At 51.7% G+C, this 50668-nt stretch carries 50 protein-coding genes; 12 read left to right on the top strand and 38 right to left on the bottom strand.

Annotated elements, in window-relative coordinates:
- The first annotated feature begins 133 nt into the window (after nucleotides 1-133).
- Entirely contained in the window at nucleotides 134-766 is a 633-nt protein-coding gene (locus tag LQ229_RS20670; RefSeq protein ID WP_230192767.1) for a TetR/AcrR family transcriptional regulator C-terminal domain-containing protein, read from the top strand.
- Between the two features lie 48 nt (nucleotides 767-814).
- Here the strand turns inward: LQ229_RS20670 and LQ229_RS20665 are convergent, their stop codons facing one another.
- From LQ229_RS20665 to LQ229_RS20605, 13 genes are all read right to left on the bottom strand, one after another.
- Nucleotides 815-1570 (bottom strand): GNAT family N-acetyltransferase, encoded by a 756-nt coding sequence (locus LQ229_RS20665; protein ID WP_230192766.1) that lies wholly within the window; start codon nucleotides 1568-1570, stop codon nucleotides 815-817.
- A 95-nt stretch (nucleotides 1571-1665) separates the two neighbouring features.
- Complete coding sequence (gene trpS, locus LQ229_RS20660) at nucleotides 1666-2664, bottom strand: tryptophan--tRNA ligase (RefSeq protein ID WP_230192765.1); 999 nt, start codon at nucleotides 2662-2664, stop codon at nucleotides 1666-1668.
- A 472-nt stretch (nucleotides 2665-3136) separates the two neighbouring features.
- Complete coding sequence (locus tag LQ229_RS20655) at nucleotides 3137-3922, bottom strand: hypothetical protein (protein ID WP_230192764.1); 786 nt, start codon at nucleotides 3920-3922, stop codon at nucleotides 3137-3139.
- Nucleotides 3919-4818: an ABC transporter ATP-binding protein gene (locus LQ229_RS20650; protein WP_230192771.1), complete on the bottom strand. Its 900-nt coding sequence runs from the start codon at nucleotides 4816-4818 to the stop codon at nucleotides 3919-3921. Before LQ229_RS20650 ends, LQ229_RS20655 begins: the two co-directional genes overlap by 4 nt.
- A 7-nt stretch (nucleotides 4819-4825) precedes the next feature.
- On the bottom strand, nucleotides 4826-5053 hold the full coding sequence (locus LQ229_RS20645; RefSeq protein WP_230192763.1) for a PLD nuclease N-terminal domain-containing protein: 228 nt from the start codon (nucleotides 5051-5053) through the stop codon (nucleotides 4826-4828).
- A complete protein-coding gene (locus LQ229_RS20640; RefSeq protein WP_230192762.1) occupies nucleotides 5050-5607 on the bottom strand; it encodes a helix-turn-helix domain-containing protein in 558 nt (185 codons plus the stop codon). The genes LQ229_RS20645 and LQ229_RS20640 overlap by 4 nt, the downstream gene beginning before the upstream one ends.
- A gap of 77 nt (nucleotides 5608-5684) precedes the next feature.
- Nucleotides 5685-6221: a phosphatase PAP2 family protein gene (locus LQ229_RS20635; protein ID WP_230192770.1), complete on the bottom strand. Its 537-nt coding sequence runs from the start codon at nucleotides 6219-6221 to the stop codon at nucleotides 5685-5687.
- Between the two features lie 301 nt (nucleotides 6222-6522).
- Nucleotides 6523-7149, bottom strand: coding sequence for a bis(5'-nucleosyl)-tetraphosphatase (symmetrical) YqeK (gene yqeK, locus LQ229_RS20630; protein ID WP_230192761.1), 627 nt, complete (start codon nucleotides 7147-7149; stop codon nucleotides 6523-6525).
- 49 nt (nucleotides 7150-7198) lie between these two features.
- Nucleotides 7199-7564 carry a rhodanese-like domain-containing protein gene (locus LQ229_RS20625; RefSeq protein WP_230192760.1) on the bottom strand — a complete coding sequence of 122 codons (366 nt, stop codon included), beginning with the start codon at nucleotides 7562-7564 and terminating at the stop codon, nucleotides 7199-7201.
- 154 nt (nucleotides 7565-7718) lie between these two features.
- A complete protein-coding gene (locus LQ229_RS20620) occupies nucleotides 7719-8564 on the bottom strand; it encodes an MBL fold metallo-hydrolase (protein ID WP_230192759.1) in 846 nt (281 codons plus the stop codon).
- 28 nt (nucleotides 8565-8592) lie between these two features.
- Nucleotides 8593-8949 (bottom strand): hypothetical protein, encoded by a 357-nt coding sequence (locus LQ229_RS20615; RefSeq protein ID WP_230192758.1) that lies wholly within the window; start codon nucleotides 8947-8949, stop codon nucleotides 8593-8595.
- Nucleotides 8950-9034: 85 nt separating this feature from the next.
- A complete protein-coding gene (locus LQ229_RS20610; protein WP_216538111.1) occupies nucleotides 9035-9196 on the bottom strand; it encodes a hypothetical protein in 162 nt (53 codons plus the stop codon).
- A 25-nt stretch (nucleotides 9197-9221) separates the two neighbouring features.
- The gene (locus LQ229_RS20605) at nucleotides 9222-9635 is read right to left on the bottom strand and encodes a DUF6220 domain-containing protein (protein ID WP_230192757.1); all 414 of its coding nucleotides are present in this window, start codon (nucleotides 9633-9635) and stop codon (nucleotides 9222-9224) included.
- Nucleotides 9636-9799: 164 nt separating this feature from the next.
- Here LQ229_RS20605 and LQ229_RS20600 point away from each other — a divergent pair, with 164 nt between their 5' ends.
- Nucleotides 9800-10486, top strand: coding sequence for a response regulator transcription factor (locus tag LQ229_RS20600; RefSeq protein WP_230192756.1), 687 nt, complete (start codon nucleotides 9800-9802; stop codon nucleotides 10484-10486).
- Nucleotides 10483-11832 (top strand): ATP-binding protein, encoded by a 1350-nt coding sequence (locus tag LQ229_RS20595; RefSeq protein ID WP_230192755.1) that lies wholly within the window; start codon nucleotides 10483-10485, stop codon nucleotides 11830-11832. The genes LQ229_RS20600 and LQ229_RS20595 overlap by 4 nt, the downstream gene beginning before the upstream one ends.
- 87 nt (nucleotides 11833-11919) lie before the next feature.
- Here the strand turns inward: LQ229_RS20595 and LQ229_RS20590 are convergent, their stop codons facing one another.
- From LQ229_RS20590 to LQ229_RS20580, 3 genes are all read right to left on the bottom strand, one after another.
- Nucleotides 11920-12192 carry a DUF2277 domain-containing protein gene (locus LQ229_RS20590; protein WP_230192754.1) on the bottom strand — a complete coding sequence of 91 codons (273 nt, stop codon included), beginning with the start codon at nucleotides 12190-12192 and terminating at the stop codon, nucleotides 11920-11922.
- A 98-nt stretch (nucleotides 12193-12290) separates the two neighbouring features.
- Nucleotides 12291-13145 carry an NAD(P)-dependent oxidoreductase gene (locus LQ229_RS20585; protein ID WP_230192753.1) on the bottom strand — a complete coding sequence of 285 codons (855 nt, stop codon included), beginning with the start codon at nucleotides 13143-13145 and terminating at the stop codon, nucleotides 12291-12293.
- Between the two features lie 179 nt (nucleotides 13146-13324).
- Complete coding sequence (locus LQ229_RS20580; RefSeq protein WP_230192752.1) at nucleotides 13325-14473, bottom strand: MFS transporter; 1149 nt, start codon at nucleotides 14471-14473, stop codon at nucleotides 13325-13327.
- 336 nt (nucleotides 14474-14809) lie between these two features.
- Between LQ229_RS20580 and LQ229_RS20575 the strand changes: the two genes are divergently transcribed.
- The gene (locus tag LQ229_RS20575; RefSeq protein WP_230192751.1) at nucleotides 14810-15076 is read left to right on the top strand and encodes a hypothetical protein; all 267 of its coding nucleotides are present in this window, start codon (nucleotides 14810-14812) and stop codon (nucleotides 15074-15076) included.
- A gap of 1196 nt (nucleotides 15077-16272) precedes the next feature.
- Here LQ229_RS20575 and LQ229_RS20570 read toward each other — a convergent pair.
- The 5 genes from LQ229_RS20570 to LQ229_RS20550 form a co-directional block, all read right to left on the bottom strand.
- Nucleotides 16273-16452 (bottom strand): hypothetical protein, encoded by a 180-nt coding sequence (locus LQ229_RS20570; RefSeq protein WP_230192750.1) that lies wholly within the window; start codon nucleotides 16450-16452, stop codon nucleotides 16273-16275.
- Nucleotides 16453-16594: 142 nt separating this feature from the next.
- Complete coding sequence (locus LQ229_RS20565) at nucleotides 16595-18379, bottom strand: ABC transporter ATP-binding protein (protein WP_230192749.1); 1785 nt, start codon at nucleotides 18377-18379, stop codon at nucleotides 16595-16597.
- 2 nt (nucleotides 18380-18381) lie between these two features.
- Entirely contained in the window at nucleotides 18382-20136 is a 1755-nt protein-coding gene (locus LQ229_RS20560; protein ID WP_216538101.1) for an ABC transporter transmembrane domain-containing protein, read from the bottom strand.
- A 37-nt stretch (nucleotides 20137-20173) separates the two neighbouring features.
- Nucleotides 20174-20800, bottom strand: a complete 627-nt coding sequence (locus tag LQ229_RS20555) for a TVP38/TMEM64 family protein (protein WP_216538100.1) — start codon at nucleotides 20798-20800, stop codon at nucleotides 20174-20176.
- A 37-nt stretch (nucleotides 20801-20837) separates the two neighbouring features.
- Complete coding sequence (locus tag LQ229_RS20550) at nucleotides 20838-22676, bottom strand: ABC transporter substrate-binding protein (RefSeq protein WP_216538099.1); 1839 nt, start codon at nucleotides 22674-22676, stop codon at nucleotides 20838-20840.
- A gap of 100 nt (nucleotides 22677-22776) precedes the next feature.
- Between LQ229_RS20550 and LQ229_RS20545 the strand changes: the two genes are divergently transcribed.
- Nucleotides 22777-22974 carry a hypothetical protein gene (locus tag LQ229_RS20545; protein ID WP_216538098.1) on the top strand — a complete coding sequence of 66 codons (198 nt, stop codon included), beginning with the start codon at nucleotides 22777-22779 and terminating at the stop codon, nucleotides 22972-22974.
- Between the two features lie 56 nt (nucleotides 22975-23030).
- Here LQ229_RS20545 and LQ229_RS20540 read toward each other — a convergent pair whose 3' ends face one another.
- Nucleotides 23031-23705 (bottom strand): SOS response-associated peptidase, encoded by a 675-nt coding sequence (locus LQ229_RS20540; RefSeq protein WP_230192748.1) that lies wholly within the window; start codon nucleotides 23703-23705, stop codon nucleotides 23031-23033.
- 145 nt (nucleotides 23706-23850) lie between these two features.
- On the opposite strand from LQ229_RS20540, the gene LQ229_RS20535 reads away from it, so the two are divergent.
- Nucleotides 23851-26007, top strand: a complete 2157-nt coding sequence (locus tag LQ229_RS20535; RefSeq protein ID WP_216538096.1) for a UvrD-helicase domain-containing protein — start codon at nucleotides 23851-23853, stop codon at nucleotides 26005-26007.
- Nucleotides 26008-26075: 68 nt separating this feature from the next.
- Here the strand turns inward: LQ229_RS20535 and LQ229_RS20530 are convergent, their stop codons facing one another.
- From LQ229_RS20530 to LQ229_RS20500, 7 genes are all read right to left on the bottom strand, one after another.
- Entirely contained in the window at nucleotides 26076-26408 is a 333-nt protein-coding gene (locus LQ229_RS20530) for a spore coat protein (protein ID WP_216538095.1), read from the bottom strand.
- 21 nt (nucleotides 26409-26429) lie between these two features.
- Nucleotides 26430-26672, bottom strand: a complete 243-nt coding sequence (locus tag LQ229_RS20525) for a hypothetical protein (protein ID WP_230192747.1) — start codon at nucleotides 26670-26672, stop codon at nucleotides 26430-26432.
- A 21-nt stretch (nucleotides 26673-26693) separates the two neighbouring features.
- On the bottom strand, nucleotides 26694-27698 hold the full coding sequence (locus LQ229_RS20520; RefSeq protein ID WP_230192746.1) for a D-glycerate dehydrogenase: 1005 nt from the start codon (nucleotides 27696-27698) through the stop codon (nucleotides 26694-26696).
- 105 nt (nucleotides 27699-27803) lie between these two features.
- Nucleotides 27804-29138: an extracellular solute-binding protein gene (locus LQ229_RS20515; protein ID WP_230192745.1), complete on the bottom strand. Its 1335-nt coding sequence runs from the start codon at nucleotides 29136-29138 to the stop codon at nucleotides 27804-27806.
- On the bottom strand, nucleotides 29135-30673 hold the full coding sequence (locus LQ229_RS20510; RefSeq protein WP_230192744.1) for an extracellular solute-binding protein: 1539 nt from the start codon (nucleotides 30671-30673) through the stop codon (nucleotides 29135-29137). The genes LQ229_RS20515 and LQ229_RS20510 overlap by 4 nt, the downstream gene beginning before the upstream one ends.
- Complete coding sequence (locus tag LQ229_RS20505) at nucleotides 30670-31254, bottom strand: sigma-70 family RNA polymerase sigma factor (RefSeq protein ID WP_230192743.1); 585 nt, start codon at nucleotides 31252-31254, stop codon at nucleotides 30670-30672. Before LQ229_RS20505 ends, LQ229_RS20510 begins: the two co-directional genes overlap by 4 nt.
- 102 nt (nucleotides 31255-31356) lie before the next feature.
- Nucleotides 31357-31659 (bottom strand): hypothetical protein, encoded by a 303-nt coding sequence (locus LQ229_RS20500; protein WP_230192742.1) that lies wholly within the window; start codon nucleotides 31657-31659, stop codon nucleotides 31357-31359.
- A gap of 229 nt (nucleotides 31660-31888) precedes the next feature.
- Between LQ229_RS20500 and LQ229_RS20495 the strand changes: the two genes are divergently transcribed.
- The 3 genes from LQ229_RS20495 (at nucleotide 31889) to LQ229_RS20485 (ending at nucleotide 33407) form a co-directional block, all read left to right on the top strand.
- Nucleotides 31889-32368 carry a PCYCGC domain-containing protein gene (locus LQ229_RS20495; RefSeq protein ID WP_230192741.1) on the top strand — a complete coding sequence of 160 codons (480 nt, stop codon included), beginning with the start codon at nucleotides 31889-31891 and terminating at the stop codon, nucleotides 32366-32368.
- A gap of 210 nt (nucleotides 32369-32578) precedes the next feature.
- Nucleotides 32579-33031 carry a DUF441 domain-containing protein gene (locus LQ229_RS20490; protein ID WP_216538090.1) on the top strand — a complete coding sequence of 151 codons (453 nt, stop codon included), beginning with the start codon at nucleotides 32579-32581 and terminating at the stop codon, nucleotides 33029-33031.
- Between the two features lie 148 nt (nucleotides 33032-33179).
- The gene (locus LQ229_RS20485; protein WP_216538089.1) at nucleotides 33180-33407 is read left to right on the top strand and encodes a 3-dehydroquinate dehydratase; all 228 of its coding nucleotides are present in this window, start codon (nucleotides 33180-33182) and stop codon (nucleotides 33405-33407) included.
- 23 nt (nucleotides 33408-33430) lie between these two features.
- Here LQ229_RS20485 and LQ229_RS20480 read toward each other — a convergent pair whose 3' ends face one another.
- The 4 genes from LQ229_RS20480 to LQ229_RS20465 all read right to left on the bottom strand — a co-directional run bounded on the left by LQ229_RS20480 (nucleotide 33431) and on the right by LQ229_RS20465 (nucleotide 38146).
- Nucleotides 33431-33796, bottom strand: a complete 366-nt coding sequence (locus LQ229_RS20480) for a hypothetical protein (RefSeq protein WP_230192740.1) — start codon at nucleotides 33794-33796, stop codon at nucleotides 33431-33433.
- Between the two features lie 46 nt (nucleotides 33797-33842).
- Nucleotides 33843-35693 carry a ribosomal protection-like ABC-F family protein gene (gene abc-f, locus LQ229_RS20475; protein ID WP_230192739.1) on the bottom strand — a complete coding sequence of 617 codons (1851 nt, stop codon included), beginning with the start codon at nucleotides 35691-35693 and terminating at the stop codon, nucleotides 33843-33845.
- Between the two features lie 315 nt (nucleotides 35694-36008).
- On the bottom strand, nucleotides 36009-37121 hold the full coding sequence (locus LQ229_RS20470) for a glycosyltransferase family 4 protein (RefSeq protein WP_230192738.1): 1113 nt from the start codon (nucleotides 37119-37121) through the stop codon (nucleotides 36009-36011).
- On the bottom strand, nucleotides 37118-38146 hold the full coding sequence (locus LQ229_RS20465) for a phosphotransferase (RefSeq protein ID WP_230192737.1): 1029 nt from the start codon (nucleotides 38144-38146) through the stop codon (nucleotides 37118-37120). The genes LQ229_RS20470 and LQ229_RS20465 overlap by 4 nt, the downstream gene beginning before the upstream one ends.
- 211 nt (nucleotides 38147-38357) lie before the next feature.
- Here LQ229_RS20465 and LQ229_RS20460 point away from each other — a divergent pair, with 211 nt between their 5' ends.
- From LQ229_RS20460 to LQ229_RS20450, 3 genes are all read left to right on the top strand, one after another.
- The gene (locus LQ229_RS20460; RefSeq protein WP_230192736.1) at nucleotides 38358-39191 is read left to right on the top strand and encodes a hypothetical protein; all 834 of its coding nucleotides are present in this window, start codon (nucleotides 38358-38360) and stop codon (nucleotides 39189-39191) included.
- Complete coding sequence (locus tag LQ229_RS20455) at nucleotides 39184-40170, top strand: spore photoproduct lyase family protein (RefSeq protein ID WP_230192735.1); 987 nt, start codon at nucleotides 39184-39186, stop codon at nucleotides 40168-40170. Before LQ229_RS20460 ends, LQ229_RS20455 begins: the two co-directional genes overlap by 8 nt.
- 105 nt (nucleotides 40171-40275) lie before the next feature.
- Nucleotides 40276-40989 (top strand): SDR family NAD(P)-dependent oxidoreductase, encoded by a 714-nt coding sequence (locus LQ229_RS20450; protein WP_230192734.1) that lies wholly within the window; start codon nucleotides 40276-40278, stop codon nucleotides 40987-40989.
- A gap of 86 nt (nucleotides 40990-41075) precedes the next feature.
- Here the strand turns inward: LQ229_RS20450 and LQ229_RS20445 are convergent, their stop codons facing one another.
- The 5 genes from LQ229_RS20445 to gltB all read right to left on the bottom strand — a co-directional run bounded on the left by LQ229_RS20445 (nucleotide 41076) and on the right by gltB (nucleotide 50164).
- On the bottom strand, nucleotides 41076-41576 hold the full coding sequence (locus LQ229_RS20445) for a HEAT repeat domain-containing protein (protein WP_216538081.1): 501 nt from the start codon (nucleotides 41574-41576) through the stop codon (nucleotides 41076-41078).
- A gap of 374 nt (nucleotides 41577-41950) precedes the next feature.
- Nucleotides 41951-42784, bottom strand: coding sequence for a diaminopimelate epimerase (gene dapF, locus LQ229_RS20440; RefSeq protein WP_230192769.1), 834 nt, complete (start codon nucleotides 42782-42784; stop codon nucleotides 41951-41953).
- Nucleotides 42785-42839: 55 nt separating this feature from the next.
- Nucleotides 42840-44078: an LL-diaminopimelate aminotransferase gene (locus LQ229_RS20435; protein WP_230192768.1), complete on the bottom strand. Its 1239-nt coding sequence runs from the start codon at nucleotides 44076-44078 to the stop codon at nucleotides 42840-42842.
- A gap of 22 nt (nucleotides 44079-44100) precedes the next feature.
- Nucleotides 44101-45570 (bottom strand): glutamate synthase subunit beta, encoded by a 1470-nt coding sequence (locus tag LQ229_RS20430; protein ID WP_230192733.1) that lies wholly within the window; start codon nucleotides 45568-45570, stop codon nucleotides 44101-44103.
- Between the two features lie 13 nt (nucleotides 45571-45583).
- Nucleotides 45584-50164: a glutamate synthase large subunit gene (gene gltB, locus LQ229_RS20425; RefSeq protein ID WP_230192732.1), complete on the bottom strand. Its 4581-nt coding sequence runs from the start codon at nucleotides 50162-50164 to the stop codon at nucleotides 45584-45586.
- Between the last annotated feature and the right edge of the window lie 504 nt (nucleotides 50165-50668).

Genomic DNA, 50668 nt, shown 5'->3' with positions numbered 1-50668 from the left:
TTCCGGAAAGTCCAGTCCCAAATTTATTTTTCAAAGATCAACTGGAAATTTTGAAGGCGGCCGCCAGTCCCCTAGGGGACTGGAAGTAAACTCAAAACTGCCTTCAAGAAATACTATATGAGGAGGATATTTTGTGACAAGCGCAAATGGGAACCAATTAAAGAAAATAGACAAGTCGATTATTGTGCAAGCTGCGCTGGAACTGCTGGACGAAGAAGGAATCCGGCAACTGACCATGCGGAAAGTGGCGGACCGCCTGAATATTAAAGGAGCTTCGCTGTATTGGCATTTTCAAAACAAAAATGAACTGCTGGCATTGATCGCCGAAGAAATATGCAAACAAATTCAATTGCCCGACGAAGATCGGCCGTGGGAAGAACAATTGCTGGATCTGTCCGATCAACTAAGAAAAACGTATTTGAGCGTCCGCGATTCGGCGCATGTGATGGAAGAGACGATCCCCTCCACTCCTTACCGGATTTCATTGATCGAGAAAGTAAGCGGCATATTCGCCCAATCGGGGCTGGAGAATGAAGATTTGTTCTCGGCGTCGTGGATGTTCAACAATTATGTTACTTCGTTCGTCATTGAGGAATATCGAATAAAGTCCGTTGAAGAGGACGGCCCTCCCGGCGGGATCGAGCTCCCTTTTGCAGTCCGGATCCCGGATATGGACAGAGAGTTTCGCTTCGGGATGGAAGTGCTAATCAACGGGTTGAAGAGCAAGGTGAGAACGAACGGAGAAAGGTCAGGCGAAGCGACGTAAGAATGTAATAGAAGCCAGCATTTTGCCGCTGGCTTCCGACATTTTCTTCTATTCCGCTTCTTGAAGAAGCTTCAAAAACTCACGTTTTGTAACGGGATGATAGGTGAGTAGCTTACCGTTATAGATGACATGAAAAGTACCGTAAGCCGAGGGCGATTTTCGCGCGTCATTGCAATTTTCAATGTCAATGACATGGACGTCAATGCCTAGCTCATGAGCCGTTTCGGATATCGTTTGCACTGCGTTATCATTGAAAGGACATTGATCCGATCTCAAAATGGTGACTCCTTTTTCATACTGTTTCGCTCTTTCCTCCCAATGATTCGGAAACCGGGGCGAAGGGCCGTCTGTTAACTTTTTCACGATCAGTTCAAATCCGTGAGGAGCTTCGTCCACTAGTTCAAACCCTTTATGGATCAAAAAAGATTGATCTGTAAGCCAAGTTCCTTTGCCGGCAACCATGGCCACCCCTGATTTTTGTTGAACGACGGCATCATGGATACATTCTTCCAACAACCGCGAACCGTATCCTTTTCCCTTTCCTTGACCGACCACCCAAAGGCAATGAATCATAATGTAATTCTCCGCTTCCACAGCTCTCCATGCGTATTCGCTAGGCCCGTATTCAATAAAAGCGATGGGACGTTTCCCCTCTTGAATCATTTTCAGTTTGAAGCCTTCCGCAAATCTGGCTTTTAGCCAATGGAGCTTTCGTTGATAACCGATATTTTTGGGCTTGCTTCTCATGCAAAAAAATCCGGTTTGTTCGATATTTTCCGAATTGACATCGATCATTTCAATCATTGCATCGTCACCGCCACTTTGTCATTCTATCACCATCAGTCATATTTTACCATAAATCCCCGGCTGTTTTTATCGACTTGTCCTCTTCTTTGTGGCTAAACTTTGTCAAAATAATCGATACCCATCGCTTCCCGCACTTCTCTCATCGTCTCGCGGGCTATCGCCCGGGCGCGTGACGTTCCATCCAGAAGAATCTCGTCGACGCGTTTCGGCTTAGCCGCATAATGCGCCCGGCGTTCCCGCATCGGCTCGAGCAGACGCTCAAGAGCGGTTACGGCAAGCTGCTTGCATCCCGTGCAACCGATCAGCCCTTTCTCGCAGCCTTCGCGAATTTCCGCCTCTCCTTCCGGACGAAAAGCGCGGTGATACGCATAGATCGGGCATACGTCCGGATGTCCCGGATCGTTCTTGCGAATACGGGCCGGGTCCGTAACGGCTTTGCGTATTTTATAATCGACTTCTTCCGGAGCGGAGTCGAGTGCAATCGCATTGCCAAGGCTTTTGCTCATCTTGGCGTTCCCGTCGGTCCCGACAAGCCGCGGCATCTCGCCGACAAGCGCCTTCGGCTCGACCAGCACCGGGCGATACAATTCGTTGAACCGGCGCACGATTTTACGGGTTAACTCGATATGCGGCAGTTGATCCTCGCCGACCGGGACGACCGCCGCTTTGCAGAACGTAATATCGGCCGCTTGGCTGACCGGATATCCGAGGAAGCCGTAATACATTTCATCGAGACCTCGGTCTTTGGATTCCGCTTTGACAGTCGGATTATGACGCAGCGCGTTGACCGTGACGAACATGGAGTAATATACCGTTAGCTCGGCGATTTCGGGTATCATGGATTGAACGAATATGGCGGAGGCTTCCGGATCGATTCCGGCAGCCAGATAATCAAGCGCTATTTCCCGCAGATGATCGCGTATCATTGCGGGGTTCTCGAAATGCGTGGTCAAGGCTTGAACATCCGCCAGCAAAATAAAAGATTCGTACCGATGCTGAAGTTCGATCCGATTGCGGAGACTTCCAACGTAATGGCCAAGGTGAAGCTTGCCGGTGACTCTGTCTCCCGTTAACATTCTTTCTTTCGACATAGTAAATCCTCCTCATCGCGATAACATTGCAAATCAAATGCCGTTTCACAAAAACATACATAACAGTCATTCGCCACCACCAACCGTCCTCCATGGCCATCACCTCCTTAAAAACCAAAAAACCCCGTCCGTATAAGGACGAGGTTGTCGCGGTACCACCTTATTATTTGATCGCCGGCCATGTCTATGAACGGCATCCGATCATCTCATAACAGTACGGAGACTCACCCGGAATCTCGATACCGTTCCCGTGATAACGGCGGGAAACCCGGCTCCGCCTACTGCTTCGAAACGAAGGTTCAGCCAAGCAACTCGGAAGGCCATTCGATCATACGCCGGATACCGGTTCGCAGCGACCACCGGCTCTCTGCGCATCCTGCACGTCTGTCTACTTACCCTTCTTCATCGTTGTTCCAAAAATATGATTCATCATATCGCAGCCGAACGGATATGTCAATATCAATCGGAGCGACTACATTGACGGCAATTCTTTGCGGGACAAATACGTTTTGGAAACAAACAGGAGCAGCGCAATCAACACAAAGGTAAGAACCGCCGTGAGTACAAAATGCGGCAATACCTCCCCGGCAACGATCAAGTTAACCGCATGATTCGATAAGAAAGCGGGATTGTAGCTTTGAAAGCCTGCGCCTAATCCGGTTACGGTTCTCATGGCCAAGAGAAGCATAATCGATAAGACGGCAACTGCGGAAACTCTTGACAACAGAGCGCCAAGCGTCAGTGTCACCGTTAAAATGAACAGGCACCAGACGTAATAAACGGCAAGCCCGGCAATAACTCTGCCTATGGGCACGGCATGGTATAAAAAGGAGGTGTATAACGCCGACATCATAAAACCGGCTGCGATCGCGACAGCCAATAACGCCGCCTGACCGATCCATTTGCCGAGCAAATACTCGGTAAGCGTCGTGTTTCGCGTCGATATAAACGTCAGCATACCGTTGTTTTTATCCGAAATTATCAGTCCCATCATGCTGATGACGAGGATCAGCAGCCCCAGTTGGTCGAATTGGCCGGTCAAGGTGGAAGCGATCGCTTCCTCCGCCGAATACGCCGGAAGAATCAGCTCCAGCCCTTCCGGCAGACCGTCCATCATTTGCAATATTTGCGGCATATAATAATAGACCAGCGGCTGAAGCATGCCGAGAAGCATGAACACAACGGGCAGCCACAACAATTTATAGCTCCTGCCGGCTTCCAGCCACTCCCTCTTCAACAATACCGTCAAATGTTTCATGACTGCTTCACCATCCTGATAAAAATTTCTTCAAGACTTTCCTGCACCAATTCAAATTTTTGAATCGGCAGCTTCATCCGTTGAATGTTGTCCAGCAGCCAAGCTCTTCCCTGCTCGATGTTTTTCACCCTTATTTTGGCCGCTTGACTGGTTTGCTCCATCGATTCGACGATATCCCGATGAACGAGCCTGGGAGCCCATTCGTCGGCTTGAGGGGCTTGAATAATAAAGACAGGCTGTTGATTTTCGGATATGACATGCTCAATCGAGCCGTTGACGAGCAGTTTGCCTTGGTTCAAAATCAAAATTTTATCGCAAAGCTCTTCCGCATCATGCAAAATATGAGTAGAAAACAAGATGGTCGATTTCTGTTTAATGACTTTGAGAAGTTCCAGCATATCCCTGCGTCCAAGCGGGTCCATGGCGGACACCGGTTCATCCATAATGAGCAGCTTAGGCTGATGGAGCAACGCTTGCGCGATGCCTAATCTTTGCTTCATCCCGCCCGAATACGTTCCGATTCGCTTGTTCATCACTGAGCTTAGCCCCACAAAATCCAGCAGTTCGTCCATGCGGCGGTCTATCGTTTTCTTATCCAAATCGGAGAGCCTGCCCATAAAAACGAGTAGTTCTTTGCCGGTCATCCAAGGATAGAAAGTAGGATGCTGCGGCAAATAACCGATATGACGCCGCATTTGATTTTGGCTCTCCCCTTGGAACAAAATTTGTCCTCCGGTAGGCTTGGCGATACCAATCAACATTTTAATAATCGTCGTCTTCCCGGCGCCGTTCGGACCCAACAGGGCGACGCACTCGCCGTCTCCAATTGCGAAATCGACGTTCTTCACGACTTCTTGATCCCCATATTTTTTGTACAGACGGTGTGCTTGCAGCATGTCCAACTTAGCGTCCTCTCCTTCCGATCGCAAAATATAAAATCGGCCCCAACATAGAGACGAAAACAGAGATGGCCGCCCATAACCACTTGCTTTCCCGGTTGCGGTCGCTTCGTATGATATCCCATAGCGCCGCGGCGATTAAGATCAAATTTAACACGATAAAGGGCATTAGGATCGGCAGCCACTCCGCCAATTGATCCCATTCGAGCGTATAACCGTAAAGCATTTTCATTCCGATTCCCCTTCCTCTTGACCTCTCGTCTTTTGCGGAATAAGTATCGACGCAAGAATGCGGGTTTTTCGATCCGGAGACGGTTCATGCTGTGCCGCCTTTTGCACAAGTTGATTGATCGATTGGACAAATTCCTCAAATTCTTCATCCGTCAAGTGCAGCGGCGCATACGAATAGCCGAATCCGTCTTCTTGATACCGCTCGGGCGATGTTTGCATGATGTAGGATGTCGCCAGTTGCAGCAAATTGGCATGATAGGCCGTGAAATAGCGGACATGTTCTTCCTGCGAAGCCGTGTTTAATTCATTTTCGGAGATCATCAAGTTATCTTTCGCAACCGAATATACGCGCTCTTCCCTTCCTTGCACTTTATGCGTCTCGACCACCTCGATCAAATTCGCCTCGTGCAGGAGCTTCATGTGACGGTATAGCGTCGCTTGAGGAACGTCGCCGAGGAGCTCGACAAGCTCAAGAATCGTCCGCGGCTTTCCTGTCAGCAATTGTTGTACGATGCGCATTCGCACGGGATGAAGAAGCAAGTCGGCTTTTTTCATATTTCTGTTCCCTCCATGCTATTCTCATTATATAAAATGATAATAGCATATTAGAGCAGGCTGCGCCACTCTAAGTTTTAGCCGACCAATAAAACGACGAATAGCGCGGTTACTGTGCCTACAATGCATCCGGCAATGCAATCCGACGGATAATGAAGTCCCAAGTAAATGCGGGATAAGCCCACTAGAATGGCGAGCAAAAGCAAACATAAGGCAAACCAGCCTGAAATAAAGAGAAATGGAGTCATAATTGAAAAGATGGCGGTGGTATGTCCTGAAGGAAAGGAGGGATCCTTCAGCGGATTTCTCCCAACCTTCGCATACGGCAAAACCATGTAAGGTCTTCGTCTTCGAAACTTTTTCTTGACGATCGTGGTGATCATAAAACTGGCCGTTAAAGCAATCGCGCTTTGCAAGCCGGCGAGCCCCCATTTCCCTGGCGCAAACAAGGCCAAAGATAATGTGCAAGCAATCGCAAACACCGCGCCGCCCATATGGGTGATCGTCCCAAAAAAACGATCGAGCGCAGAATGGCTTATCGTTTGGTTAAACCATCGAAACACTCGTCTCTCATAAGTATGCAGCCATTGTAAATACCGGTTATTCGTCAACATCAAACCAATCCTTTATCAATTCCTTTATTTGAACTAGAAAATGAATGCTCTTTATATATTAAACCTAACGCATAAAGCGACTAAATAACAACGACCTTTGGTATGAATTGTCCCCCGTCTCAAGGAGGGGCCGTATGTAAATAATATAAAAAGGAGCATGCTCTAAGTCCGTCTTAAGACTTCTGGAACAGCTCCATTATAAACGAATCCCGGAACCTTTGTTGCTTATTTTTGTTATTCTGATGTAAAAACAATAAAACAGTCCATAAATCGAACACTTATGGACTGCATGCATTTTATTTTATCTCGCCGCTTCTATGCAAGATCCCAGTTCCTCATACGCTTCCGCGAGCCAAGGATGAACGACTCTCAATTTATCCCGTTGATCCCATAAATAACGAATATAGGCGAAGGCCGCATGATTGAGCGATATTTCCATTTGTTGAACGATATGGTGCAAATACGGGGGCGTTCCCGATTGATCCCATTCGATCTTATCGGCGACGAACAAAATTTTGTCCAGCTCGCCGGCTCCTTTTCTTAGCGTCGTATGGCAGCCGACCGCATTCAAAATCGCATCCTCTTCGATCTGAAAAAGCTGCCGCGCCATCGCCTTCGATATTTTCTGATGAATAATCATCGGAAACGTTCTTTCTTCCGGCAAAACTTCGATGCCAAGCCGCTCCGATACCCGAATCCGAATCTCGTTCGGGAACACTGCGCTAATATCGTGCAAATAACCGGCATATTCGGCCGCCTCCGGATCATGGTATCCGTACCGCCGCGCGATCTCTCCCGCTTCCTCCCCGACCTTCATGCAATGCTCCGCCGTCTGCGGGCAATGATTGCGGACAAGGAAGCTGTAAATATCGTTACGAATATTGCCGGTTAATGAGGGAATGACGAGATTGTCATAAACCGTTTCCATCGCATCTCCTTTACTGCGCGAGGGTTAAGCTTTGCATCCCCGTCCCCCATTATGCGCACTTCTTCTCCCGCAACGCATAAATTTGCCGGAAACCTTTGTTTTTCAGCATACGAGCCGCTTTCTTGCTTTTATACGGACTGTCGGCGAGAATTAAAACCGGTTCGCCAGGCGATAATTCTTTTTTCCATACATACGGCAATCGTCCGATCGAGATATTAATTGCGCCGGACAGATGGCAGGTTTCGTAATCCACCGCATCCCGGACGTCGATAATTTTCACATTCTCCCGATTATTCCCTCGAGATTGCAGCATATCCGAATCGACGGAATCGACGTAAGTTACGCCCGTAACCGGCCAAATCCGACGGATGAACCAGATTGCGGTCATCATAAGCAATACAATGATAATAGCCATATCGAATCTCCTTGTTAGCTATATTGCTCAGCCGTTACATTCGGTAGGGCTTTTTCTTACTTATACCGATAATGGCATATAAACAATATAGTACGACCGCAGTCGTACGTCAAGGGGGGCTTGCAACCGGCTATTTCGTCTTCGGATATAGGATTTATTGGACGTATTTTCCGTAGTCGGGAACGGCGAATCGATCGAAATTCCGATCCAAATTCCGCAATCCTTCCGCCAGCAAGTCGCCGGACACCGGCAGTCCGTGGCCGGTAACGGCCGCTGAGGGCTTCAATGCGGTCAACTTATGAACCGATTCCTTCGCGGCTTGCCAATCGGGGGTTAAATATCTGGGCGGACCGCTAATTTCCTGCTCTTGGATCAACACTTTATACAGCGAATCCTGCCTGACGGTAACGAACGCATCGCCCGCGATGAGCGTCCGATCGGCGTCCCGGAAGAAGGAAACATGGCCCGGAGTGTGCCCCGGCGTATGGATCCAGCGCCAACCGGGCATGCCGGGAACGGTTCCGTCGGACGGAAGCTTGTTCGCATAGCGGCCAAGGTTGATCGGCTCGACCGGAAACATCGGGGACATCTTGGCGACGAAGCCGCCCTCGACGGTCGGATCGGGAGACGGATAGCTGCGTTTGCCTGTCAAATACGGCATCTCTAATTCATGCGCATATACCGGAACGTCCCAATGCTCGATTAATTCGATGATCGCTCCGACGTGGTCGAAATGCCCATGAGTCAACAAAATGGCTTTCGGTTTGCCGTTTGCGCCGAACCGGTTGTTGGCGGCGGAAATGATGCGGTCGGCAGAATCAGGCATTCCCGCATCCACCAATACCCATTCCCCGCGATCCGGATGGCCCGCAAAAACGACGTTTACGATTTGAACGGTGAAACAGAGCAAGTCTGACGAAACTTCGTGTGAGGCGCCGCTTTCCAGCGAAACGGCGGGTATGGCATGGTAGTCGCTTCCGTAAGACAGGTTGATATCCATATCCGGACCTTCCTTCCGTATCCGTCGGTTATGCAGGCGATTTCTGCGTTTTTCCGCTTCGGATTAACCAATGGTGTACAAAATATTCGATCGCGGCAAGCAGAATTCCCGTCAAGATGGCTCCAAAAAATGAAACCGATGCTCCCGCAAACAAGTTGGACGCAAAATAAACGATGATCGCCGAGGCGATAAAATCCATTAGCGTACTGATCCATAACGTTCCTTTCTTAAGGAACATATACTCCATCACGATCCCTACTCCGGCAAGGATCAATCCTACGATAATCGGCTGGTAATAAGCGCTGTATTGAACATTTGTAAACAACCAGGAAGCGATAATTACGCCCAAAGGACACATCACAATTTTTAACGCTAAGCTAGTCATGGAAAACCTCCTGTAGTATAAGCTTCGGTAGCCGTTCGATGGTAGGCTGGGTTAAATGTTCATAGATTTCCCGTAGAAATCGTTTTTATACCGGATTCGACCACCAGAGGAACAAGAAAAGCAGGAAGCTTAACGCCGTATAGAGACCGATAACGATCATGCGAAACCGCTCCGTATTGCACATGCCTATAAGATGAAGCGATATGCCGGAGACGATAACGAACGCAACGGTCAATAAAATATCCACGGACGAGACCAACTTGAACGTTCGGTCAAGCGCGGTTCCGTTCGGAACCGGCAGCGCGGCGGATGAATCGTGTCGACCGTTTCGCCACAGCAATAGAAAGCCAGAACATAATCAAAGCAACGACCGGATGCATCGCTCCTGCCCCAGGCAAATTCGCAGTCATATACTGTGAAAAGATCAGCAGCAATAAACCTCCGCTTTCCCAACGCATCCTTGCCGGCAACTTCCCGATCCATGCAAACAACAGCATAAAGAGCGGCAAATATTCGAAAATATGAACGAAGACGGTATGCCTGAACCAATGAATCGGATTCGTAAATACGGCCAGCCCGGCGATGAACGTTTGTATGGCGACGCACGCGACGAGTCCCCATGCCAGACAGACGAACGCGATGCACGAAAATCGCACCCGTCCCCCCGCTTTGTTTTCGCTTGTCATGATAACCCCATCCTTTCTGAATCATTGTTGATCTCACATTGTTACTTGGTATACTAACAGCAAAATGTTGTGAACTTATGATGAACCCTTGCTTTTTCGTTGAAATTTCCCAAAGTCAACCAAAAACCGTGTATAATGATCCGCAGGTGAAGGAGGTGACGGCGATGCCCCATACATTGCTGTTGGTGGATGACGAAACGAAAGTCATTGAATTTATGGAACCGTTCTTGCGTCAGGAAGGATTCGATATTATAACCGCCGCAACAGGCAGAGAAGCGTTGAATAAAGCGATTGCGCATCAACCCGCTCTCGTCGTGCTGGACTGGATGCTGCCGGAGATGAGCGGTATTGACGTATGCAGGGAATTGCGCAAAATCAGTCAAATGGGCATTATTATGGTCACGGCCCGAACCGAGGAAACCGATAAAATTATCGGCCTGGAAATCGGCGCCGACGACTATTTGACGAAGCCGTTTTCCTTGCGGGAACTCGTTGCCCGCATCCGCTCCGTATTGCGAAGATTGCATGGGAGCCAGAGCGCGGAGCAAACCTTGAAACGCGGAGAGTTGACGATATCGGAATCGCAATGCCGCGTCTGGCGGGGAGATAAGGAAATTTCGCTTACGCCGACGGAATTTAAAATGCTGATTACGCTCGCCTCCAAACCCGGTATCGTGTATAGCCGGTTGCAATTGTTGCAGGCGGCGCTGGAAGACGACATATTGAATGACGAACGAACGGTGGACGCGCATATTAGCCGAATTCGCAGGAAGATCGGTGACGATCCGTCAAACCCGGTTTATATTCAAACCGTTTACGGATTCGGATACCGGTTCGGTAACGCGTTATGAGCGTTAGGCGCAAACTGTTCTGGGCGATGGCGTCCGTTATTATCGCTATGAGTCTTATATTTGTTCTCATCACTCAATTCGTTGTGCGAGCCTCGCTCGATTATATGGGACTGACGGATAGGCATGCGGAAATCGGGGAATTGTCCGCTTTGTTTACCGAATATTATGAAAATAACGGTGGTTCTTGGCATAATGTAGAACGCATCCGGCTGGACAAAGCGGTTTTCTCGGCGCATCGAAACGCCAGCGTAATGCTGTTGTCGCCGGAATGGGATCAACTGTATGCGGCCGGGGACGCTGTGCATGAAATGATCTTCCGATTGGGCATTCGCAGCGCCGTAGAGAGCAAAGGAGAAACGGTCGCTTATTTGTACTATTACGATGAGGAAGTTGCGAATGTAGCGAAGATGCGGGTTGGGATTAGCAGTTCGGTCACGTTTCTGTTATTCGCCAGCGCCATCGTCATTGTCATCGCTTCGCTGGCGGTCGCCTTCTGGTTGTCCAAGCGTCTGACCGCTCCTCTCGCTTCGCTGCTTCCCGCGATCGATCGGTTAGGGCAAGGAAATTTAGGCATACAAGTCCCCGTCTCGGCCAAAGACGAATACGGCAAAGTGGCGGAATCGTTCAACGCCATGTCCTATCAACTGGAACGCGCCGAGGAAGTGAGGAGAAATTTGGTCGCAGACGTCGCTCATGAGCTGCGAACGCCGCTTACGATTCTTCGCGGCCATTTGGATTTGATTCAACATAGCGGCCGCGCGGTCGACCCGGAGCAACTGCTTCCGTTACAGGACGAGCTGATCCGGTTAACCCGGCTTGTCGACGATCTGCATCTATTATCGCTTGCCGAAGCAAGGAGACTTCCGTTTGAGCGGAAGGATACCGACGTGAAGAAACTGCTGGAACGTGTTAACGACCGGATCGCCGTCGACACGGACCGGAAAGAAATTACCGTAACGATGCATTGCGCGACGGACCGAACAACGGTTGTTATCGATCCGAACCGTATGACGCAAGTATTTCTGAATTTGCTGGTAAATGCCGTTCGCCATACCCCTGCGGGCGGCGCGATTGCGATTCGATTGGAGGAGGAAACCGCCTCCGGGAAGGAACGCGACTTCCTGCGCATTTCGATCTCCGATACGGGAGACGGCATAGATCCCGAGCATTTGCCTTATATTTTCGACCGATTTTACCGAACGAATGAAGCGCGCACGCGCAACAACGGCGGCATGGGACTCGGGCTGGCGATTGCCAAGGAGCTCGTATTGGCCCATCAAGGAATGATTGAAGCGACCAGCGAACCGGGGCGCGGCTCAACCTTTATCGTCAAGCTGCCTTTCTAACGGAAGAACTTATCGCGTATCACGAAATAATAGGAGAAGCCGCGTTCCGCGGCTTTCCCTCCCCCATTTATTCGATTTACTGCCGTTTTATTTTACACCGAACCTTTTCACGGATCGGAGGCGGGCTCGTTCGATTTCGATTTCGCGATTACGCGGCTCGGCATTGGTTACGAGCGAATCCAGCAATTTCCGCGCGGCGGCGGCGACCTCATCAACGGCGCGATGGAACGCTTCCTCGTTCGCTTTCGAAGGTTTCTGGAAGCCTGACAGCTTTCTCACGAATTGGAGCGAAGCGGCCCGAATATCCTCGTCGGTCGCCGGAGGATCGAAATTGTACAATCTCTTAATATTTCGGCACATCGTCTTATCTCCTTCCAATCATTTATCCTTCATTGTAACATACGGATCCGCTTGCGATTTCTTGTCGATTGCTGCGATCGAGCGACCTTGGCCTGTCGTCAAGCCATCGTCTTGCCAAATCCCGTCCTCCATGTCGGATACGACGGCTCCCAACCGTACTCGTTGCGGGCTTTGAAGTTCGACGCCCCGCGCTCGCCGCGATTGCTCCCCGCTTGGAATCCGGGCTCCGGCGCACCTGCTGCACTCGCATAAACAGGCAGCCATTCGGTTCCGGGCGCCGGTTCGTCGTCCACAATGTTGACCGGGCCGGACGGCCAGTCCAATGCGAGCAGAGCCGCATGGGCCGCATCCTCGACATGAACGAAGGAGGTTACTCCGTTCGTCGCCGGCACTTCCTTGCGCCGAACTTTATCGGCCATCATCCCCTGGCGGTCATACCAAGTTCCCGGGCCGTACAGCATGCCGTATCGCAATATGACATGATTCGGTAGTTCAGCCGCTGCCCGTTCCAGAGCCGTTATGCCTTCAATCGTCCTTTTCCTTGGCATCGGCGCTGCAATATCTAAGGGAACATCTTCCGCCGCAGGCGACTCTCCCGGCTCATAGGCCCAGCTAATGCTTTGCGCGACGATTCGCGAAACATTCGCCGCTTTGGCGGCATCGACCAAATTCCGGGTGCCTTCGATCCGGATTCTGGCATTCTCCTCAAGATTCCAATCGCGCAACGAGGTAAGCTGGTGAATGACCGCCTCCGGCCGTTCAGCGGCAATCGCCGACATGATGGCCTCCCGATCGAAAGCGTCGGCCAAGAACGCACGGGCTCCGCTCTTGCGTATGATGTCAACATGCTCTTCGCGATGCGTCATGCCAACGACTTGATGGCCGGCCTCTATCAGTTTAGGAAGCAATAATCGTCCGATTACGCCTGCAGCCCCTGCTACGAATATTTTCATCTTCTTGCCTCCGTTTCCGTTATATAGTGGATGCTTTTGTCCATCCTATCACGAATGCGTAGGCCATAGTAAGGGCCACTTTATTGCAAAATCGTTGTACCAATCCGGATAGCCTTGAATTGCCGCCGATTAGCGGAAAATCCCCTAGCCCGAAGAGCTCGCCGGGGGCTTCCTTGCTTTTATTCCGCCGTTCTTCTGCTCTTCAACAATCGCCTTACGAACACGGCGAAGATGATCATGGAAACGAATACCGAGACGGCGCTTACAATGTACAAGATTTGATAGCCGGTATATTGGGATACCCATCCCAGTACGATCGCCCCGAGACCGATTCCTAAGTCGAAAGCGGTGAAAAAGGAGGCGTTGGCTACCCCTTTCCGGTCCGGCCCGGCTAGACGCAAGGTCGCTGCTTGCAGCGACGGCTGGGCGGAACCGAAGCCGATCCCGTATAGTACAGCCGAGACGATAACGCCTGTAAACCCGGTAGCGAAGCTAAGCACGACCAAAGCCAGAATCACGGCTCCGAGCGCCGGAACGATGACGGCCGCCTCGCCGTACCGATCCGACAGCTTACCCGCAATCGGCCGGACGATCGTAAGCGACAGGGCGTAGACCAAGAAGAACGTGCCGGCGTTGACATGGATCGATTCGGAAAACAGCGGTAAAAAGGTCGTAATTCCGCCATAGGATACCGCCAGAAAGAAAATAGCTATCGTGACGGAAAAAACCGATTTTTCGAAAAATTGTATCTTGCCCGCTTCTCCCTTCTGATGATACGGCATTTTCGTAATAAAGGCTAAGGCGAGAGCGATGATGGAAAGGATGGTGGCGACGAGAAACAGGACGTGGAACGAATGATTCGAAATGATCCACATGCCGATCATCGGCCCGGCGGCCATCGCCAACGTCGACGACAAGCCGAACCAGCCCATCCCCTCTGCGCGGCGAGAGTCGGGAATCATATCCGTAATCGCCGTTCCGACAGCGGTCGTAGAAAATGCCCAGCTAACCCCATGCAATATCCTCACCGCCATTAGCAGTACAATTACTCCGATCCAGTCGTACAAATACATGGAGAAGGTGAAGAGCATCAATCCCCAAAGAATGAACGGGCGCCTGCCGTAGCGGTCCAGCAATCCTCCGGCGATCGGACGAAAAATGACGGCAGTCAACGTAAACAATCCCGCTACCAATCCAACCTGCGATTCATTGCCCCCGAGCTGTTTAATAAAGAGCGGCATCGTCGGCAAAAGCAAATAAAATCCCGTGAATAGAATAAGCATTCCCAATGTCATCTGAATAAATGGTTTCGTCCATAGACGCTCCATGATCCTTCCTCTCCTTCGGCAAAGCAATGCGGGCGGCGGCATTGCTTATACACTTTTTTGTTTGTATAGAAAATTTTAACTTCCACATGCAAATTTGTAAACATTTTTATTTATAATGTTGCTATATAGATCCTGGAAACAAAAAACGCCACTCTCCAACGCGTCAACGTTGGACGACGATCGTTGCATGAATTTCATCCGGCATTATCGGTGCCATTGAAAATTTTTATGAGCGTGAAACCGAATTTCCATTGACATTTCTATGTATTATACTCTATTATTTTAAAGCTACTAATTCATCCTATAGAAACGAGGTTGATAAGAATGCCCTACAAAATGTCAATCAAAAACTTCGAACTATCCGATTCCAATAAAGCAGAAGGATTATATCAGTTCATTATAACGTTCACGAACGAAACGAAAAGCCGCATTTTCTACACCAATCAACCAACATGGAAACCGCTGAGCATTACCAGATTGTTAAACAAGCCATGCTCGATTTGTTATAAAGATTATTACTGTTCCTGTCTGGATAAATATATCGAAGATATCCATCAGGAAATTTCGGACAAGGGATTGTTTGCGGCGGCGGTAACGGAGTAATCACCTCGTAGATCAATATAAAGAATACAAATCCGTCCCGCACTCATAGAGAGCGTAGGACGGATTTTTTTCAACCCCGCGTTTCCCGAACTTTTAAGCGAGCCGGCAGCCATTGCGCCGATTCACTTTCGGATATGCTCCGCTTCGCTCGTCTATCATTACTTCGTTCCATCCCATCTCGTATCCCGCTCTATCGATTTGCCCGATCGCCGCAAGATAGAAGTAACGGTAAAAACCGGATCTAATTCACTCGTTTTGAAGCACGCGAAAGAATTACTCCGATTCCTGCAGCTAATTTGGATCTTACGCCACTAGCGTTGCACCGAATGTTTTACTGCGTTTCAAGCCGGTGATTGCGATAGGGATGAACAAGGTTAACGGATTTTGGAGGCCTTATTTGATCCAATAACGCAATTTTGGCGGAGTTAGCGGATTTTGAGGGCTCTATTTTTGTCGAAACTTCAAAAAACCAAGGATTTTCAGCCGATCGCGACATGTTAACGGTTCGAAAATCCGTTAATTCCAAATATTCGACTGGAATTTAAAAAATAAGACCTCGCAAATCCGTTATATTTCTATGGTACCGCATCCCAGCTAGAAGATTTAATACAACGCCAGTGCTCTTACACCGGCAATATCGATTTCTAGGCCAATCTAACTGTAGAGAATGCCGCAAAATGAAACGACTGGGCTAAAATCCAGGCATAAACTCTAACGGATGTCACGGCCGTTATTTCCGAAAATTCGGCCCAATTGAAATTGTAACGGAACTATACGCCGCTATATGCTCATATTTCGCGTTTTTCGCATGAAAAAAGCCAAATAAGGTCGCTCAGATCCGTTACATTTCAAAAATAGGTTCAAGCGGCGAAATAACGTCTGTCACTTCCTTTAGAGCCTCATTCGGACGCCGGTGCCACGGAAACGTTGCGTTTTGCCCGCAGGCTCTTACGTCCCTTCGCTCCTAAAGACATTTGAGGCTCTCAGAGCGCCGAACGAAAGTGATTTTCTTCACGACAACGCAGAACGCCGCCTCCCTATGCGAAAAACCGCTGCCGGAGTCCATGCGCGACCGACTTCTATTGTGCTACAAACGAAAATAAAACCTATTCAATCTCTTGAACAGGTTTTATTTACGTGAATGACAGTTTATGATTCCAGTGCCGCAAGACTCGATACGAGAATGGGAAAAAACGTTACTCCGTCGCCTCTGCGTCACTTTCTTCAGCAGCCGCTTCCGCTTCTTCTTCCGCCTCGGCTTCAGCTTCTGCTTCCCCTTCTTCGACTGCATCACTTTCGGCTGCGTCGCCGCTTTCTTCTTCGTTTACTGCTTCAGCAACTTCTTCTTCAGACAACAATACTTCGTTCTCTTCCATTTCCGGTCCCTCCCGTTATTTCACTTAGATTTCCTAAGCGTGTCTCTATTATATGAACGGGAATATAAATTTAATGTCGATAATTGGTAATATTTATTAAAAATAGATTACATTTCGATTACGTTTTGATTTCATGTTCGCCCTAGCAAACCTTTTCTTTATCCGCACCTTGCTGCAGCAAATACATGCGGTAATACAGGCCTTGTTGAGACAGCAGCTGCTGATGCGTTCCCCGCTCCACGATTTCGCCCTGATGCAGGACGAGAATCAAATCCGCGTCTTGAATCGTTGACAGCCGATGCGCGATCGCGATCGTCGTTCGGCCTTTCCGCATTTCATGGAGCGCCTCCTGAATCGCTTCCTCCGTTTCCGTATCGACGCTCGCCGTCGCTTCGTCCAATACGAGAATTTTCGGGTTGCGGGCCATCGTACGCGCAAACGACAGCAGTTGGCGCTGTCCGCTCGAGAACGTCGCTCCCCGCTCCCCTACCGGCTCGTCGTACCCGCCGGGCAATTGCCTGATGAACGAGTCCGCCTGGACGAATCGCGCCGCCCGCTCCACTTCTTCATCGGTTATATCCTCCGAATGCAGTCGGATGTTATGTTTTATGTCGCCGGCAAACAAGAACGGGTCCTGCAGCACCAACCCGATGCCGCGGCGCAGTTCTTCGTCGTCGTAACGCTCGAGCGGCACCCCGTCGATCAGAATTCGCCCGCGATGTACCGGATAGAAGCGCATTTGCAGATTAATGATCGAGCTTTTGCCGCTTCCGGTATGTCCGACCAAGGCGACCGTCTCTCCCGGATTGGCGACAAACGATATATGCTTCAATACATCCGTCTTGCCGTCATAGGAGAAACTGACATCCTGAAACTCGATGCGCCCTTGCACGATTTTGGGCCGCTCATCGCCTTGCCCCGTCGGCGCCAGTTCCTCTTCGTCGATCAATCCAAAGACGCGTTCCGCCGAAACGATCGCCTGCTGGAATTCGGTCAAGCGAAACATCATCATATTGATCGGCTCGAAGAAACGCTCCAAATAATTGATAAAGGCATATAGAACCCCGATCTCTACCGGCCCGGCGAACGATTGGACGCCGAAGAAGCTAAGCACCAAGAGCAAAGCCAGCAAATACAATAAATCGACCGCGGGCCGCACCAGCAATCCGTTCAATTTAATTTGCTTCAGTCCGGCGGCATAATGTTCGCCCGTCGTTTGCTCGAAACTGGCCCGGTACCGCTTCTCTTGCCGCATCGCCTGAATGATATGCATTCCTTGCAGCGATTCGTTCAATTTCGTATTAATGCGGCTTAATTTCTCGCGCGAAATATGGAACACTCTCGAGCTTAGCTTGCGGTACGTATGCATTAATAACAGAATGAGCGGCACCAGTACCAAACAATAGGCCGCAAGCTTTACATCGAGGAAGAACATTCCGATAAAAATACCGATCAGCATCACAATATTTTGAACGAATGTCGACAACACGCTCACAAACATCATTTTGATCGATTCCGTATCGTTCGTAATGCGCGAGACCAAGCTTCCCGCCGGGGTACGATCGTAAAATGAGAGCCCCAAGCTTTGCACTTTGCCGAAAACGTCCATCCGAATTTTTTGAATGATCCACAAAGCGATTTTATTGAAGCTTACGAGCTGAACGTACGTCAGTACGACGGACACGAGGTGCAGACCAAAGTACAGGGCGGCCAGGACGACGATCGCATTCCAATCCCAATGGCGCGGCGCCAAATAATCATCGATAAATATTTGCACGATTTTCGGGCCCGCCACACTCGAAGCCGTTGCGAACGCCAAAATTATAAACGCAATCGTCAGTTCCTTCTTATGCGGCTTCATATAGGCGAATAATCGGCGCAGCGTCCGGTTTTTCGAAATTTTCTCCATCGGTTGCCTTTCTTCCATCGTCACGCCCCCCCTTCCGCTACGCTTGATTCCAATTGCTGTCTCATATACATGTCGTAATATTTGCCTCGCGCTTCCATTAATTGCGCGTGCGTGCCTCTTTCGGCGATTTCGCCCCGCTCCAGCACGACGATCAAATCGGCGTGCTCGATTGCGCTTAACCGGTGAGCCGAGATCAGAGTCGTTTTATTGCGCCGGTTTTGCTCCAGCTCTTGCAGAATGCCGCTTTCCGTCTTCGCGTCGACCGCGGAGAGCGCATCGTCAAGCATCAGAATATGCGGATTCGCCAGAAACGCCCTGGCGATTGAAATCCGCTGCTTCTGCCCGCCCGACAACGTTACGCCGCGTTCGCCGACCATCGTGCCGTAGCCGTCCGGAAACTGAACAATATCGTCATGAATGCAAGCCGCGCGCGCGGCAGCCTGAATTTCCTCCAGGCTCGCGTCAGGTTTGCCGAATGCGATATTCTCCGCAATCGTGGCCGAGAACAGAAAATGATCCTGCGGCACATAGCCGATCGCGGCGCGCAGCGCCTCGAGTTTGACATCGTATATCGATGTGCCGCCGATCATGATGTCGCCGTTCTCCGAGCCGAGGTCGAATTCGCGCAAGAGCAACCGAAGCAGCGTCGTCTTCCCGCTTCCCGTTCTTCCAACGATGCCAAGCGTCCGCCCTTCCGGCAAGCTGAAGCGGATATCCCGCAGCGCCGCGATTTGTTGCTCCGGGTACGAATAAGAAGAAATATGGTAGATGACATCGCCGGCGGGAACTTCCGCGCTCGCGCCTTCGCGATCGGCGATATCCGGCTTCTTCGCAAGCAAGGAAGAAATACGGTCATAGGAAGCGCGTCCCCGCTCGACGATGTTGAACAGCAATCCGAAGGCGAGCATCGGCCAAATCAACTGTCCCAAATAAATCGTAAATGTCGTCAATTCCCCTAACGACATTTGTCCGCGCACGACGAACACGGCGCCGAACCCGACAGCGAGCATAAACGAGATGCCGACGATCAGCGAGATGGTCGGGTCGAACAAGGAGTCGATCTTGGCGACGGCAATATTTTTGCGAACGACATCGGCCGACAGGTCGCCAAACGATCGTTTCTCCGCTTCCTCCTGTCCGAACGCTTTAATGACGCGAACCCCGGAGACGTTCTCTTGCACTTTATCGTTCAAATCGGAAAACGCGGCCTGCGCATGATGAAAGTGCCGATGCAGCAGCGTGCCGAAATAGCTTGTCGCCCAGGCCATAAACGGCATCGGCAACAAGACGATGAGCGTCAGGCGCCAATCGATGACCGCCATCATGACGGCGACGAGACCGCCCATCGTGATCGAGTCGACAAGCGTCAAAATGCCTTCCCCCGCCGTCGTTTCCACTGCCTGCACATCGTTTGTGGAATGCGCCATCATGTCGCCGATTCTCCGTTTATGATAAAACCGCGGCGACATTTTCGTAAAATGTTCGTACAACCGGTTTCGCAGCAGCCTGCCGAGCCGCAGCGCGGAGCCGAAGATCAATACCCGCCAAATGTAGCGGAACCAGTAAGCGAGCCAAGCGATCGCAAAGATAAACAACGCCCACTTCAACAATATTTCGGGCGTCAGCGACTTCGTTTGAATGGAGTCGACGATGACGCCCACGATATACGGCGGAAGCAAATTGATGGCGGATACGAGAACGAGGAAAATGACGCCGATCCCGTAGCTTTTTTTCTCCATCCGGAAAAACCACATCAAATCTCGAAAAATTCCCATAGAAAACTCCTTTGCTCAAAATAGAATGATACTCGTTCTATCCTTGCGCTTCCGATCGAGTCTCTAGTTCTTGCCGCGTCAACCGGCTCTCTATCTTTTTGCACAAAAACCAGGAAACGAACAAAAAGAGCAGCACGTAAACGATTTTTTCCGGATAGCGGATAAATTGCGAAATGTCGTGTCCGATCAGCGAGACGGTAAATACCATAATCGCTTTCCCGAACACAATGGCGACGAGAAACGATCGCGCCGACATCTTCGCCACGGCCGCGGCGGCATTGACAAGCACAAACGGACCGACCGGGAAAATGCTAAGCACAAACACGTAGCTGAACGCATTGCGGCGAATCCAGACCATACTTTTTTGCACTTTCGGCTTCCGGGACCAGCGTTCGATGAAGCGATGGCCCGCAATTTTCCGAATGATGAGAAAAGATGCAAGACAGCCGGCGACGATGCCGATCCAAGAATAGAGAAATCCGAGCCAAAGGCCATAAGCGGCGGCATTGGCCCCCACCAGCACGATCGTCGGCAACGGCGGCACGAACGATTTCAGAAACGTCAGCAGAATGCCCGGGAGCGGACCGTAGGACCGGTATTGCTCCAGCCACATGAAAATATTTTGTTCCGTAAAGACAGATTTGAAATCTATATCTATAAGCATAGGCTAAGCCCCCTTATGATAGAGCCGATAACGATGATCATTGCGATTCTTCCGAATAATAGATCCACGGTTCCTTCATGCCCGGTTGAAACCAAACTTTGGTGAAATCGATCCAGCCGTTCGGGTTTAATCTTACGCCGCGCATCATCGGATTGAACATGATTTGCTGCGTGCGATGCAATAGGAACAGCACTTCATGGCTATCCCGGATCAGCGATTCGATTCTTTGAATGTTGCGAACGCGTCCGCTATGTTCCGGTTCTTGCAATATTTTGTCGGCGAGGCGGTCCAACTTCCGCATTAAAGGCTCGGACAAGTGAGCTCTAATCGAAGAAGGAGACTGATACATATCCAAAAACGAAAGGTCGATATCTTCCCAGGCGACGATGCCGAACAACGAAAGATCGGCCTCCCGCAACCGGTCGGAGCGGAACATTTCCGCTACCGGCAGCACGACGATTTCGATTTGAATGCCCGCTTCGGCGCACTGCCGCTGCAGCCAACGTCCCGACGGCTCATGCCAAGCCGTCAAATGCAACTGCAGCGTTTCTCCCTTATAATCGGCGCTGCGCAGCAGCACTTTCGCGAGCTCCCTATCGAATGCGGGATCTTCTCCCCCCTCCTCGGCCTGTGCCAGAAACCCTTGGGCCGGAAAAGCGGGACGTTCGCCGCCGATATAGGCCGCCATTCCATCCCGGTCGATGGCATGATGAACCGCTTGGCGGAAGCAAGGATGCTGATGCGGCCCCGGCTTTTTCATATTGAAAGTCAATAGATTGCAGCCGGTTTCCAGCCGCGATTCGGCCTTCCAATCCGCGGAAGGCGGAATAATGTTGCGGTTGCCATGGCTAACGAGCAGATGCATTTCCTTCTTTGTCTGTTCCGAGATCGAGATTTCCTCCGGGACGGCCCAAATGTCGATCCGATCCAATTGGGAGCGGCCGAGGAAATAATCCGGAAACGCCTCCAGAACGCAGTTGTATTCATCGTAATGCTTCACCCGGTACGGGCCGGTCCCGATCGGTTTCCATGTTCCCGCCTCTTCGCCGCCGCGCTCCGCTTCCGGTACGATTGCCATTTCCGATGAAGCCAGAAATCGCAAAAACAAATAATTGGGCGAGCGTAATTGGATTTGCAGCGCATACGGATCGAAGATTCGCAGCTCGCATATGAGGTTGAACAGCCAACTGCTCGGCAAATCAAATCTATGTTTGCTGCGGGACAAGGAATAAGCCACGTCTCTTGCCTGCAGCTCTTTCCCGGAATGAAACCGAATCCCTTTGCGCAAATATAACGTCCACAAGGTTCGTTCCTCATTGACCTCCCAATGATAAGCAATATGCGGCAGTACCGTGCGTTTCTGTGGATCATAGCGGACGAGCGTATCGAAAATATGATTGACTAACGACTGATCGATCGCATATTGCACCTCTACCGGATTGAGGGTTGTGATTTTGCGGGGAACGGGAAAACGCAAAATATCGAGCTTCTTGCCGTCCTCATGCAGTTCTTCGTATCCGAAATGATCCGTCATCCAACCGGCAAAATACGCTTTGGCCGCTTCGCCGACATCCGGCAGCCGAATCAATTCCATTGCCGCTTTAATATTGCCGCGCGCTAGCAGCGATTTCATTTCCCGAACGATCAACTCGTCTGCCGACACCAGCAGCGTAAGCTGCGAACGGTTTCCTCTGCCTCTTCCCGCCGTCCAGCAAATCCAACCGGCATGCTCCATTTTCTTCAATATGAAACGTACGTTGCGCAAAGAACAATAAAGCACGTTCGCCAATTGTTCCAGCGTAACCGGAATTTCTTCTTTCACGCTGTCGGAAGACAGGTTGACGTATAATTGATGATATTGAATCAATAATTGCATTGGCCTCACCACCTAAAAGGGGAAATATATAAACTAACTATACCATTTTTATGCCACTTTTATCATGATACATTGAATGTAACAAAAAGGAAATGAAAAAATGGTGGTGAGAAACGTCATGCTGCAACATCCTTACTTTATAGAAAAAAACGCCGAGTTCGAGCGTCATGAGATCGATCGTCTGGATCGTTCCGGATGGTTTCGCGTAATGGCGAGCCTCCCGAAGATTCGCCGGCAGACGCAAAAAAAGAGATTACCGGCTGCCAAGCCGCAACAATTGCGCTCGCCAAACCGATAATCTCCCTTGCATATAAAGGAGGGATCTGCACATCCGCATCCCTCCGATCCGTCTCTTCACTCTTTCACCCAAGCCAGGTTAACGTCCATCTTCTCCACGCATTCGGAATTATCCTGCCATTCGTTGCTGACGATCGGCGAGACCGGATAAGCAAGCATTTGAGAAACGTCGTACGATTTCATCAAAGAATGCAAATGCCGTTTGTCCGTGATTCCGGTGTCGAGCCATTCCTCCATGGCGTCCCGTTCCAAGATGACCGGCATTCTCCGGTCGAATTCCCGAATGAGCGGGTTCGGATCCGTCGTCAAAATCGTGAATGTGCGAAATTCCTCTTTGCGCGTATCTCTCCATACTTCGTAAAATCCTGCAATGCCGAATACGTTGCCGCTGCGCATAACGACCCGTACCGGATAACGTTTCCTGCCCACTTCCTTCCAGTAATACATCCCGCTGCAAGGAATGACGCAGCGCTGCCGGTCCACCATCTTGCGGTAGGCCGGATTTTCCTCGACCGAGCGAAAGTCGGCGTTGATCGCATCCCGGCCCCAAAAAGGGAAGAAGCCCCAACGATACGAATCCAAACAGCGTTCTCCCCGTTCTGACAACACAACGGACACTTCCTGCGTCGGAGCGATATTATACCTGTTTTTATAATGAACCATCACTTTATCGATTTGAAAATATTGTTGGATTTCCTCCAAATCGGCCGTCAACGAAAATCTTCTGCACATAGCTCCACCTTCCTTCCACCATATCGTCCCATTTTTTTGAAAAATTATGCGTCTCTATCGGAATTCATTGCTTTTCATTGGCAGATATGATATATTATTTACTCTTTTCAGACAAAGAGGAAAAATTCTTAGGAGGTAACTGAAAGTGAACGACACGTTTCAAAGTGCCTATCAAGAAGAGTTGCATCGACTTGAAGAAACGAAGCAAGAAATCGACCGCCAATTGCAACGATTGCGGAATATCCCCGTTTATGCCGGACCCGATTTTACGGAACAAATGCTGGAAGAGAACCGGGAAATGCGGCGGAACCGGCTTGCCAAAGCGTACAACGAGCCTTATTTCGGCCGCATCGATTTCCAGGCTTCGGACCAGAATCGGACCGCACCGCTCTATATCGGCAAAATCGGCGTCAACCGGAGCGGGAACGAAGAGGAGGACGAGAGCGGCAACCCGCTCGTCATCGATTGGCGCGCGCCGATCGCCAGCCTGTTCTACTCGTTTACGGGAGGCGACGGTCCCGCCGCCTATCAGGCACCGGAAGGCATCATCGAAGGGCTCGTCTCTTTAAAGCGAAACCTGGTCATTCGCGAACGGGTCTTGCAGCGGGTTGTAGACACCTATAACCGGGAAAGCGATCAACCCGCCGTATCGGACGAATTTCTGTTGTACCGGTTGGGCGAAAATAAGGATAACCGGCTGCGGGATATCGTCTCTACCATTCAAGCGGAACAGGATTCGATCATTCGCGCCGCCAAGAATACGGCTTTAATGATTCAAGGGGTGGCGGGAAGCGGCAAGACGACGGTCGCGCTGCATCGGCTCGCCTACTTGTTGTATCAATACCAGGAACAGGTTCGGGCGGAGAAAATGATCATTTTCGCACCGAACGATATGTTCCTCGACTATATTTCCGACGTACTGCCCGAACTGGGCGTCGGCAATATTCAACAGCGGACGTTTGCGGATTGGGCGATGGAATTGCTCGAACCGGACGCGTCGCTCGCGGATCCGGCGGAACGGCATGCCTATTGGTTCGGATCTCCGGACCGCCGTCCCGAATTGAACGATTCGGTATCCGGCCGCTACAAAGGCTCGATTCGTTTCCGTACGTTGATCGATCGATGCTTGGCCTGCGCCGAGGAGCGCGCCGTTCCGGAGGCCGACTATTCCCCTTGGGACGGAGCCGTATTGCCCTATGCGACGATCCGGGAATGGTTCCATACGGAGTATAAGCATTACGCGCTCGCCAAACGCAAAGAACGCGTCATGGCGAGAATCGCGCGTTGGACGGAAATGGAGCTCAAAAACGAACAATCGAAAGCGGAGCTGAAGGAAAAGAAGAAAAAGTCGGCGCAGCGCATCAAGGCATATGCGAAAAAATGGCCCGAGCTCGACGCTTTTTCTTTTTATAAGGCCATTTTTACGGATCATAAACGGAGCGGCGATTGGCCGGAGGAAAGGTCGGGGCTCATTCCCGCGGCCGTTTGGGAAGAGACCGGCAAAGCGCTGCGGAATAAACGGATTCAGACGGAAGATTTGGCGGCGCTGTTATATATTCATGTCGAGTTACACGGCATTTCCGGCGATGCGCAATTCGATCATATCGTCATCGACGAGGCTCAAGACTTCTCTCCTTTTCAAATCGCCGTATTGGATCGTTTCGTGCGCAATCACTCCTTTACGATATTAGGAGATTTGTCGCAAGGCATTCATGCCTATCAGGGCATCCATCATTGGAGCGAGATGCAGTCCCTGTTTCAAGAAAGCGAGACCGCCTACTTCTCCTTGACCCGAAGCTATCGCTCGACGATGGAGATTATCGAATTTGCCAATACGATATTATCGCGCGGAGTCGGAACCGACCTGCTCGCCGTTCCGGTATTCCGGAGCGGGCGGCAAGTGCAGCTCATTCGCGCCGGCGCCGAACGGAGGCCGGAACTGATCAGGGATGCGCTCGAACAATTTCGCCGGGAACAATACAATACGGCAGCGCTGCTGACGAGGACGCTGCAGGAAGCGAAGGAGCTTTACGCCCTCCTGCAGACGATGGGGCAAGACGCACATCTAATCGACGGGAGCGAGAGCGAATACCGCGGGGGCGTATCCGTCCTGCCCGTCTATTTGTCCAAAGGTCTGGAGTTCGATGCCGTCATCGTGATGGACGCCGACGCGCATCGTTACCGGGACGGGGCCATCGACGCCAAATTGCTGTACGTCGGCTGCACCCGCGCGCTTCACGAATTGCGGATCGTATACGACGGACAGTTGACGCCTTTTATCGATCCCGGCTTTGCCGGTTAAACGAATCCGGCAATATAAAACCGCGCAAGCTTGCCGCATCGATCGCGGCTGCCTGCGCGGTTTGTCCGTTATGGCGTAAACGTCGGAAATTGGGTTTTATAATCGGTGAACTGCTTATGCGCCTGGGCAATTTCCTGTTGATCGGCGGCTTTCATTTTGTACCAGCCTTTTTGAAACATCATGTCGAACAACTGGAATTGACATGTATGCGTATCGTTCAATATTCCTTGCACCGCTTCATGCAGCTTCGGATTCTGCATTTCATTCAACCCTACGCTATAGCCCGAACATAAATATTTTTCCTGTGCCAACAAATCGTTGATCAAATCGCGGTCATTCATTTCCGGGCCTTTTACTTGCGGAAGTTGGCCGGATTGGGGCATTGCAATTTGCGTCGCCATTTGAGTCTCTCCTTTGTCTTCTTATTGTAAATGCGCGAGCAGCGTGTCGTAATGCTGCTGATGCTTCTGGCCGGCTTGCATCATGAGCGTCTTCATTTGCGGATCGGTGCAGCGATTTGCATTGTCATTGCATTTTTTCATCGCGAGCAGCTCCCAAGATAAGAAGTCTTTCAAATAAAGCAATTCCTTCTCCGACAATTGGTTTCGATTGGGCGTCATTTGGGGCTGATTTTGCCCGGACTGCTGAGTTTGCAACGTTGTCATTCCTCCCGTAATCGTAATCAATTATAAATTGCCCATTTGCGCGCGTTTTAGCCAAACATCTTCATTGATTAAACTCGGCGGCTTCGTCCCTTGAATGCCGCAGAGCAAGTTTTGGGCAGCCAATTTTTGCATTTCCAATCGTGTGTCGTAGGTAGCCGAACCGATATGGGGCAGTGTAACGGCATGATCCATCTCGAGCAGCGGATGCGGAGGCCCGAGCGGCTCTTTTTCGTAGACGTCCAGGCCGGCCGCAGCGATGCGCCCGCTTTCCAATGCGCGAACGAGCGCATGCTCGTCCACGTTTTTCCCTCGGGAACCGTTGACGAATACCGCCGTTTTTTTCATCAGATCAAATTCCTTCTCGCCGATCAAGACTCCCGCTTCCGGCGAGTAAGGCGCCATAAGGCAAACAAAGTCCGATTGACCGAGCAATTCGGGCATCGAAGTATAAACTGCGCCGATTTCCGCCTCGACCGCTTCGTTGCGCGAACGGTTATAATAGAGCACCGGCATGCGAAATCCGAGTTTCGCCCTTCTGGCGACGGCCGCGCCGATCCGCCCCATTCCGATGATTCCGAGCGTTTTCCCGTAAACGTCCAGTCCGAACCGTTCCTTGCCGATCGATTTGTTCCAGTTGCCTTCCTTCACATACCGGTCCAGCTCCGGTATTCTGCGCGCGGCGGCAAGCATGAGACCGAATATTAGATCCGCCGTAGTCTCCGTGAGCACATCGGGAGTATTGGTAGCCATAACGCCATGCGCGGTCATATCTACAATATTCAAATTTTCATATCCTACGCTAATATTGCTGACAACGCGAAGATTGGGCGCTTCGCGCAGCAAGGCGGCGTCAACCGGAAAGCCCGAGCCGATGATGCCTTCGATTTGCGGCAGGCATGCCGCCAATTGTTGCCCAAAATCGGGAGCGGCCCGCCGCAACGACACGATGTCGCAAACTTCGGCTATCGATTGATAGACAGGCGGCTCCAATTTGCTGATGACGAGCACTTGCGGTTTTCGTTTCACGATAGAACACTCCTAACCGTATCTCATGGATATAATAAAACCCACATACATGGTATGTGGGAAAATTATAACATATTTCCGGACAACCCGACGCGGGCGAGCGGGTCATTTGGCGGCTTCTTTCTCGATCCACGCTTCGTCCAGACGCTTTTGCCCTTCCGATTGCAAATATTCCAGCGCCGCTTCGACGGACTTCTTGCCTTGGACGACTTCCGCAATTTGCTCGTTCAATAGATCATCGAACGGGAACGTTACACTTTGGAAAGCTTGCACTTCGAAATCGCCCGTTTGCAATTTGTAGAATGGATCCAAATTCGGGTCGTCCTGCACTCTGCCGTCGATCCGGGTGGTAAGCGTATGGCCGATTTTCGAATGCACGCGCGCATATTCCTCGCTCATGAAATATCGGATCGCTTCCCAGGCCGTATCCTTGTTCTCGCCTTGTTCCGTGATGGCAAGCACCGGGTATACGTCGTAATCGGTCGCCCGCGTCGGATTCGCCGGATCGACCGGTTCCGTTACGACTCCCCAATCGAATTTTTTCCCGCTCAGCCTCCCGATTAACGAAGTGCCGTCTACCGTCATAGCGGCTTTGCCTTCGGCAAACAAATCCATCTGCGCAATATGCTCGGGACCGTAAACCGTAACATCCCCTTTCTTATCGCCCTGGACCATTTGCGGCTGGAAATCGCCGCGTTTCAATGCGTCGATCACCAATTGAAAGATTTGCCGCCACGATTCCGTGTCGATCGTTACTTGCTTCTGATCGGCGCTAAGATACGACAGACGATGAGTATATGCGATGCGGCGAACCAAATCGTAAGGCGTCTGCAGGAACATTTCATGATAACCGAAGAACACATCGTCATTCGTTTTGCGTGCGGAGAACCGCTCCGCCGTACGAATGACTTCTTCCCAAGTCATACCGTCATGCGGGTATTCAACGCCGTATTCGTCGAACAAACTTTTATTGTAAAATAATGCTTTCGTGTTGAATTCCGGATTGAGTCCGTACAGCTTGCCTTGATCGTTCGTTCTGAGCCACTCGATCGCCAGCGGATGAAGCACGGCATCCTTCAAGTCCCTCTCCGCAAGCGGCGTCATATCGTAGAGCATCTCCTGCTGCACGAGATACGGGTATTGGAAGGCCGACAGAAACAACAGGTCGGGCTTCTGCTCGCGCACAATGCTTGCCAGCGCTTCGTTCGAGTTCACGACGCCCGCGCCGTATATGCCTTCCGTCGGCACGATCTCGATCTTTACGTTTGGAAATTTCGCTTCGAAATAATCGCCATAGCTATTGTAGAAATATTCTTCTTTCTGGAAAGCGATTTTCAGCGTCTTTTTCTCCTGCGGCGCCGGCTGTTTCGAACCGCAACCGGCCACTGAAATCGAAATAGCCAATAAAACGAGCAAACTGATTACCCCATATCTTCTCATGGCGCAGTCACCTCCGTTTTCCCGGATCCCGAGTCGGCGAGCAGCAGCTTGTTTCCTTGCTCTATTGCTGCCGCGATCGCTTCCTCCACCGTTTTTTCCCCTTTTGCGGCGCTTTGAGCTTCTTTGGCGGCCGTCTCGTATAACGTGCGATGCCAAGTTTTCGCAGATTCCGCATCGGTAAATCGGGCGACATCGGGTTCCAACGAGAAGAAAGCGTCCAAATATTCCAACATCTCTTCTCTCATCGCGTCTTTGCGCGCAAATAGCGGTTCACGGGCGGAATCTTTGGCGGATCTGCCCGTCATGTTTTCCTCGCTGTTAATATACTTCACCAATTCCCAGGCGGCGCGGGTCTGGTCGGACTTGGCATTCACCGCATAGATCGTATCGAACGAGAAAGTCGTCGCGCGGTTGCGATTTTGAGGATCGACCGGTTCCGTAACGACTCCCCAGCGGAACGAAGGCAGACCGGCTTCCCGGGCGCCAAATTTCATGTCGCTGATCAGGCTGAATGAACTATTCGACATGGCCGCTTGGCCCGATAGAAACGGATTGGATTTCATGTAATCATTCATCATAATCGTTCCGTTCGGCCGCGGAGGAGCTTCGTATATATACCCGGCCTGCATCCCTTTCACTACGGCGCGCCAAATGCCCGTCCACGCTTCGCTATCCATAACGACAGCCGTTCCTTCGCGATTCGTCATCGACAGCCCTTGCGTATTTCCGATCTCGCTGATCAGATCGAAAGGCGATGGGTACGAGCCGTAGCTGTAGCCGTACACTTTGTCCTCCCCTTCGCCCTCGGCGGGAAACCGCGCGGCAAGCTGCAGCACTTCATCCCAAGTCATGCGATCCGTCGGGTAATCGATTCCGTACCGGTCGAATAAATCTTTGTTGTAAAACAACCCTTTCGCATAAACTTGCGGCGCCAATCCGTACAAGCTCCCGTCCCCCAATTGCCGCAGCAGACGGATGGCGTTCTCATGGAACGATTCGAGCGGAAACTGTTCCTGCTTGATGACGTCGTCTAGCTTATATAGATTTCCATCCAGCGCCAACTCGCGATACAAGTTCGGACTTAGCGCGAGCACATCCGGCTGTTCGCGATCCAGCCATTCGATGAAATCCGGGCCGGACAAGCCTGCGGGGGCAGAGACAACGCGGATGTTCGTATTCGGAAACTTGATCATAAACGCCCGGCCGAAATTGCTCATAAACGAATTTTCATGAAAATACATCACTTTAAGCGAAATTTCCTTCTCAAGATCCATTTCCTGCAGCGCCTTCTTGTCGGAAGATGAGAACATCGCCGTCACAAAATCGGTTACCTTCTCTTTCTGGAATATACCGATTGCGATGCAAAGCAAGAGCACAGATATGCCCGCAACCATGAACGGCTTATGCCATGTTTTTTTCTTTCGCTCCATTCCTGCACGCTCCTCGATTTGTTTCATTAATTTTTGAGAAAACCCGCCATGATTCAGAGGCAAAGTGGAAAGCTTCTTTTCCCAATCCGGACCAATCCGATTCATAACAACATTCCTCCCATCGTTCCCGGCTCCGCTTGCTCCATCATTTTTGAAACTTTGGCCCTTGCCCGGAACAGCCTCGATTTGACCGTTCCCTCCGACAATTGCAAGAGCGCCGCGATTTCCGCGATCGATAGCTGATGATGCGCATACAGAAGCAGCACTTCGCGCAGCTTGAGCGGAAGCTTCAATACGATTTCCCATAACGCTTTCGTTTCCGTATCAGCCAGAACTTCGGCTTCGGCGGACGGATGCTTCCCGAAACCGAGCAGCTTCTCCGTTAACGTCACTTTCTTCTTCCAGGCCGAGCGCCAATAATCGCGCACCGTGTTCCGGACGATACTCAAAATCCACGTCTTTATGCTTGATCCCCCGCGGTACGTATGTATCTTTTCGTATACTTTCAGAAACGTATCCTGGGAAATGTCGTCGCTCAAGTCGGCCTGTTTCGTTAGAAAAAACGCATAGTTCCACACATCATTGCCGTAATCGACCATTAAATCGTGCAATACCGCATTTTTGTCCATTCCGTACGTCATCGTTTTTAAGAAGTCAAAATCCACTTTATTCACCTCATCACTCATTGGACGAATCAAACCGCGAAAGGTTCCCTTCGCACACAAAAAAAACCGAAAATACCCTATAACGGATATTTCGGTTTTCAAGATATCGATATTTACGAGCGGTTACAGTTGCGGGTCTTTCGGCATGAAGTTGGAAATGATGGATCTGAGATGCGGATCTTGAGGCGCGTCGGGTTCTTGCCCCATATCGAATTTCGTCACGCGAATCGAATACCGCTCGGAAGGCGAGACAGGCTTAAATGTATATTTATCCTCATTATCAACGCTCACATTCAAATCCATCGCTCTGAACATATCCACCAACTGCGCGACGCTCGGTTTGCTTCCTTTGTCGACATCCACCAGCCCTCTTAGCGAGCTTGGCTTCCCATTGCGCACGAGTTCGAAATGAACGATGCATTCCATGGTTGAACAACTCCTAACTATAGTTTGTCGTAATATTATATACGTTACTGACGAGGAGCGCTATGACATTTGTCACATCGCGAGCAAGTTCCTTGCCGTTCCATATTTGAACATCCGATGAACTTTCAGGGACAAACTACCAATTTGCGCCGGAACATGCTTAAATATTAATGGGATCTTATCTTTTGCACCATTCTAGAAAAGGCTTCAATATTCATTGTAGGAGGTTATGATGAAACGGATCTTTCTCACAATAGCAAGCTTGGCAAGCGCGGTGCTTCTGCTGGCCGCATGTTCGGCCAAACAGGAGAGCAATGTGCATCATTTGCCGAACGGCGATTTGCAGGAGACGACGGCATCCGTCGCCGTGGCGCCCGAGTTTCTGAACGGGCAGCCCGAAGTCGTTCAACAAGCATACCGGTACGCCGCCGAGAACGAAGAGTTGCTGCAATGGATTCCGTGTTATTGCGGCTGCGGACAAAGCGCCGGGCATCGGAACAATTTGAATTGCTTCGTTAAGGAAATCCGGGAAGACGGCGGCGTCGTTTGGGACGATCATGGAACGCGCTGCAACGTTTGCGTCGAAATTGCCGCCACTTCTGCCCAAATGCAACATGAAGGCAAGACGGCGCAAGAAATTCGCGACTATGTCGATCAAACGTACAAGTCCGGCTATGCGGAGCCGACTCCGACACCTATGCCCTCTTAATCTTCGATAGCCGGCGGAAACGGCGGCGCATCCACAACGCCTGTCGACCTTGGATCGATGCGCGTTGTTTTTTATGTTTGGACCCTCATAATTCCTTATTTTCGCGCAATATTAATGAACATATACGCTGAACGTGTTAAAATACGTGTTCAAAAAGTCGCGTGATCAAAAGTTGACTTTTTGAACAACCTCTTAAAGGAGATTACCGACATGCAAAACATTGACATGCCATCCTTGCTGTTATTGATTTTGGCCGCTTTAGGCTTAATGAGCAGCAACGCCACGTTCTCCATTGCGATGGTCGTATTGCTGCTGCTTCGCTTAACTCATTTGCATCAAATGTTTCCCTGGATCGAAAAATACGGACTGACTGTCGGAATCGTTATATTGACGATCGGCGTCATGTCCCCCATCGCCAGCGAAAAAATTTCGCTGCAAACGATGCTCCAATCGTTTATGCATTGGAAATCGCTGCTGGCGATCGCCGTCGGCGTGCTTGTCGCTTATTTGGGAGGGCGAGGGGTTACGCTGATGGGCAATCAGCCTACCGTCGTTGCCGGATTAATGATCGGCACCGTCATCGGCGTCGCTTTCTTGCGCGGCGTTCCCGTCGGCCCCCTCATTGCCGCCGGAATATTATCGCTCTTGATCGGCAAAATGTAATGAATGAAACATCGCTGAAAAATTTGAACATTTTGCAACAATTCTATCGATTCTATTAAATTTTTAGATTTTTTTTCGTATTTTTTAAGATCCTTTTAATCTTTGGGCCGTATTATATGTTTAAAGGGAATATTGGAGGTGCTCTAAGGTGAAAACTTACATCACATTTCAAAACAAATTGATCCCGGTATTTTACACAACAATCGATAAAAAAACGTTGATCTCTCTTAAAGAAACGTTAGAGAGAAAATTCGTCAAAGGCAAAAAATTGGTAAAAAAATGTCTCGATTCGTTAATAAGCATTGAAATCGTCGGCTGTGAGGCGATTTTGCACACCAAGCACGAAGGAGATACGCTAGCGTTGTCATTGAGATAAGAAGCCGCTGCCGGCTTCTTTTCTCATGGTTGGGGATATTCTTTATGCTTTCGACCGCCGTCCGGCATCAGATCGCTTCCGAGCGAATTGTCGTAACGGCGCGACGGCTTGCTTCGTTTTCTTTCTTCCTTCTTCGGTTTCTCCTGCTGATTCATAAATTGAACGTATGCGAGACTTTCCATTAACGTGTTGCCGCGAAGCGCCTTGCCGCTCGCCGCGTTTGCATCCGCGGAACCTGCAGCCCCCTGTTGTGCGGGAGTATGCATGCCCGTTCTTTTCATGTCGCGCAAACGCTCCTCCAACTGTTTCATCTCGTCCGTCCAATCCGTTTTTTTCGGACCCGAGAGTGTCAATTGTTCCGAATTTATCGGTTTAATAGGGCCATTCATCGTATCACCACCGCCCGTTCGATACTCTTAACTACAATCGATATTTCTAAGCATTATACGCCGTATTTTTCAACATTTCAATCCGTTCCTTCAACGATCTTGCCTCTTGCATCCACTTGAAACGATCCTCGGCGCCTTCTCCCGGATCGAAGCTCATGATTTGCGCAAGCCGGAGCTCCAACATTCTCAGTTCATTGTCCCGCTCCATCGCCCCCGGCGTTCTGTCCGCCGCACCCCGAGCCGTATATTCCTTGTACGTACCCGGATACTGCACCACTTCGCCCTCTTCCAACGCTACAATCCGATTCGCGAGCCTGTCCAGCAAATAGCGGTCATGCGAAACGACAACGATCGCGCCGGGATATTCGCTGAACGCTTGTTCCATCTTCTCGCGCGTCTCAATATCCAAATAATTGGTCGGCTCGTCGAGCACCAGTAAATTGGCGTCGCTGAAATAAAGTTTTAAGAACGCGACTCTGCATTGCTCACCCATGCTGAGATCTTCAATCCGCTTGAATACGTCGTCCCGCGAAAACAGAAAGCAGCCCAATATCGTGCGCGCGAACGTTTGCGTCATATTCGGCAGCCGCAGCAAACTGTCCAGTATACTGTCCCCCCGATCCAAATTTTCTATTTCTTGCGAAAAGTAGCCGATTTTCAGCTGCGGATGATGAGCGACGACTCCGCTGCCGCCTCGCAATTGGCCGGTCATTAGCTTGAGCAGCGTCGATTTGCCTGCTCCGTTCGGACCGATGACGGCGATCCGGTCGCCACGGTTGACGGAAAGGTTCAATTCCTCGAAGATCGGATGGCCGTCGTAACCGAATGTCACTTGTTCCACGCGCAGCAGCGTCTGCGCCTCGAATTCCCCTCCGCCCAGCTGCACTTTCAGTTGATCCGCCTTGCGCGGCATTTGAACGCTCTGCTCCTCCAACTTGGCGAGCGCCGTTTCTTTCGCTTTAAAGCGGGATACGTTCTTTTTCGCCTTGGAACGGTAGAAATCGTTCTGGCCCGCAGCTTTATGCGCTTTATCGAACCATTGCTGGTACCGGCGTATGCATTCAAGCAGCTCTTGCCTCATCTGTTCCTGCTTTTTGTACAACGCTTCTTGCGTTCGCAGCTCCACATCTTTTTGCCGCTTGTAATCCGAGTAACCTCCCGTATATCGTTTGCTGCCTTGAGGCGTCAATTCGTAGATCGCGTGCGCCGTTCGATCCAGAAAGTAACGGTCGTGGGACACGAATAAGATCGCGCCGGGATGGGAACGAACCCACTCCTCCAACCATGCGAGCGTCTCACGATCCAGATGGTTCGTCGGCTCGTCCAGCACCAGAAATTTCGGTTCGGCGATTGCGATGCGGGCGATTTGCGCCTTCGTCTTTTGGCCGCCGCTCAACCGGGAAAATGGCGTATTCCACACCGCGGGATCGAGCTTCAACGTGTGAAGATACCGTTCCACCTTCGTTTCCCAGTCGTAACCGTTCAAGTTTTGATACGTATCGAACGCGGCTTCGTATCGTTCGAGCAATAGCGAGATTTCCGCTTGGCCTTGCGCCACGTTTCCGTTCAACCGGTGTTGAATCTTCTCCAATTCGTTCTTCGCCTTTACGTGTTCCGGCGATCCGGCTTGGACGAACTCGATGGCCGTCATGCGCTCGTCGACGACGGCAATATGCTGATCCAGGCACCCCCATTCGGAACTTGGCACAAAGCGTTGAATCGTTCCTCTATCCGGTTGCAGCGCCCCTGCGATCGTTTGCAGCAGCGTCGTTTTGCCGACCCCGTTTTTGCCGAACAATGCGACATGCTCCCCCGCTTTGATCTCTATATTTACATGCTCAAAGACGGTCTTCCCGTTCCATTCTTTCGCAACATTCATTACTTTGCATATCATCATGCAAATCACTCCCGCAATTTTGTTGTCATGCAAAAAAACCGCAGGACCATGCCTGCGGCTGAGTATGCGAACAAAATATGCGCTTATATCAAAGACAACCGTTCGTTCCGGCAACAGAAAACGGTTCAGGACGATCAGTCTTCGAAAAAGGACATACGGATTCCGTTCGCTCCACCGCAGGCAGAGCCCCAATTGACTGAAACATCAAATTGGCAGACGAAATTCGCATGATTACACCATCGGACCGATAAAAACCTCCGTTTCTCATTGTTATAGCCATTATAAGACGACTTTAGCGGCCAAATCAAGTCCCTTCTATCGTCCGGTCACCCGATAGAACAATTCGGCGTACCTGTCGCTTATATTGGTCCAACTGTATTGCTTCGCCGTTTTTTTGGCATTTTCGGCCTTGACCGCCGTTTCATCGGGATATTTCCACATTTTGCGGATGCCCGCGGCGATAGAACGGGGCGTCGCGCTTGCAATGATCGTCGCGTTGCCGCGGTTGACGAAGCTGCTCAGCCCGCCGTTGCGGGTCGCTACGAGCGGAACGCCGCTTGCCATCGCCTCCAATGCCACCAGTCCGAACGACTCTTTACGGCTCGGCACGATGACCGCCTGATAGGAAGAATACAAGCGCTGAACTTTTTCATGCTTCAGCTTCCCGATCCAACGTACGTTTTGGTTGATTTTCGAGCGAAGTGCCGTTTGTTTCAATTTCTTCGTAAAGGTTGCCGAACCTCTGCCGACAATATCGAGCTTCACCTTCGGCTTCGATTTTTTCAATAAGCCGACCGCTTGCAGCAATTCGTTAATCCCTTTGGTTGCCGTCAATCTCCCCACAAACAGCAGCCGGCCTTTCTTTTTGCTCCCCGAGCCTGTCGTCGATTCCCTGAACGGAACGCCGTTCCTAATCACTTGAATATGCTTCACATATGGACAATGCGCATGTATTTGCCGCTTTTGCCATGCGCTCGGCACCGTGACGACATCGGCAAAGCGAAACAAGTCGACTTGCCGTGGAGATACTCTATTTTTACCGAATATATTGCGCCGCAAAGCCAACGAATGACAAGTATACACGAACGGAATGCCGTATTTGCGCTTGAAATACAGCGCCATATCGACACATTGCAAACTGTGGGTATGGATGAGATCGGGCAGGTTATACCCGTTCGTCCTCAGCCATTTGGCGATAGGCGCAGGCTTGAAATTGCCCGCCGCATCGAAATATTGGAGTGTAAGCGGAAACCGGACGACGCGCGGCGCGCCTTTTCTCGCAACGACTTTCTTTTTTGTTTTGTTGGCCAATACGGTCACATGAATTCCCTCTTTTTGCGCCAATGCTTTGGATAAATGGGTGGCAACGGTTCCTAGCCCGCCGATCGTTTTATTTTCATATTCGTTCGTGAGCACCCATATATTCATCCGGAACTTTCCTTTCCGAGATAATCGTCCAGCTTCGGCAACAGGTTCAGAATGGTTCGCTCCTGTGAAAGAACAAGCCGTAATTCCCGCAGCTTTTTCAACTTCTTGGCATACGGCAATTTATCGTATTTTCCCAATATTCTGCTAACCCGATGCGGATGGGCGAGCCATACTTTCAACAAATCGATATCGTCCCGATTCAGTTTCGACACCGATTGATAACCGTCCAATATCGCCTTCACAATGGGATAGCGAAAACCGTGATCTTTTGCGGAATTGTAAACGACGCGGAACAGGTCGTAGGCGCGCAAATCGTGGCGCAGCGTCTCGAAATCGATCAGGTACGATTCGCCTCCCGTAAGAATAATGTTGGTGGGACCGCCGTCGCCATGGCAGAGAGAGCCTTGCTCCCGCGCGTTCCGGCACGCTCTCCGATAACCGCTGTTCTTCATCAACCTTATCGCATCCCGCGACCGCTTAATCAAAGCCGCCCCATGTTTCCGCAGCAGCGGATCCAGGGCGGTGCCGTGTCCGTTCGTTTTGGCGATCCGCACTTTTCTTAACAGAACATTGTGGCGCTGGCGGAACAAGGCCGGCCATTTCCCGATCATATTCCGCGAGCCGCTGCCTGTAATGGCGATTTCTTTGCCGGCGAGATGAAATTCGGCCAATATTTTGCCCGATTCCTTCATGTCCCCGATCGATTTCGGGGAAGGCCATACTCCCTTGATCCAGGGCATCAGCAGAAACGGCACGCCGTTGGGAGACCGTCTTATATATAGCGGTTTGCCTCCGGACCGGTTCCGGTCGCGCCATGCGATGCGGGAAAAGCCGTGTTGTCTCAGTTTCGCAAGCGTCCGGTCGATCCATTTGAGCTGCGACGGAGCGTACCGCATCCGTTTCAAACAATACGTTTTGCCGTCTGGCGTGACGATCCGGTATACGCTGTAATACACTTTTTTTATTTCTTTCGCTTCTATGCCGAATTTGCGCGCAAGCTGCTTCACTTTCAGATTCGATTTCATGTGCATCGATCACTCCCCAGTACAACCTCTTGGCGGGCATGAACCCGTACTTATTCCAACATATGTACGAAAGACGCGATTGGTAACAAGGATCGGAAGTTGCGTCCGATTCGAGGCTGCAACCCAGCTGTCGGCATGTGAAGCGCGGGGCTGCAATATGGTACAATAGAAGGGCAAGGAGGTAATTTATGGGTACAGGCAGGTGACCGCAATGATTTACATCGCAGTCGCGCTCTATTGCGAAGCGAAGCCGATCATCGAATATTATCAATTGAAAAAATTGTACGCCGAGCATCCTTGGCAGCAGTTCGCGGCAGGCGATATCCGTCTCATCGTAACCGGCACGGGACCGATGCAGGCGGCGATCGGCGTCGCATCCTTGTTAAGCCGGGCGAACCGAAACAAGCGGGATTTGCTGATCAACGTCGGCATCGCCGGAACCGCCGCCATGCGCTTGCAGGTCGGCCGGGCCGTGCTATGTCATAAAATCGTATCCCGCGATACGTCGCATGTCTATTATCCGGACGTTCTTATCCGTCACCGGTTTGACGAAGGGGTACTGGAAACATTCTCGCGCCCGGTAACGGCTGCGGACAGGCAATTCGTCCAAGGAGAGCTTGTCGATATGGAGGCCGCCGGTTGTCTTGAAGCCGCCAAAATGTTTCTTGCGCCGCATCAGACGACGGTTGTGAAAATCGTGTCCGATGCGCTCGAGAGCTCCGTTCTTTCCCCGGAAAGAGTAAGCGGTCTCATTGCGGAACGGATGCCGGACATCGATCATTTTATTTCATCTTACCGGCAGGCGTTCTCGATCCGCCAGGACGTATTGGACGAGACGGACGAGAAATGGATCGAGGCGGTCCGCAGCGAGCTTCGATTGTCCGAAACGATGGCCGGTCAATTGAAACAGATGGCGGTGCAATACAAGATCCGTACGGGACAACCGCTTGACGCCCTTCGTTACGATGCGGGACAAGCCGCCGAATCCAAGCAGGAAGGAAAGATGCGTTTTGCACAATTGCGACAACAGCTTCTTTATGAGTAATTACACCCATATTTACATCGAAAAAGCCGCAAAACCGTATGCATTGACGGATGTCGTTACGAGCAAGTTCCCGCATGCGACAATCGTGGAAATCGACGATTATATGGAAGTGTTCGCGCGCGGCAGACAAAACTTTTCCGTGCAGAAACATGCGCCCAAACTGATTGTGGCCGTCAAAAAAAGACCGTTTCTGTACCCCGGCTCCGAAGTGACGCATCATTTCGGCCATCTTCATTTTTATTACGCTTCCTCGGCCCTAAACTGCTTGTACAATTGCGAATATTGTTTTTTGCAGGGAATGTTTCCTTCCGGCAACGCCGTATTGTTCGTCAATCAAGACGATTATTTCGCCGAAGTGCGGAGAACGCTGGACGGGCATCCGCTCTATCTCAGCATTTCGTACGAGAGCGATTTGCTGGCGTTCGAGCCGATTGTACCGCTCGCTTCGCGCTGGATCGCTTTCGCGGCCGAAACGGACGGATTGACGCTGGAACTTCGCACGAAGAGCGCCAATTTCGCGCCGCTTCGCGGCTTGACCCCGTCAAACCGAACCGTGCTCGCATGGACCTTATCGCCCGATGAAGTCGTCAAGCGCCACGAACCGGGTACGCCGTCGCTCCAAGCGCGCTTGGCATGCGCCCGCAAAGCGGCTGAGGCCGGATGGCCCGTCCGCATTTGCTTCGATCCCGTGCTGCATATCGATAACTGGAGGCAGCATTACCGGGATTGTATCCGGCGTACGTTCAGCGAAATTCCGCTCGCTCGCATCCGCGATGTCAGCATCGGCGTGTTCCGCATCCCGAAAGATTATTTGAAAAGAATGCGCAAGCATCGTAGCGAATCCGTCATCGCACATTATCCTTATGAAAATCGCAACGGGATCCTTACTTATCCCGACGAGACGACCCGCAAGCTGACGGAATTCGTATATGAAAGCGTTGCCGAATATATGCCCGAGGAGAAAATTTTCATTACATAAAGCGCGAACGCGCTTCACAGAACTTGGCGAATGCTTACGAAGCTAGTTTTGTTGCGAAGGATTTCGGAGAAGCAGCGCTTCACAAAACTTTTAGGAGGAACTGACATGAACTTAGCGGTCGTTACCGGGGCGTCTTCCGGGATCGGACTTGCGATAGCCCGCATGTTGATCGATATGGATTATTTCGTGTACGGACTGTCGCGAAATCCGGACAAAGCCGGATTGCCGCATGAGCGGTACATTCCGTATCGCTGCGATTTGCGCGATATTGACGAAATCATGCGCGCGGCCGGGCATATTCAAGCTTACGCCCGCGAGAGCGGACATCGGCTCGGCGTCCTTGTGAACAATGCGGGACTCGCTTATTTCGCGCCGCACGAGCAAATCGGTCCGCGGCAAATCGCCGAAATGATCGCCGTCAACTTGCAGGCGCCGCTTATTCTGACGCAGCAGCTTCTGCGCCGCATCAAACAGGACAAAGGCACAATTATTCAGATATCATCCGTCACGGCGAAAAAATCGAGTACGCACGGCTGCGCTTACGCCGCGACAAAAGCCGGATTGTCGCATTTCAGCCTCAGCCTGTTCGATGAAATTCGCAAAACGGGAGCGCGCGTCGTCTCGCTTCATCCGGATATGACGCAAACTCCTTTCTACGATCGTCTCGATTTTCGGGAAGGAGAGGAGCCGGACAGTTACATTACGCCGGAATGCGTAGCCGATGCCGTCAGGACGGTGCTTACGCTGCGGGAAGGTTCCGTCATTACCGACTTGACGATTCGCCCGCAGCGCCATCAAATCAGGCGCAAACCGCGATAAGCCAAAGAAAGCGGCGGCAACCTCGATCGGTCCGCCGCCGGCTTTGTCTTTCCTCATCATCTCATCCTTTCCGCTCGTTATCGTATTTACGCCATCTCCAATGTCAGCAATTCTCTTTGAGCGCTTTTACGAAAAACAGGATCCGTCAAAAGTTGCGATAGCACTTCCACGCCGAATTCGCTGTTTTTCACAGTGGAAATCACTTTAAAAGCATTCCATCGGATATCAGCATCTTCCCCCCTGTTCAATAGAAGTTGAGCGGCCGCTTCAAGCGCCGGACGGAATGTCGTGAACTTCGCCATCGCTTGAACGGCTTCGTTGCGAAGGTCGCTGTTCTCATCCGATTTGATGCATTGGATCAGTGCGCCGCATGTTTCCTTCACATGACGGTCGGGCAGCGACGCGCCGGATATGATCGCAAGCGCCTTTCTTCTTACCCGCCCGTCGTATGCGCGATTCGTAAAGACATTGCATAGAAAAGGCCATTTCTTCTCATCGCACACTTGCTCGATCTTGATAAGAATTTGAATTTTCTCCTCATCATTACTGCCTTGAAATTGCTGGATTAACTCGAAAATCGAATTCAAATGTAATCCTCCCTCACCACGATGTGCGATTTGCCAGCTATCACATTCATTCTTCATTACATCCGCCGCGCCCGAAGACCGCTTCCCACGTTCGGACCCGGCGCTTTCGCGAAAAACAACGCGCTTCCTTTCAAAAAACGGGACTAATTTACCTGTTATTCCGAACCATGATTCGACATGGGCGCGTTGTTGCTTTTCCGCGGTACAACAAAAAAAACAGCTATCAAAATTGTAGTTCACGAAAGCTCTCATGTAAATTCTTTTATGAGAAAACAGGAAAAAAGGCCCACTCCGAATTCCCCTTGGCGATGCAGCCAAATAGGCGGCCGAAAAAAAACGATCGGACGCCGAAGATCCAATCGTTTCGCATGACATTATAGATATAATTCCCCATCGGTTACGATTTCGGCGGGCCCTTTCATGAACACGCGACCGTCGTTTTCCCATATAATTTCCAGGTCTCCGCCAAGCAGATGCACCGTTACCGGCTTGCCTCGATCCAGTTCGCCGTTCAGCACGCCGGCGACGACGGCGGCGCACGCCCCCGTTCCGCATGCTTGCGTAATGCCCGATCCCCGCTCCCATACGCGGAAAATGATTTCCCGCCGGTTTACCACCTGAATGAATTCGACATTGGTTCGTTCGGGAAATAGAGGCGCATGCTCGATTTGCGGACCGATCTCCGCTACCGGCGCCGCCTCCGCATCGGGAACGAACAGTACCGCATGGGGATTACCCATCGATACCGCGGTAATACGGTATTGCCGTCCGTTCACCGCGATCGCCTCGTCGATAGCCGGTTGTTCCGGATCGCCCAGCATCGGCAAGTCGCCTTTCAACAAACGCGGAGCTCCCATGTCGACCGTAACTTGACGAACGCGGCACGCATCGTCGGCGTCGATCTTGACTTCAACGTTCCCGCCGAGCGTCTCGATCGTAAAACGGGTCCGCTCCGTCATCTTCCGTTCGAATACATATTTCGCGACACACCGCAGCCCGTTGCCGCAATTTTTCCCTTCCGAACCGTCGATATTGAAAATCCGCATGCGGAAATCGGCGACTTCGGACGGACCGATGACGATCATACCGTCCGAACCGATGCCGGTATTGACGTTGGAAACGCGCATCGCCAGCGGCGACAGGGAACCCTCGTCAAGAGCTTCCTCAAATCCGTTAATATAAATATAACTGTTGCCCAAACCATGCATTTTCGTATATTTCACCGGAACGCCTCCTTCCTCGTCTGCTTTGCGCCGCTCCTCCTTACGCGAAAATGAACTTCGTTCCGGACAAGCGGTTTTTCATCTCGTTAATGACGCGTAATTCTTCGGCTTCCCCTTGCGCCCCGAACGTTACGGAAAATCGGATGTAACGGCCGGTATCGTCCCACGGTACGGTGGAAATCATCTTTTCTTTGATCAGATACTGGCTGAACTCTTCCGCCGTCGCAAACTTCGGACCGCCTTCGATCCCGATCGGCGCTTCCGTATATAAGAAGAACGATCCTTGAGGCTTCTCGGCGCGGAATCCGAGATCCGTTAGCGCATCGGCGAGCATGCGATGCCTGCGCGAATATTTTCTGCAGATCCCTTCGGTAATGTCAGGATGCTCAAGCGCATAAATAGCGGCCTTCTGGATAGCCATAAACTGGCCTGAATCGCAATTGTCCTTGATCGTCGCAAACGCTTTGACGATTAGCGGATTGCCCGCAATAAAGCCGATCCTCCATCCTGTCATATTGAACGATTTCGATAACGAATGAAGTTCGACGCCAACCTCTTTGGCGCCGGGCACGGACAAGAAGCTTAACGGCTCGGCGCCGTCGAACACCAATGCGGCATATGCGGCGTCATGCACGACGATCAATTGATGCCTGCGGGCGAAGGCGACGACCTGTTCGAAAAACGGCCGCGTCGCCGAAGCGCCGGTAGGGTTGTTCGGATAATTCAAATAAAGCAATTTCGCGCGGTCCAGAACCTGCTGCGGTATCGCCTCCAAGTCGGGCAAAAAGCCGTTATCCCGTGAAATCGGCATAGAGAAGACTTCGCCGCCCAAATAGGCCGTATGCGTCCCTAGAACCGGATAACAAGGAGAAGGCATGAGCGTAATGTCGCCCTTATCGATGAACGCGGACGGCAGCATGGCCAGAGCCGACTTCGAGCCGATCATATGATTGATGTCCGTTGCGGGGTCCAGCCCTTCCACCCCGAATACCCGTTCCATGTAGCGGGATGCCGCGCGATTGAACGCTTCGATCCCGTTGTCCGAATAGAAACGGTTCTCCGGTTTGGCCGCTTCTTCCGCAAGGACGCGGACGACGCCTTCGTCCGCCATTTCATCCGGTTCGCCTACGCCAAAATCGAGCAGTTCCATATCGGGAAACTTGCGTTTCGCTTCCGCCTTCGCGCGCTTAATTTTCTCGAACTTATAAATTTCCGTATCTTTGCCGAACTGTTCCCCGCCGATCCGTTCGGCGAACTTCCGTTGAATATAGGTTTCCATCATCACAACACTGTCCTCCTCGTTAACGTCGCAAATACGCGTCGCACGCTTTGGCCGCTTCGCGTCCTTCGCGAATCGCCCAGACGATCAAGCTTTGGCCGCGCCGCGCATCGCCGGCGGCGAACACGCCCGGCACATTCGTCTCGTATTGCCCTCGCTCCGTACGAATATTCGTACGCCCGTCCGTTTCGACGCCCATTCGGCCGATCAGCGTCTGCTCCGGCCCGGTAAAGCCGATCGCCAGCAGTACAAGCTGCGCCGGCCACACGCGCTCCGTGCCGGGAATTTCTTCGCGAATCCATCGGCCCGATTTATCCTTGGCCACACGCAAGTCTACGCTGCGCACGCCCGCAACATTGCCTCGCCCGTCGTCGATGAACGATTTGGCGGAGACGGCATATTGCCGCGGATCGCGCCCGAATCGCGCCGCCGATTCCGCCTGGCCCGAATCGACCTTATGGATTACCGGCCATTGCGGCCACGGGTTATCCGCGTCGCGCCCGGCCGGACGTTGCGGGTATATGTCGAACTGCGTCAAGCTCGCGCATCCGTGGCGCAAAGACGTCGATACGCAGTCGGTTGCGGTATCCCCTCCGCCGATGACGAGCACGTCTTTGCCTTCCGCAGTGATATATCGTCCGTCCTTCAGATTCGAGTCCAGCAAGCTTTTCGTATTTGCATGCAAATAATCCATCGCATAGTGAATGCCTTTCAATTCGCGTCCCTCTACCGGCAAATCGCGCGGTTTCGTCGCGCCGATGCACAGCACGATCGCATCGAACCTTCCGCGCAGTTCTTCGACCGGAACGTTTCCGCCGACATCCGCTCCCGTCACGAATTCGATGCCTTCCCGGCGCAGCAAATCGACGCGGCGGTGTACTACTTCCTGCTCGATTTTCATTTTCGGTATCCCGTAAGTTAACAATCCGCCGATACGGTCCGACCGTTCGAATACCGTCACGAGATGCCCCGCTTTATTCAACTGATCGGCGCAAGCCAGCCCGGCCGGTCCCGATCCGATCACGGCAACGGTGCGCCCGGTCCGCGACGCCGGCGGTTGCGGAACGACCCAGCCTTCCGCGAAGCCTTTGTCGATGATGGCGCGTTCGATCGATTTGATCGTTACGGGCGAATCGTACAATGCCGCCACGCAAGAACCTTCGCATGGAGCCGGGCAAGCTCTTCCCGTGAACTCCGGAAAATTGTTCGTCAAATGCAGCCGCTCAAGCGCTTCCTTCCATTGTCCGCGATACACAAGATCGTTCCATTCCGGAATGTAATTGTGAACCGGACAACCTGTTGCGGCGCCGTTCAGCATGTCCCCCGTCTGGCAAAACGGGACGGCGCAATCCATGCAGCGCGCCCCCTGCTCCCGCAATGCGGCATCCGTTAACGGGATATATAAATCGCGCCAATCGCCAATTCGTGCCAACGGATCGCGTTCGGGAGCGTATTGGCGCTTGTATTCCATAAATCCTGTCGGTTTCCCCATGCCTGATCTCCTCCTAATCCTGTGTAGCGGCAAGAAGCGCCATATCGGTCTTTCCCGTCTCTTTAAACCGTTCGATCTCTTCCATGACCCGTTTGTACTCCTTCGGCACGATCCGTACGAAGCGCCGCGCCGCCGCATCCCAATCCCGCAAAATGCTTTCGGCGAAGCTGCTGCGCGTATATTCCGCATGTTTCTCGATCATCGATCGTACTTTCGCGATTTCCTTCTCGTCCGCCAGCGGTTCAAGCAGCACTTTCTGAACATTGCAGCGGCTTTCAACGCTGCGCAGCGGCTCCTCGCCTTGGCCGAGAACGTAGGCAATCCCGCCGGACATGCCTGCGGCGAAGTTCTGGCCGATGGCTCCCAATACGACAACATGGCCGCCCGTCATATATTCGCAACCGTGATTGCCGACGCCTTCGACCACGACGTTCGCGCCGCTGTTCCGGACGCAGAAGCGTTCTCCGGCTACGCCGCGAATGTAAGCTTCGCCCGCCGTGGCCCCGTATAAAGCGGTATTCCCGATAATGACATTATCCTCAGCCTTGAAGCTTGCTCGTTCCGGCGGATATACGGCGATAGTCCCGCCGGATAACCCTTTGCCGACATAATCGTTGGCGTCTCCTTCCAACAGCAGCGTAACGCCCTTCGGAACGAACGCCCCGAAACTTTGCCCCGCCGAGCCTGCGAAGCGAATCCGAATCGTATCCTCCGGCAAGCCCTCGGCGCCGTATCTGCGCGTCACTTCGCTGCCCAGCATCGTTCCTGCGGACCGGTCCGCATTGCCGATCGGCAATGAGACTTGAACCTGTTCTTTCCGTTCCAACGCATTCCGGCATAGCGGAATGAGCTTTTGCGCGTCGAGCGTTTCGCCCAAGCCCCGGTCTAACGTTACTTTATCCGATCTCGTTCCGCCTTCCGGACGGTGCAAGAGCGCAGATAAATCCAAACCGTGCGCTTTCCAATGCTCGGCCGCGTTTTTCGCTTGCAGCATGTCCGTTCGCCCAATCATTTCGTCCATCGTGCGAAATCCGAGCTCGGCCATCCATTCCCGAACTTCGGCGGCGATAAATTGCATGAAATGAACGATATGATCCGGATCGCCTTTAAACTTTCGGCGCAAGTCCGGATTTTGCGTCGCGATGCCTACCGGGCAAGTATCCAAATGGCATACGCGCATCATAATACAGCCGAGCACAACGAGCGGCACGGTCGAAAAACCGAATTCCTCCGCCCCGAGCAGCGCCGCGATCACGACGTCGCGCCCGCTCATCAGCTTGCCGTCCGTTTCAAGCGTGACGCGCCCGCGCAAACCGTTGAGCGCAAGCGTCTGCTGCGCTTCGGCAAGACCGATCTCCCACGGCATGCCCGCATGCTTGATGCTCGTGCGGGAAGCCGCGCCGGTCCCGCCGTCATAGCCGCTGATCAGAATGACGTCGGCTTGCGCTTTGGCGACTCCCGCCGCAATCGTCCCTACCCCCGCCTCCGACACGAGTTTTACATTGATTCTCGCTTTCGGATTCGCGTTTCTTACATCGAATATCAGCTCCGCCAAATCTTCGATCGAATAAATATCGTGGTGCGGCGGCGGCGATATCAGTTCGACGCCCGGGGTCGACCCTCTCGCCTTGGCAATCCACGGGTACACCTTATGCGCCGGAAGCTGGCCGCCCTCGCCCGGCTTGGCTCCTTGCGCCATTTTGATTTGAATTTCATCGGCCGACATCAAATAATGGCTGGATACGCCGAATCTTCCGGAAGCGACTTGCTTGATCGCGCTGTTGCGCAGTTCTCCGTTCCCGTCGGCCGTAAACCGGTCCGGATCTTCCCCGCCTTCGCCGGAATTGCTTCTCCCGCCGATCCGGTTCATCGCGATCGCCAGCGCTTCATGCGCTTCGCGGCTGATCGAGCCGAACGACATCGCCCCGGTTTTGAAGCGGCGCATGATCGACTCGATCGACTCGACTTCCTCAAGCGGCACGGAAGGGCGATTCGAGACGAACTCGAGCAATCCCCTCAAAGTCGCTCTCGATTTCGCCTGTTCGTCAACCGAACGGCTGTATCGTTTGAACAGCTCGTAATCGTTTTGCCAACATGCCTGCTGCAGCGTATGAATCGTCTGCGGGCTGAACAGATGCTCCTCCCCGTCTTTGCGCCACTGCATATCTTCGCCGGCTTCAAGCGCCGTTGAACCGCCGCTGACTGCGTAAGCTTTCCGATGACGTTCCAGCGTTTCCTGTGCGATCACCGCCATATCGATGCCGCCGACTCTCGACGGCGTCCAAGTAAAATAACGGTCGATGACGGACGAATCGATGCCGATCGCTTCGAATATTTGCGCGCCGATATAACTTTGCACCGTCGAAATGCCCATTTTGGAAATGACTTTCAAAATGCCTTTGGTCACGCCGTATACGTAATTATTCGCGGCTTGCTCGAACGTAACGCCCTCCAGCGCGCCCCGATCGATCATGCCCGCGATCGACTCGAACGCCAAGTACGGATGGACGGCGTTCGCCCCGTAGCTGAGCAGCGCCGCCATATGATGCACTTCGCGCGGTTCGCCCGATTGCACCAAAATGCTCGCTTGCGTACGCGTTCCTTGACGGATCAGATGATGATGCAAGCCGGCCGATGCCAGCAATGCCGGAATGGGCGCCATTTGCCCGTTGACGCCGCGGTCGCTCAAGACGAGCAGCGAAGCTCCTTCGGCAATCGCTTGATCCGCCGCTTCGAACAGCGCTTGCAGCGCCTGCTCCAATCCTTCGCTTCCTTCGGAAGCCGTGAATAGCGTCCGCAACGTGACCGCCCGAAAGCCTTCGATTCGGTTATCCCGGATGACGGCCATTTCACGATCGCTCAGAACCGGCGATTTTAACCGGATTTTGCGGCAGTTTCTCGGATCGGTTTCCAGCAAGTTGTACTCCGGTCCGATCGTCGTTTCGACCGATGTGATCATCTCTTCCAAAAAAGCGTCGATGGGCGGATTCGTTACTTGCGCGAACATTTGCTTGAAATAGTTGTACAGCAATTGCGGTTTCTTCGACAGCACCGCAAGCGGGGCGTCGTATCCCATCGATCCGACCGGATCTTCTCCCCATTCCGCCAGCGGCTTTAACATTTTATTCAATTCCTCGAACGAAAACCCGAACACGCGTTGCAGCTGTAATAAATTTTGTTTATCGGATGGGCGTGAAAAAATGCCGGCTCGATCCGGTCCGTTCGATCGCTGCCGCAAATCGACCAAATGTTCGTTCAGCCAGCTGCGGTACGGATAAGCTTCCGCCATTTCCCGCTTAATTTCATCGTCGGGTACGATTCTTCCCTGCACGGTATCGACCAACAGCATTTGTCCCGGGCGCAGACGGTCTTTACGCACGATGTTCTCCGCCGGAATATCGATCACGCCGACTTCGGACGACAATACGATCGTATCGTCGGACGTTACGTAGTAACGCGCGGGACGCAATCCGTTGCGGTCCAGGCATGCGCCGATTCGTTTCCCGTCCGTAAACGCAATGGCCGCCGGGCCGTCCCAAGGTTCCATCAAGCAGCTGTGGTACTCGTAAAAGGCGCGTTTCTCGTCGCTCATTTGCTTATCTTTCAACCAAGGTTCGGGGATCATCATCATCGCGGCATGCGCGATCGATCGTCCGGACATCAGCAGAAATTCAAACGCGTTATCCATCATGGAAGAATCGCTGCCGCTATCGTCGATGATCGGACGAATGGCCGATAATTGTTCGAAATAAGGCGATTGGCAGCTTTTCTCGCGGGCGCGCATCCAGTTGACATTGCCTTTGATCGTATTGATCTCGCCGTTATGAATCATATAGCGGTTCGGATGGGCCCGCTCCCAGCTTGGGAACGTATTGGTGCTGAACCGGGAATGCACGAGCGCCAGCGCCGACTCGTAAGCCGGATCCCGCAAATCGGTATAAAACGAAGACAACTGCTCAGGCAGCAGCAACCCTTTATAGACGATCGTTTTGCTGGAAAAACTGGCGATATAGAACTTCTCCGCCCCGAGTATGCCGGCGGCGGAAATTCCGTTTTCAATACGTCTCCGGATCAAGTACAGCTTGCGTTCAAAAGCCAATTCGTCTTCCACGCAATTATCCATCGGCGGTGCAACGATCACTTGACGAATGAACGGCTTAGTCGCTCTGGCGCTCTGCCCAAGCACGCCGTCGTCCGTCGGAACCGTTCTCCACCCCAACAAGACCTGCCCTTCCTCGCCGATAATCCGTTCCATCATTTGCTCGCACTGAAGGCGGACCGCTTCGCGCTGCGGCAGGAACACCATGCCAACTCCGTATCGGCCGGCTTCCGGCAATTGCAACCCTTGCTTCTTGAACTCCCCGTCCAGCAAACGGTGCGGCAATTGCGTCAATATGCCCGCCCCGTCGCCGCTTTCCGGATCCGCGCCTTGTCCTCCCCGATGTTTCAGGCGATACAGGATGTCAAGCGCCTGGCTTACAATGCTATGTGTTTGCTCTCCCTTCATATTCGCTAAAAATCCGATCCCGCACGCATCGCGCTCGAATATCGGATCGTACAGCCCCTGTCGCTCCGGCACTCTGTGTAAAGCCATGTTAGTTCCTCCTAAAAATATGATGAAACTGAGCTTTTTCGAGCATCCCATCGCCTTGAAAGCCCTCTATGTCTTATATTTCATTAAACTAAAGCATGATCTTTCGTTCCATAAATATGTCAGATTATCTCACACCTTTTTTCGTATCGTTTTAAATATGCTCGTGCCGGCACCTCCTTTTTTCGCCTTTTGTCGAAATCCCGTTTGCTCAGGACAGCGCACCCGGCCAAAGTACCGACGTTAGGCCTACAACCAACTTCTGAACGAAAGGGATATCGGCAAAAGGGAGGCGAAGAGCAGTCGTCATGCAGCAATTTACCCTTGCCGGAGTATCCCGGACGAGCTAGAGTGAAAGGCTGGGCGGGGCCCAGCCCCTCCTCATCAAACCGTACGTGAGGTTTTCCCTCATACGGCTTTCCGATGTTCGTCATCATGAGCATGCAGATTACAAGAGCGTTTTAAGTCCATATTGAATAGACAAAGACTTCACTTCGCGCAGCGAAC

Origin of the sequence: Paenibacillus sp. CECT 9249, assembly GCF_918697855.1 — a bacterium.
Lineage (GTDB): Bacteria > Bacillota > Bacilli > Paenibacillales > Paenibacillaceae > MSJ-34.
Note: the sequence above shows the minus strand (reverse complement) of the source record. Positions and strands in the feature narration are given on the sequence as shown.

Bases quoted from the DNA above. Each gene is read 5' to 3' on its own strand.
- LQ229_RS20665 (WP_230192766.1), bottom strand. From the start codon at position 1,570: ATGATTGAAATGATCGATGTCAATTCGGAAAATATCGAACAAACCGGA.
- trpS (WP_230192765.1), bottom strand. From the start codon at position 2,664: ATGTCGAAAGAAAGAATGTTAACGGGAGACAGAGTCACCGGCAAGCTT.
- LQ229_RS20655 (WP_230192764.1), bottom strand. From the start codon at position 3,922: ATGAAACATTTGACGGTATTGTTGAAGAGGGAGTGGCTGGAAGCCGGC.
- LQ229_RS20650 (WP_230192771.1), bottom strand. From the start codon at position 4,818: ATGCTGCAAGCACACCGTCTGTACAAAAAATATGGGGATCAAGAAGTC.
- LQ229_RS20645 (WP_230192763.1), bottom strand. From the start codon at position 5,053: ATGAAAATGCTTTACGGTTATACGCTCGAATGGGATCAATTGGCGGAG.
- LQ229_RS20640 (WP_230192762.1), bottom strand. From the start codon at position 5,607: ATGAAAAAAGCCGACTTGCTTCTTCATCCCGTGCGAATGCGCATCGTA.
- LQ229_RS20635 (WP_230192770.1), bottom strand. From the start codon at position 6,221: ATGTTGACGAATAACCGGTATTTACAATGGCTGCATACTTATGAGAGA.
- yqeK (WP_230192761.1), bottom strand. From the start codon at position 7,149: ATGGAAACGGTTTATGACAATCTCGTCATTCCCTCATTAACCGGCAAT.
- LQ229_RS20625 (WP_230192760.1), bottom strand. From the start codon at position 7,564: ATGGCTATTATCATTGTATTGCTTATGATGACCGCAATCTGGTTCATC.
- LQ229_RS20620 (WP_230192759.1), bottom strand. From the start codon at position 8,564: ATGGATATCAACCTGTCTTACGGAAGCGACTACCATGCCATACCCGCC.
- LQ229_RS20615 (WP_230192758.1), bottom strand. From the start codon at position 8,949: ATGACTAGCTTAGCGTTAAAAATTGTGATGTGTCCTTTGGGCGTAATT.
- LQ229_RS20605 (WP_230192757.1), bottom strand. From the start codon at position 9,635: ATGACAAGCGAAAACAAAGCGGGGGGACGGGTGCGATTTTCGTGCATC.
- LQ229_RS20600 (WP_230192756.1), top strand. From the start codon at position 9,800: ATGCCCCATACATTGCTGTTGGTGGATGACGAAACGAAAGTCATTGAA.
- LQ229_RS20595 (WP_230192755.1), top strand. From the start codon at position 10,483: ATGAGCGTTAGGCGCAAACTGTTCTGGGCGATGGCGTCCGTTATTATC.
- LQ229_RS20590 (WP_230192754.1), bottom strand. From the start codon at position 12,192: ATGTGCCGAAATATTAAGAGATTGTACAATTTCGATCCTCCGGCGACC.
- LQ229_RS20585 (WP_230192753.1), bottom strand. From the start codon at position 13,145: ATGAAAATATTCGTAGCAGGGGCTGCAGGCGTAATCGGACGATTATTG.
- LQ229_RS20580 (WP_230192752.1), bottom strand. From the start codon at position 14,473: ATGGAGCGTCTATGGACGAAACCATTTATTCAGATGACATTGGGAATG.
- LQ229_RS20575 (WP_230192751.1), top strand. From the start codon at position 14,810: ATGTCAATCAAAAACTTCGAACTATCCGATTCCAATAAAGCAGAAGGA.
- LQ229_RS20570 (WP_230192750.1), bottom strand. From the start codon at position 16,452: ATGGAAGAGAACGAAGTATTGTTGTCTGAAGAAGAAGTTGCTGAAGCA.
- LQ229_RS20565 (WP_230192749.1), bottom strand. From the start codon at position 18,379: ATGGAAGAAAGGCAACCGATGGAGAAAATTTCGAAAAACCGGACGCTG.
- LQ229_RS20560 (WP_216538101.1), bottom strand. From the start codon at position 20,136: ATGGGAATTTTTCGAGATTTGATGTGGTTTTTCCGGATGGAGAAAAAA.
- LQ229_RS20555 (WP_216538100.1), bottom strand. From the start codon at position 20,800: ATGCTTATAGATATAGATTTCAAATCTGTCTTTACGGAACAAAATATT.
- LQ229_RS20550 (WP_216538099.1), bottom strand. From the start codon at position 22,676: ATGCAATTATTGATTCAATATCATCAATTATACGTCAACCTGTCTTCC.
- LQ229_RS20545 (WP_216538098.1), top strand. From the start codon at position 22,777: ATGGTGGTGAGAAACGTCATGCTGCAACATCCTTACTTTATAGAAAAA.
- LQ229_RS20540 (WP_230192748.1), bottom strand. From the start codon at position 23,705: ATGTGCAGAAGATTTTCGTTGACGGCCGATTTGGAGGAAATCCAACAA.
- LQ229_RS20530 (WP_216538095.1), bottom strand. From the start codon at position 26,408: ATGGCGACGCAAATTGCAATGCCCCAATCCGGCCAACTTCCGCAAGTA.
- LQ229_RS20525 (WP_230192747.1), bottom strand. From the start codon at position 26,672: ATGACAACGTTGCAAACTCAGCAGTCCGGGCAAAATCAGCCCCAAATG.
- LQ229_RS20515 (WP_230192745.1), bottom strand. From the start codon at position 29,138: ATGAGAAGATATGGGGTAATCAGTTTGCTCGTTTTATTGGCTATTTCG.
- LQ229_RS20510 (WP_230192744.1), bottom strand. From the start codon at position 30,673: ATGAATCGGATTGGTCCGGATTGGGAAAAGAAGCTTTCCACTTTGCCT.
- LQ229_RS20505 (WP_230192743.1), bottom strand. From the start codon at position 31,254: ATGAGTGATGAGGTGAATAAAGTGGATTTTGACTTCTTAAAAACGATG.
- LQ229_RS20500 (WP_230192742.1), bottom strand. From the start codon at position 31,659: ATGGAATGCATCGTTCATTTCGAACTCGTGCGCAATGGGAAGCCAAGC.
- LQ229_RS20495 (WP_230192741.1), top strand. From the start codon at position 31,889: ATGATGAAACGGATCTTTCTCACAATAGCAAGCTTGGCAAGCGCGGTG.
- LQ229_RS20490 (WP_216538090.1), top strand. From the start codon at position 32,579: ATGCAAAACATTGACATGCCATCCTTGCTGTTATTGATTTTGGCCGCT.
- LQ229_RS20480 (WP_230192740.1), bottom strand. From the start codon at position 33,796: ATGAATGGCCCTATTAAACCGATAAATTCGGAACAATTGACACTCTCG.
- abc-f (WP_230192739.1), bottom strand. From the start codon at position 35,693: ATGATGATATGCAAAGTAATGAATGTTGCGAAAGAATGGAACGGGAAG.
- LQ229_RS20470 (WP_230192738.1), bottom strand. From the start codon at position 37,121: ATGAATATATGGGTGCTCACGAACGAATATGAAAATAAAACGATCGGC.
- LQ229_RS20465 (WP_230192737.1), bottom strand. From the start codon at position 38,146: ATGAAATCGAATCTGAAAGTGAAGCAGCTTGCGCGCAAATTCGGCATA.
- LQ229_RS20460 (WP_230192736.1), top strand. From the start codon at position 38,358: ATGATTTACATCGCAGTCGCGCTCTATTGCGAAGCGAAGCCGATCATC.
- LQ229_RS20455 (WP_230192735.1), top strand. From the start codon at position 39,184: ATGAGTAATTACACCCATATTTACATCGAAAAAGCCGCAAAACCGTAT.
- LQ229_RS20450 (WP_230192734.1), top strand. From the start codon at position 40,276: ATGAACTTAGCGGTCGTTACCGGGGCGTCTTCCGGGATCGGACTTGCG.
- dapF (WP_230192769.1), bottom strand. From the start codon at position 42,784: ATGCATGGTTTGGGCAACAGTTATATTTATATTAACGGATTTGAGGAA.
- LQ229_RS20435 (WP_230192768.1), bottom strand. From the start codon at position 44,078: ATGGAAACCTATATTCAACGGAAGTTCGCCGAACGGATCGGCGGGGAA.
- LQ229_RS20430 (WP_230192733.1), bottom strand. From the start codon at position 45,570: ATGGGGAAACCGACAGGATTTATGGAATACAAGCGCCAATACGCTCCC.
- gltB (WP_230192732.1), bottom strand. From the start codon at position 50,164: ATGGCTTTACACAGAGTGCCGGAGCGACAGGGGCTGTACGATCCGATA.